Source organism: Syntrophaceae bacterium (assembly GCA_013177795.1).
In the GTDB taxonomy this organism is placed as follows: Bacteria; Desulfobacterota; Syntrophia; order Syntrophales; family UBA2192; genus UBA2192.
This window is the reverse complement of record JABLXY010000003.1, coordinates 455,950-513,620: the sequence shown is the minus strand read 5'-3', so window position 1 is coordinate 513,620 and position 57,671 is coordinate 455,950. Positions and strand designations below refer to the sequence as shown.

Annotated in this window: 51 protein-coding genes (2 of these 51 only partly in view); 22 read left to right on the top strand and 29 right to left on the bottom strand. The window is 67.6% G+C overall.

Annotated elements, in window-relative coordinates:
- A protein-coding gene (locus HPY67_12250; GenBank protein NPV05491.1) for an ATP-dependent DNA ligase crosses the window boundary here: on the top strand, nt 1-1,201 show its 3' portion. 395 nt of this gene lie to the left of the window's left edge; only the last 1,201 of its 1,596 coding nucleotides appear in the window; the start codon falls outside the window, past its left edge; it ends in the stop codon at nt 1,199-1,201.
- A gap of 54 nt (nt 1,202-1,255) precedes the next feature.
- Here the strand turns inward: HPY67_12250 and HPY67_12245 are convergent, their stop codons facing one another.
- The 26 genes from HPY67_12245 to HPY67_12120 all read right to left on the bottom strand — a co-directional run bounded on the left by HPY67_12245 (nt 1,256) and on the right by HPY67_12120 (nt 30,979).
- A complete protein-coding gene (locus HPY67_12245) occupies nt 1,256-2,830 on the bottom strand; it encodes an FAD-dependent oxidoreductase (protein NPV05490.1) in 1,575 nt (524 codons plus the stop codon).
- A gap of 59 nt (nt 2,831-2,889) precedes the next feature.
- Nucleotides 2,890-3,831, bottom strand: coding sequence for an ADP-ribosylglycohydrolase family protein (locus HPY67_12240; protein ID NPV05489.1), 942 nt, complete (start codon nt 3,829-3,831; stop codon nt 2,890-2,892).
- Between the two features lie 9 nt (nt 3,832-3,840).
- Nucleotides 3,841-4,728 carry a sugar kinase gene (locus tag HPY67_12235; GenBank protein ID NPV05488.1) on the bottom strand — a complete coding sequence of 296 codons (888 nt, stop codon included), beginning with the start codon at nt 4,726-4,728 and terminating at the stop codon, nt 3,841-3,843.
- Nucleotides 4,729-4,801: 73 nt separating this feature from the next.
- Nucleotides 4,802-5,728 (bottom strand): tetratricopeptide repeat protein, encoded by a 927-nt coding sequence (locus tag HPY67_12230; protein NPV05487.1) that lies wholly within the window; start codon nt 5,726-5,728, stop codon nt 4,802-4,804.
- A 7-nt stretch (nt 5,729-5,735) separates the two neighbouring features.
- Nucleotides 5,736-6,683, bottom strand: coding sequence for an MCE family protein (locus HPY67_12225; protein NPV05486.1), 948 nt, complete (start codon nt 6,681-6,683; stop codon nt 5,736-5,738).
- A 23-nt stretch (nt 6,684-6,706) separates the two neighbouring features.
- Nucleotides 6,707-7,372, bottom strand: coding sequence for a hypothetical protein (locus tag HPY67_12220; protein ID NPV05485.1), 666 nt, complete (start codon nt 7,370-7,372; stop codon nt 6,707-6,709).
- 7 nt (nt 7,373-7,379) lie between these two features.
- Entirely contained in the window at nt 7,380-8,156 is a 777-nt protein-coding gene (locus tag HPY67_12215) for an ABC transporter permease (GenBank protein NPV05484.1), read from the bottom strand.
- A 208-nt stretch (nt 8,157-8,364) separates the two neighbouring features.
- Entirely contained in the window at nt 8,365-9,435 is a 1,071-nt protein-coding gene (locus HPY67_12210) for a 3-isopropylmalate dehydrogenase (GenBank protein NPV05483.1), read from the bottom strand.
- Between the two features lie 41 nt (nt 9,436-9,476).
- Nucleotides 9,477-9,977: a 3-isopropylmalate dehydratase small subunit gene (locus HPY67_12205; protein NPV05482.1), complete on the bottom strand. Its 501-nt coding sequence runs from the start codon at nt 9,975-9,977 to the stop codon at nt 9,477-9,479.
- Nucleotides 9,978-10,119: 142 nt separating this feature from the next.
- Nucleotides 10,120-11,379 (bottom strand): 3-isopropylmalate dehydratase large subunit, encoded by a 1,260-nt coding sequence (gene leuC, locus HPY67_12200; GenBank protein ID NPV05481.1) that lies wholly within the window; start codon nt 11,377-11,379, stop codon nt 10,120-10,122.
- Nucleotides 11,380-11,638: 259 nt separating this feature from the next.
- Nucleotides 11,639-13,249, bottom strand: a complete 1,611-nt coding sequence (locus HPY67_12195; protein NPV05480.1) for a citramalate synthase — start codon at nt 13,247-13,249, stop codon at nt 11,639-11,641.
- Nucleotides 13,250-13,475: 226 nt separating this feature from the next.
- Entirely contained in the window at nt 13,476-15,347 is a 1,872-nt protein-coding gene (locus tag HPY67_12190; protein NPV05479.1) for a hypothetical protein, read from the bottom strand.
- 81 nt (nt 15,348-15,428) lie between these two features.
- Nucleotides 15,429-15,794 carry a hypothetical protein gene (locus HPY67_12185; GenBank protein ID NPV05478.1) on the bottom strand — a complete coding sequence of 122 codons (366 nt, stop codon included), beginning with the start codon at nt 15,792-15,794 and terminating at the stop codon, nt 15,429-15,431.
- 100 nt (nt 15,795-15,894) lie between these two features.
- Complete coding sequence (locus tag HPY67_12180; protein NPV05477.1) at nt 15,895-17,292, bottom strand: TolC family protein; 1,398 nt, start codon at nt 17,290-17,292, stop codon at nt 15,895-15,897.
- A 141-nt stretch (nt 17,293-17,433) separates the two neighbouring features.
- Entirely contained in the window at nt 17,434-18,555 is a 1,122-nt protein-coding gene (locus HPY67_12175; GenBank protein NPV05476.1) for an ABC transporter permease, read from the bottom strand.
- Between the two features lies 1 nt (nt 18,556).
- Nucleotides 18,557-19,711 (bottom strand): ABC transporter permease, encoded by a 1,155-nt coding sequence (locus tag HPY67_12170; protein NPV05475.1) that lies wholly within the window; start codon nt 19,709-19,711, stop codon nt 18,557-18,559.
- 3 nt (nt 19,712-19,714) lie between these two features.
- Nucleotides 19,715-20,476: an ABC transporter ATP-binding protein gene (locus HPY67_12165; protein ID NPV05474.1), complete on the bottom strand. Its 762-nt coding sequence runs from the start codon at nt 20,474-20,476 to the stop codon at nt 19,715-19,717.
- Nucleotides 20,457-21,218, bottom strand: coding sequence for an ABC transporter ATP-binding protein (locus HPY67_12160; GenBank protein NPV05473.1), 762 nt, complete (start codon nt 21,216-21,218; stop codon nt 20,457-20,459). Before HPY67_12160 ends, HPY67_12165 begins: the two co-directional genes overlap by 20 nt.
- Before the next feature lie 199 nt (nt 21,219-21,417).
- Nucleotides 21,418-22,434: an HlyD family efflux transporter periplasmic adaptor subunit gene (locus tag HPY67_12155; protein NPV05472.1), complete on the bottom strand. Its 1,017-nt coding sequence runs from the start codon at nt 22,432-22,434 to the stop codon at nt 21,418-21,420.
- Between the two features lie 247 nt (nt 22,435-22,681).
- Nucleotides 22,682-22,984 (bottom strand): STAS domain-containing protein, encoded by a 303-nt coding sequence (locus HPY67_12150; GenBank protein NPV05471.1) that lies wholly within the window; start codon nt 22,982-22,984, stop codon nt 22,682-22,684.
- Nucleotides 22,985-23,038: 54 nt separating this feature from the next.
- Nucleotides 23,039-23,458 (bottom strand): ATP-binding protein, encoded by a 420-nt coding sequence (locus HPY67_12145; GenBank protein ID NPV05470.1) that lies wholly within the window; start codon nt 23,456-23,458, stop codon nt 23,039-23,041.
- A 66-nt stretch (nt 23,459-23,524) separates the two neighbouring features.
- Nucleotides 23,525-24,679, bottom strand: a complete 1,155-nt coding sequence (locus HPY67_12140; protein ID NPV05469.1) for a response regulator — start codon at nt 24,677-24,679, stop codon at nt 23,525-23,527.
- 25 nt (nt 24,680-24,704) lie between these two features.
- Nucleotides 24,705-26,696, bottom strand: coding sequence for a response regulator (locus tag HPY67_12135; protein NPV05468.1), 1,992 nt, complete (start codon nt 26,694-26,696; stop codon nt 24,705-24,707).
- The gene (locus tag HPY67_12130) at nt 26,693-27,655 is read right to left on the bottom strand and encodes a diguanylate cyclase (GenBank protein NPV05467.1); all 963 of its coding nucleotides are present in this window, start codon (nt 27,653-27,655) and stop codon (nt 26,693-26,695) included. The genes HPY67_12135 and HPY67_12130 overlap by 4 nt, the downstream gene beginning before the upstream one ends.
- Before the next feature lie 58 nt (nt 27,656-27,713).
- Nucleotides 27,714-28,034: an Hpt domain-containing protein gene (locus tag HPY67_12125; GenBank protein NPV05466.1), complete on the bottom strand. Its 321-nt coding sequence runs from the start codon at nt 28,032-28,034 to the stop codon at nt 27,714-27,716.
- Between the two features lie 74 nt (nt 28,035-28,108).
- A complete protein-coding gene (locus HPY67_12120) occupies nt 28,109-30,979 on the bottom strand; it encodes a PAS domain S-box protein (GenBank protein NPV05465.1) in 2,871 nt (956 codons plus the stop codon).
- A gap of 193 nt (nt 30,980-31,172) precedes the next feature.
- Here HPY67_12120 and HPY67_12115 point away from each other — a divergent pair, with 193 nt between their 5' ends.
- From HPY67_12115 to HPY67_12105, 3 genes are all read left to right on the top strand, one after another.
- The gene (locus tag HPY67_12115) at nt 31,173-32,168 is read left to right on the top strand and encodes an arsenic resistance protein (protein ID NPV05464.1); all 996 of its coding nucleotides are present in this window, start codon (nt 31,173-31,175) and stop codon (nt 32,166-32,168) included.
- 70 nt (nt 32,169-32,238) lie between these two features.
- Nucleotides 32,239-32,844, top strand: a complete 606-nt coding sequence (maf, locus tag HPY67_12110; GenBank protein NPV05463.1) for a septum formation inhibitor Maf — start codon at nt 32,239-32,241, stop codon at nt 32,842-32,844.
- Nucleotides 32,832-33,527, top strand: coding sequence for a YggS family pyridoxal phosphate-dependent enzyme (locus HPY67_12105; GenBank protein ID NPV05462.1), 696 nt, complete (start codon nt 32,832-32,834; stop codon nt 33,525-33,527). The genes maf and HPY67_12105 overlap by 13 nt, the downstream gene beginning before the upstream one ends.
- Nucleotides 33,528-33,590: 63 nt before the next feature.
- Here the strand turns inward: HPY67_12105 and HPY67_12100 are convergent, their stop codons facing one another.
- Genes HPY67_12100 through selB form a run of 3 tightly spaced genes read right to left on the bottom strand, consistent with a single transcriptional unit; the run spans nt 33,591 to nt 37,313 of the window.
- Nucleotides 33,591-34,547: an HD domain-containing protein gene (locus HPY67_12100; GenBank protein ID NPV05461.1), complete on the bottom strand. Its 957-nt coding sequence runs from the start codon at nt 34,545-34,547 to the stop codon at nt 33,591-33,593.
- Between the two features lie 13 nt (nt 34,548-34,560).
- Complete coding sequence (gene fdhD / locus HPY67_12095) at nt 34,561-35,397, bottom strand: formate dehydrogenase accessory sulfurtransferase FdhD (GenBank protein ID NPV05460.1); 837 nt, start codon at nt 35,395-35,397, stop codon at nt 34,561-34,563.
- A 2-nt stretch (nt 35,398-35,399) separates the two neighbouring features.
- On the bottom strand, nt 35,400-37,313 hold the full coding sequence (gene selB, locus HPY67_12090; GenBank protein ID NPV05459.1) for a selenocysteine-specific translation elongation factor: 1,914 nt from the start codon (nt 37,311-37,313) through the stop codon (nt 35,400-35,402).
- 470 nt (nt 37,314-37,783) lie between these two features.
- On the opposite strand from selB, the gene ruvX reads away from it, so the two are divergent.
- The 18 genes from ruvX to HPY67_12000 form a co-directional block, all read left to right on the top strand.
- Nucleotides 37,784-38,215, top strand: a complete 432-nt coding sequence (gene ruvX, locus HPY67_12085; protein ID NPV05458.1) for a Holliday junction resolvase RuvX — start codon at nt 37,784-37,786, stop codon at nt 38,213-38,215.
- Nucleotides 38,212-39,234, top strand: a complete 1,023-nt coding sequence (gene mltG, locus HPY67_12080; protein NPV05457.1) for an endolytic transglycosylase MltG — start codon at nt 38,212-38,214, stop codon at nt 39,232-39,234. The genes ruvX and mltG overlap by 4 nt, the downstream gene beginning before the upstream one ends.
- 84 nt (nt 39,235-39,318) lie before the next feature.
- Complete coding sequence (mraZ, locus tag HPY67_12075; GenBank protein ID NPV05456.1) at nt 39,319-39,765, top strand: division/cell wall cluster transcriptional repressor MraZ; 447 nt, start codon at nt 39,319-39,321, stop codon at nt 39,763-39,765.
- Between the two features lie 62 nt (nt 39,766-39,827).
- Entirely contained in the window at nt 39,828-40,784 is a 957-nt protein-coding gene (gene rsmH / locus HPY67_12070; GenBank protein NPV05455.1) for a 16S rRNA (cytosine(1402)-N(4))-methyltransferase RsmH, read from the top strand.
- Nucleotides 40,784-41,104 carry a cell division protein FtsL gene (gene ftsL / locus HPY67_12065; protein NPV05454.1) on the top strand — a complete coding sequence of 107 codons (321 nt, stop codon included), beginning with the start codon at nt 40,784-40,786 and terminating at the stop codon, nt 41,102-41,104. Before rsmH ends, ftsL begins: the two co-directional genes overlap by 1 nt.
- Entirely contained in the window at nt 41,101-43,086 is a 1,986-nt protein-coding gene (locus HPY67_12060) for a transpeptidase family protein (GenBank protein ID NPV05453.1), read from the top strand. Before ftsL ends, HPY67_12060 begins: the two co-directional genes overlap by 4 nt.
- A 9-nt stretch (nt 43,087-43,095) precedes the next feature.
- Nucleotides 43,096-44,625 carry a UDP-N-acetylmuramoyl-L-alanyl-D-glutamate--2,6-diaminopimelate ligase gene (locus HPY67_12055; protein NPV05452.1) on the top strand — a complete coding sequence of 510 codons (1,530 nt, stop codon included), beginning with the start codon at nt 43,096-43,098 and terminating at the stop codon, nt 44,623-44,625.
- On the top strand, nt 44,622-46,046 hold the full coding sequence (locus HPY67_12050) for a UDP-N-acetylmuramoyl-tripeptide--D-alanyl-D-alanine ligase (GenBank protein NPV05451.1): 1,425 nt from the start codon (nt 44,622-44,624) through the stop codon (nt 46,044-46,046). Before HPY67_12055 ends, HPY67_12050 begins: the two co-directional genes overlap by 4 nt.
- Before the next feature lie 109 nt (nt 46,047-46,155).
- A complete protein-coding gene (locus tag HPY67_12045) occupies nt 46,156-47,235 on the top strand; it encodes a phospho-N-acetylmuramoyl-pentapeptide-transferase (GenBank protein ID NPV05450.1) in 1,080 nt (359 codons plus the stop codon).
- A 9-nt stretch (nt 47,236-47,244) separates the two neighbouring features.
- Nucleotides 47,245-48,621, top strand: coding sequence for a UDP-N-acetylmuramoyl-L-alanine--D-glutamate ligase (gene murD / locus HPY67_12040; GenBank protein ID NPV05449.1), 1,377 nt, complete (start codon nt 47,245-47,247; stop codon nt 48,619-48,621).
- Nucleotides 48,622-48,625: 4 nt separating this feature from the next.
- Nucleotides 48,626-49,765 carry a putative lipid II flippase FtsW gene (gene ftsW, locus HPY67_12035; protein NPV05448.1) on the top strand — a complete coding sequence of 380 codons (1,140 nt, stop codon included), beginning with the start codon at nt 48,626-48,628 and terminating at the stop codon, nt 49,763-49,765.
- The gene (murG, locus tag HPY67_12030; protein ID NPV05447.1) at nt 49,753-50,847 is read left to right on the top strand and encodes an undecaprenyldiphospho-muramoylpentapeptide beta-N-acetylglucosaminyltransferase; all 1,095 of its coding nucleotides are present in this window, start codon (nt 49,753-49,755) and stop codon (nt 50,845-50,847) included. The genes ftsW and murG overlap by 13 nt, the downstream gene beginning before the upstream one ends.
- Before the next feature lie 135 nt (nt 50,848-50,982).
- Complete coding sequence (locus HPY67_12025) at nt 50,983-52,368, top strand: UDP-N-acetylmuramate--L-alanine ligase (protein ID NPV05446.1); 1,386 nt, start codon at nt 50,983-50,985, stop codon at nt 52,366-52,368.
- A 178-nt stretch (nt 52,369-52,546) separates the two neighbouring features.
- A complete protein-coding gene (gene murB, locus HPY67_12020; protein NPV05445.1) occupies nt 52,547-53,470 on the top strand; it encodes a UDP-N-acetylmuramate dehydrogenase in 924 nt (307 codons plus the stop codon).
- 1 nt (nt 53,471) lies between these two features.
- Nucleotides 53,472-54,302 (top strand): FtsQ-type POTRA domain-containing protein, encoded by an 831-nt coding sequence (locus tag HPY67_12015; protein ID NPV05444.1) that lies wholly within the window; start codon nt 53,472-53,474, stop codon nt 54,300-54,302.
- Between the two features lie 144 nt (nt 54,303-54,446).
- Complete coding sequence (gene ftsA, locus HPY67_12010; GenBank protein ID NPV05443.1) at nt 54,447-55,670, top strand: cell division protein FtsA; 1,224 nt, start codon at nt 54,447-54,449, stop codon at nt 55,668-55,670.
- Nucleotides 55,671-55,684: 14 nt separating this feature from the next.
- On the top strand, nt 55,685-56,854 hold the full coding sequence (gene ftsZ, locus HPY67_12005) for a cell division protein FtsZ (protein ID NPV05442.1): 1,170 nt from the start codon (nt 55,685-55,687) through the stop codon (nt 56,852-56,854).
- 1 nt (nt 56,855) lies between these two features.
- On the top strand, nt 56,856-57,671 hold the 5' portion of the coding sequence (locus HPY67_12000) for a radical SAM protein (protein NPV05441.1). The gene runs 912 nt beyond the window's last position; 816 of the gene's 1,728 nt are visible here — the first part of the coding sequence; it begins with the start codon at nt 56,856-56,858; the stop codon falls past the right edge of the window.

The window sequence follows — 57,671 nt, the reverse complement described above, 5'->3', positions numbered from 1 at the left end:
CGAACGGCAGCGCCTCGTCTGGAACCGGATGCTCGCGGGCGGCTTCCGTGCCGGCGCCTCGAGGCAGACGGTCATCCGCGCGCTGGGCGAACTCTCGGGCATCGAGGCGCATGTCATCGCGCACCGCCTCCTCGCCCCCTGGGAGCCGTCGGCGGATTTCTTCCGCCGTCTCCTCTCGGCCGACGGCAGCGACGCAGAGGTCAGCCGGCCCTACCCGTTCCACCTCGCCTGCCTGCTCGACGGGATGCCCGGGGGCCTCGGCCCCAGGCGGCAGTGGTGCGCCGAGTGGCTGTGGGACGGGATACGGGTCCAGGCCGTCAAGCGCGGCGGGGCGGTTTTCCTGTGGTCCCGCGGCGGCGAGCTGCTCAACCGGGCATTCCCGGAGATTGCCGGGGAGGCAGGGAGCCTGCCCGAGGGGACGGTCCTCGACGGGGAGGTCCTGCCGTGGAAGGACGGGCGCCCCCTGCCCGGCGACCTGCTGCAGAAACGCGTCGGGCGCACCGTTGCGACGCGCCGGCTTCTCGAGGAAGTCCCCGCGGTCCTCATGGCCTTCGATCTGCTGGAATCGGGAGGCATCGATATCCGGCGATCGCCCCTGCACGAGAGGAGGGAAGCCCTGGAGAGGCTTCTCGCAGCCCCCGGGCCGGAAGGGCGGTGTCTCCTCTCGCCCGCTCTGCCGGACGAAAGCTGGGAGGACCTGACGGCGAGGCGCAGGCATTGCCGGGACATGCGGGCCGCGGGCCTCGTGCTCAAGAGGCTCGATTCGCCCTACGAGGCCGGTCGGCACCGGGGCAGCTGGTGGAAATGGAAAATCGAGCCCCGCACGGTCGATGCGGTCCTGCTGTATGCCCGGCCGGCGCAGGGTGAGCGGGAGGATCGCGCGGCCGACTACACCTTCGGCCTGTGGCGCAGGGGACGGCTCGTCCCCGTGGCCCGCATCGCGGAGGGGCTCACGGCCGAGCAGATTGGGCGCATCGACGCCTTCATCCGCCGCAACACCCTCGAACGGTTCGGCCCCGTCCGTGCCGTCAGGCCGCAGCTCGTCTTCGAGATCGCCTTCGAGGGCATGGAGCCCTCGGCACGGCGCAAGTCGGGCATCGCCCTGCAGAGGCCCCGCATCGTGCGGTGGAAGGACAAGCCGCCGGAGGAGGCGGATTCCCTCGAGTCGCTCGAGGCGATTCTTCGCGGGGAAAGCGACTGAGCGCCCGACCGGGGATGCGGCAGGGGCCCGAACGATCCCCCTGTTTGCCCCGCGTCAGTCCTCTTCCACGGGAAGGTCGCCCACCGTGAACCGGCGGCCGGCCACGTCGTACTGCAGGCAGGAGTTGCGCCTCCAGCGGCCGTCGTCCTGCGCAGGGCGGTCGCTCCGCAGAAAGCTCCCCCGGCTCTCTTCCCTGGCGAGGCCTGCCTGGAGGACGGCCCTCAGCGTCAGGGCCCCGGCGCGCAGGTCGAAGTCCGCAAGCCTCTGCGGCACGGACTGCGGGGCAAGACGGTCGAGCCGATCCTCGATTGCGTCGAGCAACGAGAGGGCCTTGCGCATGGAATTCTCCGACCGGACGACCCCGGCACCGCCCCAGGCCGCATCCCGCAGGCTTGCCAGGATCTCCCGGTATGGAGCCGCCGTCGCCGCCCCGCCGGCCCTCGCCGCGGGCTCCGCTATCCGGCCCCAGGACGGGGCGGGCGCCGCGGCCAGGGCCCGCTCCGCGGCGAACCGGCCCGCGAGCGCCCCCGAGACGACGCACTCCGTCAGGGCATTGCCGCCCAGGCGGTTGGCCCCGTGCAGGCCCCAGAGGATCTCCCCGCAGGCAAAAAGCCCCGCGAGGGCCGTCTCGCCGGTCTCGGCGGCGCGCACGCCGCCCATCATGAAATGCGCGGCGGGGGCCACCGCGACGGGCCTTTCCCGGAAGGGGAAGCGGAGCCGCCGGAAGATCGCCAGGGGGTGGACACCCCAGGCCGCGGCGGGGACGCCCCGGAGGTCGAGAAAGACGCCCCCTGCCTGCGCTTCCTCGAAGAGCAGGGCCGAGAAGCGATCGCGCTTCTTGACGATCGCGTCGTTGACGTCGGCCAGGCCGTGTTTCTCGAGGATGTCCTCGCCCGAGGCGCCGATGAGCCTCGCCTCGCGCGCAAAGGGCGGGTAGACGATGAGGGCCGGAAGCCCCGGTTCGGCCAGCACGAGGGGGTAGAACTGCACGAACTCCATGTCCAGAAGCTCCAGGCCGGCCCGTGCGGCCAGGGCATAGCCCTGCCCCATGATCCGCCTCTGGTTGTCGTGCCGCCGCCAGACGGCCCCGGCCCCGCCCGTGGCCAGGATCACGGCCGGCGCCTCGATCTGCAGCGGTTCGCCCCTGCGGGTAAACCCCCGGATCCCGCAGGCGCGGCCGTCGCGGCAAAGGAGTTCCGTCACGCAGAAGCCGGGCAGGAAGCGGACGCCGTCGAGGCCGCGGACGTGATCCGCCAGCATCCGCATGAGGGTCACCCCGGGGATCACCGACGGGTCGGGCGACACGACCGTCCGCTGGGCGCCACGCTCCCGGATGGGGATCCCGACGGAGCGCAGCAGCCGGAAGGCCGACGGCGCCTCGCGGGCCGTGAGCCTGACCCGGGCGGCGCAGTTGAGACCGCACCCCGCGCGGAGCGTGTCGCGGATGTAGTCCTCGGCTGCGTACCGTTCCGAGGGGCCCGACATGACCCCGTTGGCCAGGGCGGAGTTTGTCCCCAGGCCGATGGGGCCCCGGTCGGCGATGAGCACCGCCGCCCCCTCTTTCCGGGCGGCAAGGGCCGCCGTCAATCCCGCAAGTCCCGCCCCGATGATGATCACCCGTCCAACCATGGCAACACGCGTTCCTTTACTCTGCGCTCATCCCTTCCACCAGGAGTTCCCCGTGACCGTCAACCGGGGACGGATGGCGGGGCGCGCCACGCGCGGAAGAGGCGGCGGGCGAGCTCTTCGATGGCCGGGCCGGCCTCGAGCTTTCCCCGCCATGCCGCGGGGATTGCCTCGACACCGAGATAGGCGCCGGAGAGGGCGCCGGCCATGGCGCCCACGGTGTCCCGGTCGCCGGGCTCGAGGACGGCGCACAGCAGGCATTCGCGGTAGGACCCCGGGTGCAGGAGAAAGGCGTAGAGGGCAAAGGGCAGGGACTCGTCAACGGCCACCGACCGGCCGAGGCGCGTCGCGGCCTCCCCCGGGGGGATCGCCTTCTGCAGCAGCTCGCGCACCAGGCGGATCTTCCCCCAGAACGCGTGGGTCCGGGAGAAGCCGACGAGCGTCTCGAGGAATTCCGCTTGCGGGAACGCATTCGCCGGGTCGAGTGTTGCGGCCACGGCCACCGCCTTGGCCAGGACGGCGGCCCCGTCGATGCCGACGGGGTGCGCGTGCGTCACCGCCGCCGAGGCGGCCGCTCGTTCGTAGAGATCGGGGGCGTCGTGATAGAAGAGGCCCGCGGGGGCGACCCGCATGGCCGCCCCGTTGCCCAGGGAGCCTCTGCCGCCGAAGAGCGTTCTCGCCGCCTCCTCGTAGGACAGCCCCTCCGACTCCACGGCGGCGAAGACCGCCGGCGGGCCCGAGGCGTAGCCCCGCCAGGGCTCCTGCCCGTAACGGCGCCTAAACGTGTCTCCCAGGTGCTGCGGGTCGATCCCGCCCCTGTCGCAGATCGACTCGGCCAGGCCGATCGACATGGCCGTGTCGTCCGTCCAGCGCAGGACGCCGGCGCCGGCGATCGCCTCCAGGAGGGCCTCGCGCCCCGCGCATCGAAAGGCCTTCTCCCCGATGGCATCTCCCAGGGCGCCCCCGACCAGGGCCCCGATGAACTTCGAAAGCAGCCTCTCCATGGGCAATCCCTATCCGTAGCCCTTTCGCAGCAGAGCGTCGATGGACGGGATCCCCGCCCGCCCGCCCATGCGGGTCGCCACCTGCGCCGCCGCCCAGGCCGCCAGGTCGAAGCTCTTCCCGGGGTCCCATCCGAGGGCGAGGCCGTAGGTGAGGCCGGCGTGGAAGACATCGCCGCAACCCGTCGTGTCCACGGCCTCGACGGCATAGGCGGGCTTCACGATCGACCGCCCGTCGAACATCGCCGCATAGCCCCTCGCCCCCAGGGTGACGCCGGCGATCCGGCAGCCGAACTCGAGGATTTTCCTGCAGGCCGCCAGGGGGTCGTCCCCGCCGACAAGCGCCCGGGCGAAGGACTCGGAGGCGACGAAGCAGTCGCTTGCGCGGGCCAGCTCGAGCATCCCTTCCCGCAGGGTGCCCGCGTCGACGGCGACGAGGAGTCCCTGCCGCTTCGCCTCGGCCGCTGCGGCAAGGGAGGCCTCGATGAAGAGCCCGTCGGTGTGCAGGACGCGGCAGGCGCGGAGCACGTCCATCCGGACCTCCGAGGGCCTGAGCGCCTCGCCCGTCGGTCTCTGCCAGAAGATGGTCCTCCGCCCCCCGGGCTCTACGGCGATGAAGGCGAACTGCGAGCGCTGTCCCGGCCTCTCGACGAGGCCCGACACGTCCACGCCCTCGTCCCGGAGAAACCGGGCGATCTGCCGCCCGAAGGGATCGTCGCCTGTGACGCCCGCAAGATGGCAGGCGAGCCCCCAGCGCGACAGGGCGACGAGGGCCGTGGCAACGGGCCCGCCCCCCTGGATGACCATGTCGAAAAACTCGCGCTTCGTGTCCGGTTCGGGCCAGGCGGGGATCCGCCCGAGGTAGTCGAGGGAACACTGGCCGAGGCCGAAGACGTCCATGGCTTCCTCGTGTGGGTTGGAATATTGGAATACCGGAGGAGTGGGTCGCGGGAGAGACGAGTCGCCTGCGGCATCACTCGCAGAGGCTCCCCGTCATCTCCCCCCTGAGCCAGCGCTCCGCGAGGGCACGGGTGAGCCCGATGTCGCGGTTCGAGCGTTTTGCCGCCTCCTCCAGCAGCGCCATCGTCGACTTGACCTTTTCCTGCATGCCCAGCAGGGCGTAGATCCGCACGCTCTGCTCCCAGGCATGCACGGCCGAGACGTCGTCTTTCATACCGGCGTGGCAGAGGCCCAGGGCGGCGAAGCCGTCGGCGATCCCCCTGTAGAACCCCGCCTTGCGGTCGAGGGCAAGAGCCTTCTCAAAAAAGGGGACGGCCTCGCCGTAGCGGGCCTGCCCGAGGAGAACCTCGCCCATCGCGGAATGGGCCGCCGCCCCGCCTTCCGGGTCTCTGCGGCGGATCTCGCCGAGCGCTTCCCGCAGCGTCGCCTCGGCCCCTTTGAGGTCCCCCTGCCTGGCCAGCAGGATCCCCTTCACCGTCATGGCGGGGACGAAGGGCTTGGGCGGGGCCTCGATCCCCAGGACCTCGTCGATGTTCTTCCCGGCCGATGCGTAATCCCCCGCGTCGACCTGCGCAGCCGCCAGGTTCGACAGCGTCTGCCGCACGTGTCCCGGGTCCCCGAGGCGCCTGTAGAGGCGCAGGGCATCCTCGAAGAAGGGGATGGCCGCCCCGGCCTCCCCCATGGCACGGTAGGCGACACCGATGTTGTTCGCGCTCATGGCCATGCAGCGGCTGTCCCCGACGGCGGTGCAGAGTTCCTGGGCACGGGAGAAATGCTCCAGGGCCCTGGCGTAGCAGCCCCGCTCGGAAAAGGGCATCCCCTTGGCGATCTGCTCGGCGCCGGCGCTGACGTGCCTGGGCACCACGGCGTCCTTCTTCCCGCCGCAGGACGCCGCGAGGATCACCAGGACGGACAACAGGCAGCAGTGGACCGTTTTCATGGCTGTCTCACTTCCTCAGGCCGGCGTCGAGATCTTTCCCCTCGGGTTTCGGGGGGAGATTCCCGCGAACCAGGGGGTTTTTCTGGATTGCCTGCACGACGCGGTTGATCTCGTCGAGACCCTCCCGGATCTCCTCGACGCCTCTCTTCGTCGTCCGGATGACGGCGGGCACGTCGCGGCTTCCCCTCTCGAGATTGACCGTGATCTCCCGGATCTTCTCCATGCTCTCCTTCAGGTTCGCCGTCACCTCGGGCGCGGCTCCCTCGAGGCCCTGCAGCACGTTGTCCAGCCGCTCCATCGACGTGTTGAGCCGGTCGATGAGCTCCTCGGAGCGCAGGAGCCGTCCCGCCGTCCCCTTGCCTTCCCGGAGATCGTTCGTGACGGCTTCCACGTTTTTCAGGTTTCTCTCGATGCTGTTCAGGGACCGGAACAGCGGCCCCTCGGGATCCCGCAGTTCCTCGACGATGTCGGCGAGGTTCCGGATGGTTTCCGTCAGGCGCTTGGCCGTCTCCTCCACCTCGTACTCCGCCAGGATCTCCGAGAGGGTCCTCTTCTCCTCGGATTTGACCGTCCCCTCGGGCTCGATGAGCCGGCTCTCGGGCTTGCCCGGCCGCACGGCCACGTATTCGGACCCGATGAGGGTGGGGCTCTCGACGGTCACCACCGTGTCTTCCCGGAACCGGTTGCGGAACTCATCGAAGATGGAGAGCCGCACGCGGACGGCGTCCCCGACGAGCGTGACGTCCTTCACCTTCCCGATCTCGGCCTTGTAGAGCTTCACGGGCGAGCCCGGGGACAAATTGTAATTCTCCTTGAACAGCGCGTAGTACGTCACCGTCGGCCGGAACCAGTCCTTGCCCCTGCCGAGGAGGACCACGGAGCCTACCATGAGGGCGACGACGGCGATGATGAAGATGCCGACGACGCGATCCATGCCGCTGAATTTCAGTTCCATGACTCCCCCAAACGGGACGGCGCTCAGACGACGCTCAGGACGCCCTCCCGGATGTAGATGTCCCGCTTCTTGAACAGGCGGTCGTACTCTGTCAGCCCGGCATAGTAGACACAGGGGACACCCGAATCGACCCTCTCCCGGATCATCCCGATGTAGAGCTCCGCCGCCAGGCGCGGCAGGGCGACGAAGGCCTGCTCGATGAGAAACACCTCGGCCCCCTTCGTCATCTCCCGGACGATCACGGCCGCCCGGGCATCTTCCGGCGCAACCTGCGCGGGGCGGAGGTCGAGCTTTTCCTCGATGCCGAAAAGACGGCACAGGGAAAGCACGTCCTCGCTCAGGGTCAGATCGAGCCTGTTCTCGTGGAAGTACCGGCCGAGCAGCAGGTTCGTTCTCAGCGATCGGTTGCTGATCAGGGCGGCATCGACGCCGAGGTAGCCGATCTTCCTGCGGACGGCCAGGAGCCGCCGGCGTCTCGTGAAATCCACTTCCTCGCCGTTGAACCGGTAGCTCCCCTCCTCCGGAGGCTCGAGGGTCGCCAGGGCCCGCAGGAAGAGATGGGCGTCGTCGATCCGGTCGGCGTGCAGGCTGTAGGCGTCGCCCGGCGCGAGCGTGAAGGAGAACTTCTCCAGCCCCTTCCCCCGGCCCGTGGGCGTGTGCGCGTAATCTCTGAGCTCGATCAGCGCCATGGGGAACCTACAGGAACAGGGCGGCAAAGAGCGCGAAATTCACCGCCAGGCAGTAAAAAAGGCATGCCACGGCCCCCCTCGACGTCGCCACGGGGAGCTCCGTGATGCCGCTGCGGACCGCCAGGCCGTAGTGCAGCGAGATCACGGTGATCCCCGCGCCGAAGAAGAGGGCCTTGAGCGCAACCGCCGCGATGTCGCGCGGCTCGATGGCCTTGCCGATCTGAGACAGAAAGTTCTGCAGGGGCAGGGTCGTCAGCGCCCAGGCGATGGCGTACCCCCCCAGCACGGCGAGGATGCAGAAGATGGTGATCAGGCAGAAGAGGGACACGGTGATCCCGATCATGCGGGGCACGAACAGGACGTCGAGGGGGTCCACGCCCTGGAGCTCCAGGGCCTCGATCTCGCGCAGGACCTTCATGTAGCCCGTCTCGATCGTCACCGCCGTGGCGGACCGGAGGATGACCACCAGTGCCGTGACCAGGGGGCCGAACTCCCGGATGAGAAGGGCCACGGTGATCTTGCCGAGGTCGTGCTGGGCGGCGATGCCCGCGAACTGCAGGATCATCATGCTGCCGAGAAGCAGCGAGATGGGGATGACGATCCACAGGGCCTCGACGGCCGTGAAATAGATCTGCTCGACGACGATCCGCATGCGCAGCCGGCGGCCGGCCCTGGGGTTGACGACGATCTGGCGCAGGATGCGCCAGAAGAGCGCGGACTGGTCTGCGTATCGGTTCAACCGGTCCACGGTCTGCCTGCCCAGATACCCTGCGTAGTCCCGCACCGAATCGGCCTCCCGGGCATTCCGCCCCGATCGTCAATGTCAAAAAACTTTAGACGAAAGGCCCGGGTTCGTCAATCCTGAAGTCTCGGGCCGCCCCGCAAGGGCCCGTGCGCACGGGGCCGGGAGAGGCAGCGCGGGGAAAGCCTGCCGGCCCGGCAGGGCCGCACGCAGAAAAAAGGCCCGGCGAACCGGGCCTCCTGTTGCCGCCTCAGGGCTCGAGGATGTACTTGACCACGAGATCCCCCACCTCCCGAGTCCCGTACCCCATTTTCCCGGCATCCATGCTCTTGAGGTCGTTGGCGATGACCTTCTTCACGGCGTCGAGAAGGACGCCGGCGGCGGTCGTCTCGCCGAGGAACTCGAGCATCATCTGGACGGAGCAGATCGCCGCCAGGGGGTTGATCTTGTTCGTTCCGGCGTACTTCGGTGCTGACCCGCCGATGGGCTCGAAGATCGCCGTCTGGCCGGGCTCCGGGTTGATGTTGCCCCCCGCGGCGATCCCCATGCCCCCCTGGATCATGGCGCCCAGGTCGGTGATGATGTCTCCGAACATGTTGTCCGTCACGATGACGTCGAAGAGCTCGGGGTTCTTCACCATCCACATGCAGATCGCGTCCACGTGGGCGTAGTCGGTCTGCACGTCGGGGTACTCCCTCGCCACCTCGTTGTAGACCCTCTCCCAGAGGTTCCAGGCATAGGTCAGGACGTTCGTCTTGCCGCAGAGGGTGAGCTTCTTCTTCCGGTTGCGCCTGCGGCAGTGCTCGAAGGCGTAGCGGATGCAGCGCTCGACGCCCTTGCGGGTGTTCACCGACTCCTGCACGGCCACCTCGGCCGCCGTGCCCTTGCGCAGGAAGCCCCCGCTGCCGGCGTAGAGCCCCTCCGTGTTCTCCCGCACGACGACGAAGTCGATGTCTCCGGGATTCTTGTCCCTGAGCGGCGTCCAGACCCCGGGAAGCAGGACGACGGGCCTCAGGTTGATGTAGAGGTCGAGCTCGAAGCGCATCTTCAGCAGGATCTCCGTCTCGAGGATCCCCGGCCGCACGCCGGGATGGCCGATGGCGCCCAGCAGCGAGGCGTCCATGCCCCGAAGCTCCGCCAGGACGGAGTCCGGCAGCAGGTCCCCCTTGGCCAGGTAGCGCTCCCCGCCGATGTCGTAGTGCGTCAGGTTGAACTCGATTCCCTCGACATCCGAGATGGCCTTGAGGGCCTTGATGGCCTCGGCGACGACCTCGGGCCCCGTGCCGTCGCCGGGGATGACTCCGATGTTGTAGGTCTTCATGCTTCGTCTCCCGTCAGAATTTTTCGTGACTTGTCTCTCGCTCACCGCCTGGCGAGCTTTTCCTTCCGGATGTACTCCACGAGCCCGCCTTCCCGGATCAGCTGCTCCATGAAGGGCGGGATCGGCCGGGCGCTGTAGGACGTCCCGCGCGTCCGGTTTTCGATGCGCCCCGCGACGAGGTCCACGGCGAGCCGGTCCCCGTCCTGGATGTCCTCGGCGGCCTCGGCCGACTCGAGGAGCGGCAGCCCGATGTTGAAGGCGTTGCGGTAAAAGATCCGCGCGAAGCTCTTCGCGACGATCACCCGGACCCCCGCCGCCTTGATCGCGATGGGGGCATGCTCGCGGGACGAGCCGCAGCCGAAGTTCCGCCCCCCCACGATGACGTCGCCCTCCGCGGCGGACGCGGCGAATTCGGGTCTTGCGTCGGCAAAGGCGTGCTTCGCCAGCGCGGCCCCGTCGGACACGTTGCAGTAGCGGGCCGCGATGATGAGATCCGTGTCCACGTCATCGCCGAACTTCCAGGCTCTTCCTTCGTACCTCATGGCATCTCCTTGCAGTCGATGCAGGCTTCAGGCATCGGGCAACAGGCTTGAGGATTGAAGAAGGGGATCCTGCCTTCCCGTCCCGAACCCCGAGACCCGCATCCGGAAGCCCATCGGTGATTTCTTGTCGTGTCTGCCCCGGCTACAACTCGTCGGGGCTCCCGATCCGCCCCAGAACGGCCGAGGCCGCCGCGATGGAGGGGTTGCACAGGTACACCTCGCTCTTCGGGTGGCCCATGCGGCCCACGAAGTTGCGGTTCGTCGTGGCCAGCGCGCGCTCGCCCGAGGCGAGGATGCCCATGTGGCCGCCGAGGCAGGGCCCGCAGCAGGGCGGCCCGACCACGGCACCGGCCTCGAGGAAGGTCTCGACGAGCCCTTCCTTCGTCGCCTCCCTCAAGATGGTCGGGGACGCCGGGATGACGATCAGGCGCAGGCCCTTCGCCTTCTTCCGGCCCTTGAGGACCCTCGCCGCGTCCCGCAGGTCTTCGAGCCAGCCGTTGGTGCAGGAACCGATGAAGACCTGGTCCAGGGTGACGTGCTTCGCCTCCGACACGGGCCGGACGTTGGCGGGCGACGGCGGGAACGCGATCTGGGGCTCCATAGCGCTCACGTCGATCGTGATCGTCCTTTCGTACCGCGCCCCGGCGTCGCTGGCGAGGTACAGGGGCTCCCAGCGGGCCCGGCCCTGCACGTAGGCCTTCGTGGTCCCGTCGGGCTCGATGATGCCGTTCTTCGCCCCCGCCTCGACGGCCATGTTCGCCATGGCGAACCGGTGCGGCATGGAGAGCCCGGCGACGACGTCCCCGCAAAACTCCAGCGCGGCGTACAGCGCCCCCTCGACGCCGATCTCGCCGATGAGGCGCAGGATCAGGTCCTTGCCGCCCACCAGCGGGCGCAGGCTCCCCGTGTACTCAACGCGGATCGTCGGGGGGACGCGCAGCCAGATCTCGCCCGTGGCCATCACGGCGGCGAAGTCGGTGCTCCCCACGCCGGTGGAGAAGGCCCCGAGGGCCCCGTAGGCGCAGGTGTGGCTGTCGGCCCCGATGACGAGCTGGCCGGGCACGACGAGCCCCTGCTCGGGCAGGAGCACGTGGCCGATGCCGGCCTCGCCGACCTCGTAGTAGAGCTCGAGGTCCTGCTCCCGGGCGAACTCCCGCATGAGCTTCGCCTGCTCGGCCGAGGCGATATCCTTGTTGGGCACGAAGTGATCGGCCACGAGGGCGACCCGCCTTCGGTCGAAAACCCTCGGGGCGCCGATCTGCCTGAACACCTGGATGGCGATGGGGGCCGTGAAATCGTGCGCGAAGGCGAGGTCCACCTTCGCCTCGATGAGGTCGCCGGGGGCGACGCTCTCGAGCCCGGCGTGCCGGGCCAGTATTTTTTCCGTAATTGTCATGGGCATGGGCATTTCTCCACTCGGCAGTACGACACGGGCTGCAGCCCGAATCCTGTTCTCGTTGGGTCCGATGAAGCGGTATTCTGAAACGCCAGGTTAGACGCGTTTCGGGTAACCGCTCTTCGCGAAGCGAAACGGCCGCAGCGCAAACTGTCTGAGCCCGAAGGGCGAGTTTTTGCGCCTGCAGTGAAGCAAGCGTTAGAGCGGTCCGAAACCGTCTATTGGCGGGACGAATGCCGCTTCATCGTTTGAGGGCAGAAGCCCCTTAGGCCACTGCTTTCCTCGCTTCCTTCCCGTTGCGGTTCAGCCTGTCCTTGCTCAGCTTGTACTGGATGCTGTCCACCAGGGCTAGCCAGCTGGCCTCGATGACGCTCTCGGAGACCCCGATGGTGCTCCAGATGTCCTTGTCGTCGCGGGACTCGATGAAGACGCGCACCTTCGCCGCCGTGCCCTCGCTGCCCTCGAGAATGCTCACCTTGAAATCGGTGAGATGCATGCGGTTGAGCTCGGGGTAGAACTTCAGGAGGGCCTTGCGCAGGGCGTTGTCCAGGGCGTTGATCGGGCCGTTGCCCTCGGCCGCGGTGATCTCCGTTTCCCGGCCCACGATCACCTTGATGAGGGCCTGGGAGCGCGAGGGCTCGTTGCCCTGCTTTTCGTTGATCACGCGGAAGCACTCCAGGTGGAAGGGTTCCTCGAACTCGCCCGTGGCCTTGCGGATGATGAGGGCGAGCGACCCCTCGGCGGCCTCGAAGCTGTAGCCCTCGTTTTCCATGTGCTTGATCTCCTCGACGATCCGGCGGCTCCGCGTGTCGTCGTCGCCCAGCGAGAGGCCCAGCTCCGCGGCCTTGTACTCGATGTTGCTCCTGCCGGAGAGGTCCGAGACGAGGACCCGGCGGTGGTTGCCGACGAGCTCGGGCGGAATGTGCTCGTAGGCCCCGGTGTTCTTGAGCACGGCGTGCACGTGGACGCCGCCCTTGTGGGCGAAGGCGCTGCGGCCCACGAAGGGCCTCGAGTTCAGGGGGGTGATGTTGGCGATCTCGCTCACGAAGAGCGACAGCCGCGTGAGGTCCTTCAGGGCGCCCTCGGGCAGGCAGGGCTTGCCCATCTTGAGCTCCAGGTTGGCCATGATCGGCACGAGGTCGGCGTTGCCGCAGCGCTCCCCGTATCCGTTGATCGTCCCCTGGACCATGCGCACGCCGCGCTCGACGGCCGCCAGCGAGTTGGCCACCGCCAGCCCCCCGTCGTTGTGCGTGTGGATGCCCAGGCGCTCCCGCGGAATGACGGCGGCGACCTCGTCCACCGCGCGGGCGATCTCCGTGGGCAGGGTCCCGCCGTTGGTGTCGCACAGCACGATCATCTCGGCGCCGTTCGCAAAGGCCGCCTCGAGCGTCTGGAGGGCGTAGCGGGGGTTGGCCCGGTAGCCGTCGAAGAAGTGCTCGGCGTCGTAGATGACCTCCTTCTTCTTCGACTTGAGGTAGGCGACCGTCTCGCCGATCATGGCGAGGTTCTCCTTCATGGAGATTTTCAGGATCTCGCGGACGTGGAAATCCCAGCTCTTGCCGAAGATCGTCACCGTCGGCGTCTGCGCCTCGAGCAGGGCCTGCACGTTGGGGCACTCGGAGGGCGCGGTGTGGGCCCTTCGCGTGCTCCCGAAGGCGGCGAGCCTGGCGTTCTTGAACTTCACCCGGCGGGCCAGCTCGAAGAAACGCATGTCCTTCGGGTTCGATCCGGGCCAGCCCCCCTCGATGTAGGCGATCCCGAACTCGTCGAGGCGCCGTGCCACGCGCAGCTTTTCCTCGGCCGTGAAGTTGACCTGCTCGCCCTGGGTGCCGTCCCGCAGGGTCGTGTCGTAGATCAGAACCGCTCTCTTGTCCATCTTCCGTCGTCCCCCTCACAATAAAAAATCCGTTACCAGGGAGCCTGATAACGGATTCTATGGATTCCTTCCGCTTCTTACATCAAGCCATCATCAGCCCCCTACGCCGCCCGGACGTATGCCGATTATGTCGATAATAATGGGGATGATGATGCCGATGATGCTCTTCATGTGGAACGCGAAACCTCTGAAAGTTGGCCGAGCATAAAGCGTGCCGCTTCGTTTGTCAATGACTTTTTTTCCGGGGCGGTGTTTTTCTCCTCCCGGCGCCGCAGAGCAGGACGGCTGCGGCGCCCAGCCAGCCGCAGATCCCGACGGTCCGGGTTCCCGCGCCCAGCAGGGCATCGCCGGCGTCCGCAACGGGCGCAAGCACGGCCCTCACCGCCGCCCGCAGGCCCTCGTCGGAGGCGATGCGGTCCGCCAGGGGCGGCGACAGCACGCGGTAGAGCTCCACGAAGGCCCTGCCCGACGTGGAGGGCAGCAGGTAGACGTCCCGGAATTCCCGGAGCGCGGCCACCCGGGGCTCGATCGCCGAGCCGAAGGCCGCCGTGGCGATGAAGCACCCGCCGCCTCCCCCGCCCCCGCCGCTGCCCGTGACGGGCGGCGTGCCGGCGGTGGTGAAGCTCCAGGAATTCTCCGATGCCAACGCCACCCCCTCGTCGTCCTGCACGGCCGTCGTGACGGTCACCGTGTAGGTCGTCCCCGGCGCCAGGCTGCTCGACGGGGTGATTGCGGCGCTGAGCGAACCGGGGCTCACCGTCCCCGAAACCGCAGAGCCGCCCTGGGCGAGCCTGAAGGACGAGGAATGAATAGTTGCGGGATTCATCGTCTCGCTGAAGGTTACCGTGATGGGCGTATCGACGGCCACCCCGGTCGCCCCGCTCGCGGGGTTTCGGCCCGTGATCGTCGGCGGGACGCCGGCCTGGGTGACGGTGGCTTTTCGGCCTGCAACGCTCACCAAACTTGATCTGGATTTGGCTGCCGTGTTCACGGCTACAGAATAATTGACCGTCCCGTTTCCTGTGCCGCTGGAGGACGTCGAAAGCCAAGCCGCGCCGCTCTGGGCAGACCATGCGCAGCCGCTTCGTGTTGCCAGGGTGAAAACGCCTGCCCCGGATCCATCCGTCATCATCTGACTGCTGGGCGTCAGAGACAGATAATTACAAGGAGAAATCGTGTACCGCAATGTATAATACCCGAACTCGACCACGCTGTTGATCTCAGAGTAAGCGATCCTGAAATATCCAGACTCCCCCCAGCCCGTGCCCCAGCTGTTCTTGACGATGAAGTACTGGCCGGCATCGCTGTAGCCGACGATGAGAACGGCATGCCCGCCCTCGAGAGTCCCCGACGTGTGGGTGTAAACACCGCCCGTGTAGGAATAGAAGTCGCTGTACACGTCCATCGTCGTGACGAGCGGGCCGTAACTCACCAGCGCGTCGCGGATCGCGCTCACCGTGGGCGACGTGGTGGTCACATGCGCCCAGCTCGCTATGGTGTACGTTGCGCTACTGCGCGCTCCGCAGGCGCTCCCGCATGTGCCGTCGGTCGCCGCGTAGGGGTAGCAGGTCTCCAGGGGAAGCCCCGTGTCGCGGATGTAGTCGGAGGCATATTGAATCACGCCGCCCCCGCAGCTGCCCGCGTCGTTGCTGCCCGACATCCCGCAGGATATGAGGACCTGCTCCGAGAGATCGAGATCGACTCCCGGCGTATTTTCCGCGCGCAGGATCGACGACTCGAGGGCTGCCGTCGTGGCGAAGGCCCAGCAGCTGCCGCAGGCGCCCTGGTCTCGGACGGGGGTAACGAAGTTGCCGCCGTTGCTTCGCCAGTCAAGGCTCGGGGGGGCACCCACGACGGGAGGCTCCGCCATGACCATGACCTCGGCCCCGGCCGCCAGCACGGGCTTGACGAGGCCCAGGCGTGCACGTCTCACCGCCGGGCTCAGCCGCGTCATCGACGTCTCACCGGCCTGCCAACGGGCCTGTTTTGCCGCAATGGCGGCCCTGACCTGCGTGATCTCGTCTGCAAAGGCCGTGGAGACGAATAGAATCAGTAGGACTGCAAGAGTTGACGAAAGGCCGATCCGGGTTTTTCTCATGGGGCATGTCCTGTGTGCGGGTGACTGCGGCCGCGGGCACGCTTCCGACGATTCTCAACAGGGCCCGGGCGCGAATCCGCCTCAGCGGGGCAGCTGATCGCCCGTCTTCAGCGAGGGGAAGTCGAACAGGGCCGGCGTGCAGGTCCCCCGCGTGATCACCCTGAGCGTGGAGGGGTAGCGCTTTCCCGGCCGGATGTCGAATGTCTCGACGAAGGCCCCGTCGGGCGGCATCTCCCGTTCCGGCAGGAGGGAGAAGGTCCTCTCGAGCGCCGCCTTCCCCAGGGGTTCCTTGACGTCCCCGTCGGGAATGAAGCGGAACCGCACGTCGAACCGCCCGCCCGCGGCCGCGGAGGGGTCCACCGAGACGATCTCGGCCTGCCCCGGATAGGAGCTGTATTCGCAGGGCCCTCCCACCATGGGTTCCTTTGCAATCTCCGGGCCTTTCAAGGAACATCCGAGGCCGGGCAACACCGCCGCAATGAAAAGTATCGTCCATAAAAGCATTTTCTTGAACGAAATCAGTCGACCGGCCGCTGCGCGTTCCCCGTCATTTTTTCCGCTCATCGGACATCCCCTGCAGCTGTGACCTGTCACCTGCCGCCTGTTGCCTGTCCCCCTCCTTCCAGATCACCCCCATGGCGCGCTCGAGGGCGGCCTGCGCGATGCGGTAATCGCTCAGGGCATTGGACCGGGAGGCGCGGGCCGCGGTCAGCAGCGTGAGGGCGTCGAGGACGTCCGTCATCCGCGAGACCTGCTCGCGGAAACGCTCCTGGTTGATCCGGTAGTTCTCCTCGGCCTGCTCGGTCGACTTCTCCGTCACGGCGATGAGTTTCTCGGCCTCCCTGACGGCCAGCCAGGCGTTCTTCACCTCGAGGGCAACCTGGTCCCTGACGCCTTCGAGCGCGGTGCGGGCCTGCTTCTCCTGGCTCAGGGCCGCATCGCGGGCATACTTCGTGCGCCCCCACTCCCAGAGGTCCCACGTCGCCACGGCCGCGACGGACCAGTTCTCGGGGTCCCGGTACTTCGAGCCGTTCAGACCGGGGCTGTCGCCGTAGCGCTGGTAGCTGCCGACCAGGTTGAGCGAGGGGAAGAACTCGCTCTCCGCGACCTTGACCCTTTTTTCGGCCTGTCCCACCCTCGCGGCGTAGAGCCGGATCTCGGGCCGGTTCTCGAGGGCCGTGTTCAGGCACTGCTCGAAGGGTCTGTCGTCGGGGCTGTAGTCGAGGATGTCCTCCACGTCGGCGGGCGCGTCGATGGGCCGGCGCAGCACCGTGTTGAAGCGGGCCTTGGCCTCCAGCAGGCGGTTTTCGGCCCGGACGAGCCCCTGCATGCCGTCGGCGAGCCGCACCTCGGCCTGCAGGTAGTCGTTGCGCGGCACGATCCCCACCTCGTAGAAACTCTTTGCCAGGTCCCTCTGGGCCTCGAGCTGCTCGACGGACTGCCTGGCCACGCCGACCAGCCGCTTCGCCTTGAGGATGGTGAAATAACTCCGCTTCACCTCCAGCACGGTGTCCTGCACGGCCCCGAGCTCCTCCTGCCTCGAGGCGTCGACCCCCAGGCGCTGGATGCCGTAGTTGGCCGTGACCCGGCCGCCCGTGAACAGGGGCTGCCGGGCATCGAGGGACCAGGTGTGGTTGTTCTCCGTCCCCGTGATGACATCGCCCGCGGGCGGGGCGAGCCGGACGAAGGGGTCCTCGTTGAGCCGCGTGTAGTTGTACGAGGTGCTCAGCTTGGGGAGAAACCCCGTGAAGGCCTCCTTGCGTCTCGCCTCCGCCGCGGAGACCCCCTCCCGCGCCGACCGGACGGCGACGCTCTGCCTGAGGGCGATGGCGATGCTCTCCTCCAGCGTCATCGGCGCCGCACCCTCCTGCGCCCCCGTAACACCGGCAGGGATCAGCGTCCAGATGATGACGGCGATCCATCCCGTGCGAATCCATCTGCTCATCATACTCACCTCATGATGAACGAGGAAGTTGGGAAGTTGAGAAGTTCGGACCCACTGCAGGCCAGACGAATACTGACGGATCTTCCACGCTTCTTAACTTCTGAGCTTCCTCACTTCGGTTTTTCCTGCTGCCTGCGGCGGCTAATCCAGCCTCTTCCGGAACCGCCCCACGGCCCCCGCGAACACCGCGCCCCCCAGGATCGCCAGGGCCGCGTACTGCGGCCAGAGGACGTCCATGCCGACCCCCTTGAGAAAGACGCCCCGAATGATGACCAGCATGTAGCGCAGGGGGTCGAGATAGGTCAGCCACTGCACGACGACGGGCATGTTGTCGATGGGGAACACGAATCCCGAGAGCATGAAGAAGGGCACGATGAAGAAGAACGTCGTCAGCATGGCCTGCTGCTGCGTCGCCGAGATCGTGGAGACGAAAAGCCCGATCCCGAGGGTGCTCAGGAGAAACAGGCACACCCCCAGAAACATGAGAACGGCGCTCCCCAGGATGGGGATGTCGAACCAGAAGACGGCAAAGAGGGTCACGGCGACCATCTGGGCGATCGAGATCAGGATGTAGGGGATCGTCTTGCCGAGGATGAGCTCGAGGGGCCGCATGGGCGTGACGATGAGCTGCTCCATCGTCCCGACTTCCTTCTCGCGGATGATGGCCATGGAGGTGAAGAGCAGCGAGATGATCATGATCAGGACGGCGACGATCCCGGGGACGAAAAAGTCGCGGCTCTCCAGGTTCGGGTTGTACCAGGTCCGCACCCGCGCGTCGATGCGGCCGTACTCGATCCGCTGGGGCAGGAGCTCGCGGATGAACGCCTGGTTGAGCCTCTCGAGGACCTGCAGGGTGTAGGCGATCCGCACCCCCGCGAGGTTGCTCATGCTCCCGTCGGCCAGCACCTGGACGGCGGCCGTTCGGCCGCTGCGCACGCGCTCGCTGAAATCCGGGCCGATCTTGACGGCCACATCCACCCGCCGGCGCAGCAGGAGTTCCTCCAACTCCCGCGGGTCGTCCGTCCGGTGCGTAACGCGGAAGAAGGGGCTCCCCTCGAAGGCCTGGCTCACGAGACGGCTCTCGGCCGACCGGGACTGGTCGAGCAGCCCCACCTTGATGTCCCGGACGTCCGTGGAGACGACATAGCCGAAGACCAGCAGCTGGATGAACGGCATGACGACGAGGATCGGCCTGTTCTTGCGGTCCCGGAAGAGCTGGATGAACTCCTTGCGGACGATCTCGCGGATGCGGACCCGGTTCATCCTACAGCCCCTCCCTTCTCATCCTGCCCACGGCCAGGGCGGCGCTCGCGAGAAACATGACGAGCAGCACCGCGAAGCTCGGCCAGAGATAGGCCATCCCGACATTGCGCAGGAACAGGCCGTTGAGGATGTCGATGTAGTACGTCGCCGGGACGATCCGCGTGACGAACTGGAGCATGACGGGCATGTTCTCCACGGGGAAGACGAAGTCCGAGAGCAGCAGCGCGGGAAGGTACGAGACGAGCAGCGCGATCTGGTTGGCCACGAGCTGGGATTTCGTGGCGACCGAGATGAAGAGCCCGATTCCGAGCGCCACCGAGAGGTAGAGCGACGAGGCCAGGATCATCAGCCAGAAGCTCCCCTTCATGACGACCCCGAAGAGCAGCTGCCCCATGACGAGCGCCACGAGGACGTCCGTCATGGCGATGAGGTAGTAGGGGATGGCCTTCCCGGTGAGAAACTCGAGGGCGTTGATCGGCAGGGACCGGATCGTCTCCATGGTGCCGTTCTCGAATTCCCGGGCGATGACGAGGGAGGTCAGCATGGCGCCCACGATCATGATGATGACGGCGATGATGCCGGGCACGATGAAGTTCCGGCTCTCGAGGTCCTCGTTGAACCAGACCCGGACGCGCCCCTCGACGGGCGGGTGGAGCGTCTCCAGGCCCTGCCGGGCCAGGAAATCGGCCAGCAGCTGCGCGTTGTACCGCTCGACGAAGGAGGTGATGTAGCCCCGGGAGATCGACCCGATGTTGGGGTCGCTCGCGTCGATCAGGACCTGCAGGGGCGCATCGCGGTTCGAGCGGATTGCCTCGGTCCAGCGCGGGGGGATGACGAGCGCGATCGTCGCGCGGCCGGCGTCGAGCCACGCCGCCGCCTGCCGGTCGTCCGGCAGATGGCTCACCAGGTCGAAGTAGGGCGAGGCGTCGAGGCGGCTCGCGAAATCGCGGGAGAGCGCCGTGCGGTCGTGGTCGACGATGACGACCTTGACGTTGTCCACGTCCAGCGAAAGCGCGTAGCCGAACAGCAGGATGAGCAGCAGCGGCAGTGCGAAGGCCATGTAGAGGCTCCGGTAGTCCCGGACGATGTGGTAGAACTCCTTCCGGGCCACGGCCTGCACGTTTCGGGGGTGGATCCGCATCGCCTGAAGCCTCATGCCTTATGCCTGTCGCCTGTGTCTCGTCATCAGCCGGATGAACGCATCGTTGAGCGTCGCTCCCGGCTCCCCCGGGCAGGCCTCCGCGACGATCTCGCCGGGAGTCCCGATCGCGACGATCCTCCCCTCGTTGATCATGACGATGCGGTCGCAGTGCAGGGCCTCGTCCATGTAGTGCGTCGTCACGAACACCGTGACCCCCTCGCGGGCAAGCCCCCGGATGAACGCCCAGAAACGACGCCGCGCGATGGGGTCGACGCCGGAGGTGGGCTCGTCGAGGAAGAGGATCTCCGGCCGGTGCAGAAGCGCGCAGGCCAGGGCCAGCCGCTGCCGCCACCCGGGCGTCAGCTCCCGGGTGAGCCGGTCGCGCATCTCCTCGAGCCCGGCGGTCTCGAGGGCCCAGCGGGTCCTCTCCTCCCACTGCCCCTCGGGCACGTTGTAGATCCCCAGGTAAAAGCGGATGTTCTCCGCCGGCGTGAGGTCCTCGTAGAGGGAGAACTTCTGCGACATGTAGCCGATCGTCTGCTTGATCGATTCGGACTGCCGGACCACGTCGAACCCGGCGACCTGCCCCGTTCCCGACGAGGGGGTGATGATGCCGCAGAGCATGCGGATGGTGGTCGACTTGCCGGCGCCGTTGGGGCCCAGGAACCCGAAGATCTCCCCCCGGCCGATGGAGAAGCTGACGCGGTCGACGGCGACGAAATCGCCGAACCGTTTCTCCAGGTCTCGCACGGAGACGATCTCAGTTGCGGGTGCCGGCATGGTCCCGTGCCCCTTCCGTTTCCTCGATGCGGCGGATCATGGCGTCCTCCAGGCTCGCGCAGGAGGCCCGGATCTCGCCGGGCGACCCCTCGGCCAGGATGCGCGCCCGGTGCATGAGGGCGAGCCGGTCGCACAGCTCCCCCTCGTCGAGGTACGCCGTCGAGACGACGATCGTCATGCCCGTCCGCTTCATCTCGAGCAGGATCTCCCAGAATTCCCGGCGGGAGACGGGGTCCACCCCGTTGGTCGGCTCGTCGAGGAGAAGGATCCGGGGCTCGTGCACCAGCACGCAGGCAAGCCCCAGCTTCTGCTTCATGCCTCCCGAGAGCTTGCCCGCCGGCCTGTCCGCGAAGGGCAGGAGATTGGAGAAGCCGAGATACCGCTGCCGCCGATCCGCTCTCTCGGCGCGGGGGATCCCGAAGATGTCCATGAAGAAGGCCAGGTTCTCGTCGACGGTCAGATCCGGGTAGAGGCCGAAGCGCTGCGGCATGTACCCGATGAGACGCTTCACCTCCTGCCGGTCCGAGACGGCGTCGAGCCCGGCCAAGACGACGCGGCCGGCACTCGGCGCGATCATGGTGGCCATCGCGCGCAGCAGCGTCGACTTGCCCGCGCCGTCGGAGCCGACGAGACCGAAGACCGTCCCCTCCCCGATCGACAGCGTCACGCCGTCGACGGCCGTGACCGCCCCGAACCGGCAGGTGACGTTCTCGACCTCAATGATGGGGTTGCCCTGCACCATCACCCCGCCTCAGAGGGTGTCGCGGCAGGGTTTTGTAGTCGAAGTTGGGCGTTTTCAGGTAACCGCTCTTGTCGAAGCGAAGCGGCCGCAGCGCAAACTGTTTGAGCCCGAAGGGCGAGTTTTTGCGTCTGCAGCGCAGCAAGACGTAGAGCGGTCTGAACACGTCCATTCGACGAGAAAACCTGTTGCGACACCCTGTTCACTTCAACCACACATCCGCCGGCATGCCCGTCTTGAGCTCCAGGTTCGGGTTCGGCACGGTCACTTCCACGAGATAGACGAGCTTCACGCGCTCCTTGCGGGTCTGGATGATCTTCGGGGTGAACTCCCCCTCCGACGCGATGAACGTCACCGTGCCCTCGAAGGTCTTGCCGGGGAGGCTGTCGACCCTCACCTCGGCCTTCTGCCCCGGCTTGACGTTTCCGATCTCCGTCTCGCCGACGTAGATCTTCACCTTGACGGAGGACAGATCGGAGAGCGTCAGGGCCTGGCGGGTCGGGGTCACGACCTCGCCCGGCTCGATGTTGCGGCTCGTCACGATCCCCGCAAAGGGGGCCCGGAGCGTCGTCCGTTCGAGCTGGATGCGGGCCTGCTCGAGCGCGGCTTTCGACGCCGCGGCCTGGGCGCGGGCCGCCTCCACCTCCCTCTCGGCGGCCCCGATCCTCCCGAGGTTGCCTCTGGCCTGCCGCAGCGCCGCCTCGGCCTCCGCGAGCCGGGAGCGCGCCGTGTCGTAGTGGAGCTTGACCGCCTCCCACTCCTTTTTCGAGACGACGGCGCGGGCATAGAGCGCATCGTAGCGCTCCTTGTTCGACTGCGCTTCCGCCAGCACGTCGCGGGCGGAGGCGGCGACGGCCTCGGCCCGCGCCACGTCGTCGGGCAGGGTCCTGCGGTAGACCTCCAGGATCGCCGAGGCCTGGTCCCGGCTCCGCTCCGAGCGTTCGAGGGCCGCCTTCGCCTGATCGCGGGCCGCCTCGAACTCGACGCCGTCGAGCTCCGCGAGGGGCTGGTCTTTCTCCACGCGCTGTCCCTCCGTGACGTGCACCTTCAGCACCCTGCCGCCGACCTGGAAGGAGAGGTTCGAGATGGTTGAGGCCTCGACCGTCCCCGAGTAATACAGGCCGTCTTTCCTCAGGCCCTGCTGGCCGAACCAGACCATGAGACCCGCCCCGAGGAGCAGGGCCGCGAACGCGCCGATGATGATCTTTTTCTTTTTCAACGGGACCCTCCTTCGCAGACAGGCGTCACGCCGGCGAGCGGCTGGACCGCAGGCGGCCGTCCGGAACCCCGGGGACTGAACCTAGATGCACCAACGCGTCGGGGATGTCAAGAAGGACAGGGAAAGGACAAGGGTGAGCGGGAAGGCGGCGCGCCGCCGGCGCGCTCCCCTGCGGGCACGCGCGGCGCACCCGCAGGGGTGTCTCGGCCGGGGCCGGGCGGAGCGTCCGGCCCCGCCGCGTCTTTCGCTATTCCCGGATGTCGAAGTGGCGGTCGAGGCGCATCGTCTTCAGCAGGCCCAGGATCTCCTTGGAGACGTGGATGATCGCGAGCCGGCCCTGCTTCTTCTTGAGCGAGTTGTGGGCCGCGATCAGGACCCCGAGACCGATGGAGTCGATCATCTGCACGCCGGACAGGTCGATCGTCACGTCCGTGACCCCGTCCTCGATGAGCGACCACAGGTTGCGCCGCAGCTCCTGGGCATAGGAGGCGACGATGTCCCTGCCCGGGGCGATGAGCGTCTGCTTCGGCTGTTGGATGGCGTTTTCCATGAAACCTCCTGTCTGTTCGTTGGGCTTGACGGATGCTCACGGGGTCCCGGGCCGTCACGGGCAATGCCAGAAGACGGCGAGGCGGTTCCCCTTGTCGTTGTATCGAAAGCCGGAGGCGTAGGCCGTCATGATCGCCATCCCCCGGCCGGACTCCGACTCGATGTCGGGCACCTCGGCCGACCGGCTCCGCCAGTCGAAGCCGTCGCCGTCGTCCTCCACCTCCATGGTGAGCGTCCCGGCGGCGAGGCGCAGGCTGTAGCGGATCTTCGAGTCCTCCTCGTGGCGGCTCCCGTAGAGCACCGCGTTGGTCAGGGCCTCCCGCATGACGAGCAGCACGCCGAAGGGGCTGACCCCCGCCGCGTTTTCCTCGAGGAACCGCTCCGTCTCCTCGCCTGCCCGGTCGATGTGCCGGAGCTTCGGCGAGAAAAAGATCTCCAGGCTCCCCGGAGCCCTGGTGACGTCATAGATGTCCATGCAGCCCGACCCTGCGTTCCGACTCCACTGTCTTTGCAAGAACCGGTCCCGATGGCTCCGGGGCCGTCAAACCTCCACGCCGAGCAGCAGCACGTCGTCCTGCAGCCGCCCCCGGTCCGGGCAGATCAGGGAAACGATCTCGTCGACGGCCCTGCCGATCGGCAGCTCCCTCGTCTCGGCGCAGCAGGCCATGAGCGCGTCGATCCCCTCCTCGCGGCCGCGCGGGTCCTCCCCGAAGACCTCGAGCAGTCCGTCCGTGTAGAGGAAGAACCGCTCGCCCGCGCGGACCGGCACGCGCAGGGGCTTGAACAGGACGTCCTCGAAGACCCCCAGGATGTCGCCCTCGGCGGCCAGGGTCCGGATCTCGCCCTCCCGGGAGAGGTGCAGCACCGGCAGGTGGCCGGCGTTGACCACGGTGAGCTCCGACCCCGGCCGGTCGAGCCGCGCGTAGACGCCGGTCAGGTGCTCGCCGTTCTTCATGAGGCTCATGAAGACGCGGTTGATGACCTGCATCGTCTCCTGCGGGGGGATCTGCGGCCCCGTGTTCTGGCTGATCAGGGCCTTGAGGGCGAAGGTGTTGTACGAGGCCCGGATGTCGTGCCCGCTGAAGTCGGCGGCGAAGTAGCCGAAGGTCCCGTCCCCCACGGGGAAGACGTCGTAGAAATCCCCGCCGGCCTCGATGATGGGGGTGTAGCTCACGCCGAAGGCGGCCTCGGGGAATTCCACCGGCCGGGTCAAAATCGCCTGCTGGGCCTCGTGGACCTGCCTGAGCTTGGCCGCCTGCAGCTCGATGATGCTGCGGTAGGCGTCCCGCGTCTCGAGGTGGCGGCCCACCCGCGCGAGGACCTCCTTCTTGTCGAAGGGCTTGGTCATGTAGTCCACGGCGCCGAGGTTGAGCCCCGTGACCTTGCTCTCCGTGTCGGCCTTGGCCGACAGGAAGACGACGGGGATGTGGGCCGTCTGCGGGTCCCGCTTGAGCTTCTCGCAGGACTCGAACCCGCTCTCGCCGGGCATCATGATGTCCAGCAGGATCAAATCCGGCTGCCGGCCGGCGGCCAGGGCCCGCCCGTCCGGCCCGTTTTCGGCCGCCAGCGTCCGGTAGCCCGCGGCACCCAGGATCTTCTCGAGGAGCCGGATGTTCACCGGGTGATCGTCGACGATGAGGACCGTTCCCTTGTGTGCGCCGGCTTCCGCCGTCCCGTTCCGATGTTCTGATGACATGCCGCGATCCTTTGCGGTTTCCGCCTCACGCCCGGATGCCCCGGGCGAGGCCCGTCGCCCCGTTGCCTTTCTTCTGCTTCCCGTTGCCGGTGAGCACCGCCTTAACGCTCCGCGAGAGCTGTTCCAGGTTGAAGGGCTTCTGGATGAAGCCGTTGCAGCCCCGCGAGAGGATCTTCGTGGCCTCGCCGTCGATGCTGTAGCCCGACAGCAGGAGCACCTTCGCCGCGGGGTTGACGGCCTTGATGCAGTCGAAGGCCTGCCCCCCGCCCATCCTGGGCATGACGATGTCGAGCAGCACGAGATCGATCTCGTCGCTGCGGCCCCGGTAGATCTCCACGGCCTCTGCGCCGTCGCGCGCCGTGATCACCCGGTAGCCCATCGCCTGCAGCAGATCCCGGCCGATGTCGAGCATCATCTGCTCGTCGTCGACCAGCAGGATCGTCTCGCTGCCGCGGCTGATCGGCGCGGGCGCCTCGGCGTTGTTTTGCGCGACGGGCTTGTCCGTGGCGGCCAGGTAGATCCGGAACGTCGTCCCCTTGCCCTTCTCGGACTCTACGTCGATGAACCCGCCGTGCCCCTTGACGATGCCGTAGACGGAGGCCAGGCCCAGCCCGGTGCCGCGCCCCATCTCCTTGGTCGTGAAGAAGGGCTCGAAGATCCGCTCCATGGTCTTCTTGTCCATGCCCGTGCCGCTGTCCGACACGGTGATCAGGACGTAGCTGCCCGGCTTGGGGTTGTAGAGCTTGCCCTGCATGGCGCGATGGTCCGTGTTGGCGGTCCGGACGACGAGCGTGCCGCCGCCCGGCATGGCGTCGGCGGCATTGACGAAGAGGTTCATGAGGACCTGCTCGATCTGCCCGGCGTCGGCCTCGATGGCGTAGAGGTCCCGGGCCAGCTCCTGGTGGATGAGAATCTCCTTGCGCGTCCGGTTGAAGGTCTCGCAGGCCTCCTCGACAAGGTGGTTGAGGTCGATCGGCCGGACCTCGTAGCGTCCCTTGCGGGCGTAGCCCAGCAGCTGCGCCGTGAGCCGCGATCCGCTCTGGACCTGCTTCTCGACGCTCTTGAGCCGCTCGTAGAAGGGGTGCTTCGGGTCCAGCTCGTAGAGCATCAGCGAGATGTTGCCCTGGATGACCATGAGCAGGTTGTTGAAGTCGTGGGCGATGCCCCCGGCCAGCGTCCCCACCGCCTCCATCCGCTGGGCGTGCTGGAACTGCGCCTCGATCCTCCGGTGCTCGCTGACGTCCTCGAGCACCATGATGAGGGTCCGCTTCATGTCGTCGCGGATCGGCAGCAGCTTGATCATGAACTCGCGGTCGTTGCAGTGCACGGGGCTGTCGGCCGCCGCCATGTCCGCGTCGGCCGTCACGCGGTCGATCAGGCCCCGGACGAGATCCTTGTCCCTCGCGTCGAACAGCCCGAGCACGCTCGAGGCCAGCAGCCGCTCCTCCGGGATGCCGGTCAGCGCGATCGCCGTGGGGTTGGCGTAGACGATGCGGCCCCCGGGGGTGATCTCGAGGATGCCCTCGGAGAGGCTGCCCAGGACGACCTCGAAATGCTTCCAGATGGTGAGCAGCTCCTTCGTGATCTGCCGCGAATAGAGATTCTCGACCCCGAAGATCCTCTCCTGCGCGTCCCGCGTCCGGCGGTGGTCGGCGTCGTGGAGCGCGGCGGCGACGTACTGGCCCATCTTGTCCAGGGGCCCCTTGGCGATGCAGGCATTTGCCCCGATGGCCCGGAAGTCGATCTGCTCCTCGGCGGCCGCGGCCGACAGGATGATGAGGTAGGTGTCCTTCATCTCGGGCATGGCCCGGATGATCTGGCAGAGCTTCCTGCCGTCGATGTTCGGCATGATGAGGTCCACGAAGATGATGTCGGGCCGCCAGTGCTCGAGCAGGTCCAGGGCGTGCAGGCCGTCCTCCGAGGTGCGGACCTCGTGCCCGTCCTTGCTCAGGAGCTTGGACATGTACTCGAGGATGATCGGGTGGTTGTCGACGACGAGGATCTTTTTCTTCTTCATGATGCCCTGCACCCTTTCGCTTCGGCGTCCCGGGACTCCTCGCCCCGCACGGTGTTGCGCCCCGCCCGCTTGGCCTGGTAGAGGAACGCGTCGGCCCGCTCCATCAGCTCGTCGAAGGTCACCCGCCCGGCCTGCAGCGTGGGCCGGTAGCTGGCGACCCCGAAACTGGCCGTGATGCGGACCCCCCCGTCCCTGAGCCCGAAGGGGCTCTCCGCGACGAGCCGCCGCAGCCGCTCCGCCACGACGCAGGCCGGGGAGAGATCCGTCTCCGGCAGGACGATGAGGAACTCCTCCCCGCCGTAGCGGGCCATCCAGTCGACGTCGATCCGGATCGATCCGGCCAGCCGGCCCGCGAAATCCCTCAGGACACGGTCGCCGGCGCCGTGGCCGTGCCGGTCGTTGACGGCCTTGAAGTGGTCGATGTCGCACATGATGAGCGACAGCGGGCGCCCGTAGCGCCTCGAGCGCTTGAGCTCCTGCGGGAGGCGCTCCATGAGGTACACCCGGTTGAAGACCCCCGTGAGGGGGTCGCGGATCGACAGGGCGCGGACCTCCTCGTTCGTCAGCCGCAGGGACCGCTCGCGGTCGACGATCCGCTGCGCCGCCGCGACGCGGGCCGACAATTCCGCCGGGTCGACGGGCCGTGCCAGGACGGCATCCGCCCCGGCCGCCAGCGCCTCCAGGATGTGCGATCTGCGCCTGCCCCGCGCGAGGATCAGGACGTAGACGTAGGCGGCCTCCCCGCGGGCGCGGATGGCGCGGCACAGCCCGCAGCCGTCCGCCTCCGCCGACGCGATCACGATGGGAAACGTCTCCCTCTCCAGCGCGGCAAGGGCCGCGGCGCCGCCCGTCACGGTCTCGACGCGGCGGTAGCCGGCGACGGCAAGGGTCTTCGCCAGCAGCCCGCTCTCACCGGGATCGTCGGCGGCGATGAGGATGGACACGGCCTGTTCGTTCATTCGGACACCCCCCCGGTGCGGCACCGCCCGGGGTCTCGCAACGTCGTTTCTGCGCCTTTCAGTGATTCCCGAGGGCCGCGGAGATCGCGGCGAGCTTCCGCTCGAGCTCCCCGATGGCCTCGCCGGTCCCGTCGAGCTTCTGCGTCCTCGCATCCGCCTCGACGCGCCGGGCGATCTCGTAGATGTCGGTGAACCCCAGGTTGGCCGAGGCCCCCTTCAGGGAGTGGGCCGACATCATGATGCCCTGGCTGTTTCGCGCCGTGTAGGCCTCGCGCAGCCTGTTCAGATCCGCCTCGCCGACACTGACGAACAGCTCGACCATCTCCCGGAAATCCTGCTCGTCGAGCCCGATCGTCTCCGCCATCTCGTTGAAATTCATTGCTCACTCCGGTCTTCTGTCTTGTCCTTCTTTTCGTCTCTTCCGCTCTTCCTCACTTCTGCGCTTCCCCGCTTCTATCCTTTCGCCGGTACCCACTTCCGGAGCATCTCCTCGATGGCCTCCCTGCGGATCGGCTTCGTGATGTAATCATCCATGCCGGCCGCGAGGCACTTCTCCCGGTCGCCCTGCATGGCATTGGCCGTCATGGCCACGATCGCAAGACGCTTCCCGCCGGCCCGCTCGGCCTGCCGGATGGCCGCCGTGGCCTCGTAGCCGTCCATCTCGGGCATGTGGCAGTCCATGAACACGAGGTCGTAGGCGGCGCGGGCCAGCCGCTCGAGGACTTCCCGGCCGTTGCCCGCGACGTCGACGACCAGGTTGAATTTCTCGAGCATCCGGATGGCCAGCTTCTGGTTCACGGGGTTGTCCTCCGCCACCAGCACGCGCACCCGCTCGGGCGCCGCCGCCGCGGGCTCGGGCGCCTTTTTCTCCGCGCGGGCCTCGGCGAGGCTGTGCCGGGTGATGAGCGGCACGGTCTGCCCCTTGAGGGCGGCGCTCCAGGCGGTCGCCAGGGCATCCATCAGGATGGACTGGTGCACCGGCTTGACCAGGTAGGCCGCGAAGCCCACGTCCTGCATCCGCTTGGCGTCGCCGCGCTTGCCGATGGAGGCGATCATGATGAGCACGGTGGGCCGGAGCCGCTCGTCCTGCTTGATCTTGCGGCCCAGCTCCTCGCTCGCGCTGTGCTCGTCGTGGTAGGCGATGACGGCGATCCGGAAGGGGTCCCCGGCCTCGTGGGCTTCGAGCAGCATCCGGTAGGCCTCGTCGCTCGAGCTGCAGCTCGCGTGACGCATGCCCCAGCCGGCGACCTGCTCCTCCAGGGTCCGGCGGTTGATCTCCCGGTCGTCGACGATGAGAAGCCGGACGCCCGAGAGATCGGCCTCCTCGATCACCGAGGCAACCGCCTCGGGATCGACCGCCATCGGCAGGGAGAACCAAAACGTGGAGCCCATCCCCTCCCGGCTCGTCACCCCGATCGTGCCGCCCATGCACTCGACGAGCTGCTTGGAGATGGCCAGCCCCAGCCCCGTGCCGCCGTAGCGGCGCGTCGTGGACGCGTCGGCCTGGGTGAATTTCTCGAAGATGTACTCCAGCTTCGACTCGGGGATGCCGATGCCCGTGTCCTCCACGCTGAAGCGGAAGACCGGCGGGCCGTCGGGCTTCGTCTCGCAGCTGACGGTGATGATGACGTGGCCCTCCGCGGTGAACTTGACGGCGTTGCTCACCAGGTTGGTCAGCACCTGCCGGATACGTCCCGGGTCGCCGATCACGCGGCGCGCATCCCCGCAGAGATAGCGCACGATCAGGCTCAGCCCCTTCTCGTCGGCCTTGACGGCCAGCATGTCGGCGAGCTTCTCCACCGTGGTGCGCAGATCGAAGGGGATGGGCTCGATCGTGAGCTTCCCCGCCTCGATCTTCGAGAAGTCCAGGATGTCGTTGATGAGCGCCAGCAGGCTTTCCGCCGACGCCTTGACGGCCTCGGCATACTCGCGCTGCTCGCCGTCGAGATCGGTCTCCATGAGCAGTGTCGAAAACCCGATGATGCCGTTCATGGGCGTGCGGATCTCGTGGCTCATGTTGGCCAGGAACTCCGACTTGGCGCGGTTGGCCGCCTCGGCGGCCTGGGCCATGATCCCGGCCCGCTCGATGGACTCCTCGAGCTGGCGGTTGATGGCCTCGAGCTCGCGGTTGACCCGCTCGGCCTCCTCCTTCGCCTTCTTCAGGCCCTCCTCGGCCTGCTTGCGCTCCGTGATGTCCAGCATGGAGACGAGGCTGTGCCCGGTGCCCGGGATCATGGCGACGCTCAGCAGGACGTGCCGGACGCGGCCCGCTCCGTCCCGCACCTTGAGCTCATAGCGGTGGGGCGCCGCGTCGGGGTTCTCGCGCCTCCGGTCGTGATACTCCTTGAGCCGCATCAGCTCGTCGGGCGGGGTGAACTCGATCCAGCTGCGCCGGCCCTCGATCTCGTGCCGGGGCAGCCCGGTGAACCGCTCGAACTCCGCATTCACGAGCCGGATGGTCGTGTCCTCCTCGACGATCAGCATGGCCGTGCCGGAACCGTCGAAGAGGGCCCGGTACATCATCTCCGACTCCCGGAGGGCCGCCTCGGCGCGTTTGATCTCGGTGAGGTCGACCACGATGCCCCGGATGCCCGCGGCCTTCCCGCCCCGGATGATCGGCGAGGCGTTGATCATCACGGGGAAGGTCCGCCCGTCCTTGCGCCGGGCCGTGTACTCCACGTCGGGCAGGACTTCCCCCTTCAGGATCCGGATGATGTTGCTCTGGATGCGGTCCCGGTCCTCGGGGACGAAGATGTCGAGGGCGTTGATGCCCCGCGCCAGGTCCTCCGGCGTGTACTGCAGCACCTCGAGGCCCCTGCGGTTGCCGAAGGTGATCCGGCCGGTCACGTCGGTCTCGAAGACGATCTGCGGCAGCGAGTCGGCCAGGTCCCGCGTCCGGCGCTCGCTTTCCTCCATGGCCCGCAGGACCCGCTTCTGCTCGGAGATGTCGACGAAGCTCTCGATAAGGCAGCGCCTGCCGTTCATGGATGCCGGAACGACGGTCTTGATGATGGGGATGTCCCTGCCGCCGGCCGAGCGGAGGATGCGCTCGGACTGGTGGACCGCCTGGCCGAGGTCCGTGACGGGGCAGGCGCCCTTCTCGGCAGGGCAGACGAACTGATGGCAGACGGAGCCGATGATCTCGTCCCGGGGAAGGCCGATCATGCGCGCCGCCGCCGGGTTGGCGTCCATGATCCGGTGCGTGGCCGGGTCGATGACGAGAATGCCCGTGTGCACCGCGTCAAAGAGTGCCTTCAGGTATTCCTCCTGGCCGACCGGCGGGTACTGTTCCCCCTCGGTGGGTTTCCGAGCCTCGATTCTCATTCCGTCCCCTGTTCCAATCCTCCCGTGAAGCGCCCGGGGCCGCAGGCGCTGATCCTCCTCGGCAGGCCGCACGCACGGCACCGCCAAGACATCGATGCACGAAGCATACCAGGGAAACGGCATGGAATCCGCGCCGCCGCCTTTATGGATTTTCCCTTTTGTGTTAAGAGGATGGGAAAGGAGGACGCATCGAATGGCCTGGAAGATCCTTTCCCGGATCAGCGGGCTGCTGGTCTGGGCAATACCGGCTGCCATGATGCTCGGGTTTGCCGCGGGACTCTGTACGGATCCCGCCCCTCTCAAGGGGCTGATCGTGCCGTTCACGTTCCTGATGGTCTACCCCATGATGGTCACCCTGCGGGTGAAGAAAGTCTTCGAGGGGGGCGACGGGCGTGTGCAGTGGGTCTCGCAGCTGATCAACTTCGGCCTCATCCCCTTCCTCGCATTCGGGGTGGGCCGGCTTTTTCTTGCCGATCACCCCTACATGGTCCTCGGCTTCCTGCTGGCGGGGCTCGTGCCCACCAGCGGGATGACCATCTCCTGGACGGGCTTCGCACGGGGAAACCTCGAGGCGGCCGTGAAGATGACGGTCATCGGGCTGACCCTGGGGTCGCTGGCCACGCCGTTCTACGTGAAGGCCCTCATGGGGGCCCGCGTGGAGGTCGATCTGGCCGGCGTGGCCTCCCAGATCGCCCTCATCGTCTTTCTGCCCATGGCGGCGGGCTACGCGACGCAGCGGGCCCTTATCCGCCGTTACGGGCAGCAGGCCTTTCAGGAGGTCTGGGTACCGCGCTTCCCGGGTCTGTCGACCCTGGGCGTGCTGGGCATCGTCTTCATCGCGCTGGCGCTCAAGGCGAGGGACATCGCGGGAGCGCCCGATCTTCTGGTGAAGCTGCTTGTCCCGCTCGTGATCCTCTACGGGGCCAACTTCTGCCTCAGCACGCTCGCCGGCAAGGCGTTCTTTTCGCGCGGCGACGCCGTGGCGCTCGTGTACGGCACGGTGATGCGCAACCTCTCCATCGCCCTGGCCGTGGCGATGAACGCCTTCGGCCCCGCGGGTTCCGAGGCGGCGCTCGTCATCGCCATGGCCTACATTGTCCAGGTGCAATCGGCGGCGTGGTATGTTAAGTTGACGGACCGGATTTTCGGCCCCCCTGCGCCCCCGGCGAAGCCGTCCGGTGTGTCGTGAAACGGCGGGTTGTTCACGGCCCTCCGGAAAACAGCGTACTTCGCCAAGCGACAGGTAACGAACACAGACCATGAAAACCCCGAAACTGATCCTGGCCTCGGCCTCCCCCCGACGCAGGGAAATGCTGCGGATGCTCGGCGTGGCGTTCACCGTCCTGCACAGCGACGTGGACGAGAACCCGCTCGCCGGGGAGTCCCCGGAGGCCTACGCCCTGCGGCTCTCCGAGGCGAAGGCGAGGGCCGTCGCCGCCGTGCGCCCGGGCCGCTGGGTCCTGGGCGCGGATACGATCGTGACGATCGACGGGGAGCTGCTGGGCAAGCCGCGCACCCCGGACGAGGCGCGCTGCATGATCCGCAGGCTCAGCGGGCGGGCGCACACGGTCATCACCGCCTTCACCCTGTTCAACAGCGAACGCGCCGAGCCCGTCCGCAGGGCCGTCTCCTCGGTGGTGCTGTTCAAGGAGGTGCCCGAGGACGAGCTGGAGTGGTACGTGGCGACCGATGAGCCCTACGACAAGGCCGGCGGCTACGCCGTCCAGGGAAAGGCTGCCGTTCTCGTCTCCGAGGTCCGGGGGTCCTGGACCAACGTGGTGGGGCTTCCGCTCTGCGAGGTCGTCGAGGCGCTCAAGGGGCTGGGCCTGGTGGATTTCACGAGGAGGAACGCATGTCCGAGGTGAGGGAAAACATACTCCGCGTCCGGGAGCGGATCGCCGCCGCCGCCGCGCGGGCCGGCCGCGACCCGGCCGGCGTGCGGCTCATGGGGGTCACCAAGACCGTCGGCGACGACCGGATCCGGCAGGCCATCGAGGCGGGCATCGACATCATCGGCGAGAACTACGTCCAGGAGGCCAGGCGGAAGATCGAGCTCATGGGAAAGAGCGTGGAGTGGCACTTCATCGGCCACCTGCAGACCAACAAGGCCAAGTACGCCGTGCGCCTCTTCGACATGATCCACTCCGTCAACCGGGTGAGCCTCGCCGAGGAGCTCAACCGCCGGGCGGCCGCCGCCGGGGTCGCCTGCCGCGTGCTGATCGAGGTCAACCTGGCCGGGGAGGAATCGAAGAGCGGCGCCGCGCCCGACGAGGTGCCGGGGCTCATCCGCGCAATCGCCGCCGGGATGCCGAGTCTCTCCATCCAGGGGCTCATGACCATGGCGCCCTGGTACGACGACCCCGAGAAGGCGAGGCCCTGCTTCGCCGGCCTGCGGATGCTGCGCGACCGCATCGCCGCCGAGAACATCCCGAACGTGACCCTGCGGGAGCTCTCCATGGGGATGACGGACGATTTCGAGGTGGCCGTCGAGGAGGGGGCCACCATCGTCCGGATCGGCCGGGCGATTTTTGGAGAAAGGACCCGCTGAGGGCGAATGGCAAAAGGCTAACGGAGGACAAGCAATCCCTGCCTTTCGCCTTCGCCTTTCGCCTTATGCCTTTTGCCCGCCCTTGTAGAGGAACCGATCGAAGAACCGGTGGTAGAGGGTCCACTCGGAGTCCTCGGCGCCGGAATTCCCGATGAACTCCTGGAAGGCCATCACCTTGGCGTCGAGGTCGTCGACGTAGTGGACGATAAGGGCCTCCACGGTCTTGGGACGCTTGGGGGACCCGAAGTCGAGCTCCCCGTGGTGGGCCAGCACGATGTGCTTGAGCTCCAGGGCCAGGTCCGCCGGGAACCCCTCGATCGCCGCGATCTTCCGGTCGAGCATCTCGACGCCCAGCAGGATGTGCCCCACGAGCCGCCCCGGCGTCGAGTAGTCGATGGCCCGCTCGTAGGTGAACTCGTCGATCTTGCCGATGTCGTGCAGGATCCCGCCGGCGATCAGCATGTCGCGGTTTGCCGACGGGTAGTGCCCCGCCAGGAAGTCCAGAATCTTCACCATCGAAAGGGTGTGCTCGAGGAGCCCCCCGAGATAGGCGTGGTGGAACCCTTTCGCGGCGGGGGCCCGCTTGAGCCGCGCGGCCAGTTCCGTGTCCCCGAGAAACGCCTCCAGAAGGCGCTTCAGCCAGGGGTTTCCCACGGTGGCCGCAAAGCCCGCAACGGCGGCGAACATCTCCTCGACGTCTCCCTTCGTGCTCGGGAAGTAGTCCCAGGGGTCGATCCCGTTCTCATCCATCTTGCGGATGTCCAGGACGGCCAGCTGTATCGCGTCGCGATAGCTCACGGCACGGCCCTGCACGGAGACGATGTCGCCCTTCCGGAAGAGCGGGTCGAGGGCCGCCACGTTGTCCCATACGCGTCCCTCGATGTCCCCCGTCCGGTCGCGGAGCTTCACGCTCAGATAGGGCGCCCCCTTCTGCGAGTAGGCGAGGTTCTTCTCCATGACGAGGAAGGAGCTCCTCACCTTCTCGCCGGCCTTGATGTCCTTGACGTACAGTGCCTTCACCCGGTTCTTCCCCTCACCCTTTCGCCTTGCGCCTTGTGCCTTTCGCCGCCGGAACACCGGCCGGCAGCACGTGCCGGGCTCCCGCGTACACGACGAACGTCCCGCCCCGCACGTACCCCACGACCGTGATCCCGAGACTCTTCGCGAGTTCCACGGCCCGCGAGGTGGCCGCCGAGTGGGAGACCACGGCGCGGATGCCCATCCGCCAGGCCTTGGACACGATCTCCGAGGAGACGCGACCCGTCGTCAGCAGGACCTTGTCGGCCAGGTCGACGCCCCCGAGGAGCGCCCACCCGCAGAGCATGTCGATCGTGTTGTGCCGCCCGATGTCCTCGCGTGCCGCGAGGATCCCCTGCGGACCGGCGATGGCCGAGCAATGGGTGCCCCGCGTGCGCTCGTGGATTTCCGTGGCCGCAAGCAGCGCGTCCATGAGACCCAGGACGGCCCGTGCATCCAGTGTCGGGCCGGCCGGTGCGCCGGACGCTCCCTTGGCCTGAGCCGTCAGCAGGCGGCTCCCCCGGGCGCCGCTCGAGGCGATCGTCTTTCCCGCCTCGGCCGCGGGGCCCCGCCCCCTGCCGCGGCGGGTCCGGATCTCGACGCGCCCGCGCGAGACGGTCATCCCGCGGATGTCCGCCGCTTCCTCGATCAGGCCTTCCTGCTTCAGAAAGCCGGCGGCCAGCTCCCGCAGGTGAATCCCCGCGCAGGCGATCGTCACGACGCGCCGGCCGTCGGCGAAGACCTCCAGGAGCACCTCGCGCACCACGTCCATCGCGGCGGTCGAGAAGCGTGCGCCGCCGAACCGGCGCAGGCGGAGCCGTTCGATTCCCTCCGTGCCGCGCCGCCGCTTCATCGCTACCGCCTCTCCCGCAGCATCCGGTGATCGCCCACGCGGATCGTGAGCCGGGTCGCATCGAAGTATTCCATGAGGGGAATGATGTATTTGCGTGACAGCCCCGTGAGGTCCTTGAATGTGGCGGGCGTGGCCTTCCCGGCCTTCTGGAGGGCCGCCGTGTAGTCCTCCCGCAGCTTGTCGAGCGGCTCCCTGTGGAAGTAGAGATCCTCGGTGACCTTCACGAGGATTCCCTCGTTGAGGAGAACCCCGAGGACGCTCGCGATCTCGGCCTTCCTCCCGCCGAGGGCCTCCTGCACCTCCTTGACGGACGGCGCCGTGAGCTGCGCATCGCGGTAGATCTTCTCGATCCGGCCGCCCAGGTCGCCCAGGTCGCCCTTGAGATCGACCCGGTGGGCCGCGAGCCGGACGTGCTCCCGGTCGGCGAGGATCTTCTTCTCCTTCTCCAGCTCCTTGAGGGCCATGTTGTAGAGCCGGCTCTCGACCTCCTGGCCCGCCGTCGTCCGCAGCTCCTCCTTGGGCACACCCTCCTTGAGGGGGAACCGCTCGTGGTAGAGCCCGATTTCCCTCAGGAGGTCTTCCTTGAGCCTCTGGTAGGCCGGGAACGAGACGACCCGCGTCTCTTCCCGTTCGACGCGGAGCACGGCCTTCTTCTCGGCCATGTCCCTCAGGACCCGCTCCAGATCGGCCAACGGGATTCCCGTCCTGACGGCCAGCCGGCTCGACGTGAGCCCCCGGACCCCCGCGCGTCCGAGGATCACGGCCGCCCGCTCGGCCGGCGTCCCCGTCCGGAGTGTCTCGAGCTCCGCGGCATGGCGGTCTTTGGCCTTTTTCTGCTTCACCGCGTCGGGGTCGAGGATCTCCCCGCCGCCCACCGTGCGGATGGGGGAGTAGCTGCGCAGGACGAAGCGGTCACGCCCCATGGCCACGACGGGCTCCTCCAGCAGCAGCTGGGCATGGACCTGCTCCCCGGGCTTGAGCTCCTCGCGGTCCAAGAGGATGACCCTCCCCATGATCTCGCTCGTCCCCGTGTGGAAGCGCACGAGCGCACGGTTCTTCAGCACCCGACCGGCCCCCTTGAGATACTCCAGGCGGACGTCGAGCCGCTCCGAGGGCTCGAAGATGCCGGGGTGGGCCACCACGTCGCCGCGGCGGAGCGCGGCGCGCTCGACGCCCTGCAGGTTGATGGCGGTGCGCTGCCCGGCCTCGGCGCACTCCTGCGGCTCGTTGTGCACCTGGATGCCGCGGACCTTGGCCTGGATGCGCTGGGGGAGGATCTCGACGGTGTCGCCCACGCGCACGCTGCCGGAGACCAGGGTGCCTGTCACGACGCTGCCGAAGCCCTTCATGGTGAAGACCCGGTCGACGGGTATGCGGAACAGGCCGCTGTCGGCCCGCTCGCCGATTTGCAGGGCCAGCGCCTCGATGGCCGCCAGAAGCTCCGTGATCCCCTGTCCCGTGACCACGGACACCGGGACGATCGGCGCCCCGTCGAGGAAGGTCGTCCGCATGAACTGGCGGATGTCGTCCTGCACCAGGGCAAGCCAGTCGGCATCGACGAGGTCGGTCTTGGTGAGCGCGATGATCCCGCTGCGGATCCCGAGCAGGGTGCAGATGTCGAGGTGCTCGACCGTCTGGGGCATGATGCCCTCGTCGGCGGCGATCACGAGCAGCACCAGGTCGATCCCGGTTGCGCCCGCCACCATGTTCCTGACGAACTTCTCGTGGCCCGGCACGTCGACGACCCCGAGGGTGTCGCCGCTTCGCAGCGGAAGGGACGCAAAGCCCAGCTCGATCGTGATGCCGCGCTCCTTCTCCTCCTTGAGCCGGTCCGTGTCCACGCCGGTCAGGGCCTTGACGAGCGCGGTCTTCCCGTGATCGACGTGGCCGGCGGTGCCGAGAATGATGTGCTTCATGAATGCCCGTCCCGAAACACGCGCATCCCGCGCGAACAGGCTATGCAATAACAGAATTCCCCCCTTTCCTCAATCCCAAACCCGTGCGCACGGGCGGAAAGCATTCATCGCTGCGGACAAATTTCTCGTTTCTCAGGCATGCAATCAGGATTCTTGAAGCGAAGTCAGGCGTGTTTTGTCGCAATCTGCGCTTGCTCCCCGGCAAGGAAGAACATGTCATGAACGCGCCTCCTCGCGGGATGCGCCCCCGGTCGGTAACCGATCTTCTGGGCCCCCACGCTGCGCTCGGGGTAAACTCCGCGACAGCGGCGCAAAATGTTTGACCCCGTAGGGCGAGTTCTTGCGTCCGCAGCGCAGCAAGCGTTAGATCGGTCGAAAACCGCCTAGTCGCGAAAGAATCCTGGTTGAGTGACTTGACGGCACTGCTTTCCGCCCTTGCGCCCAGCCTCCCTATCCTTTATATACCCCCCATGAGAGTCCTCGGGATCGATTACGGAGAGAAGCGCATCGGGCTGGCCCTCTCGGACGAGCTGGGTCTGACCGCGCGGGGCATCGCCGTCATCGAGCGCACGACGAAGGCGAAGGACCTGCAGGCCATCGCCGCGGCCGTCGCGGAGCACGCGGCCGGCGCCATCGTGGTCGGCTACCCCCTGCGGCTCGACGGCTCGGCGGGCATCCAGTGCGAAAAGGTGGACCGCTTCATCGCGGCCTTGACGGCAGTCGTCCCCGTCCCCGTCATCGCCTGGGACGAGACGCTCTCCACGAAAGAGGCGGAGGAGCTGATGCGCGAGACGGGCGTGAAGCGCGGGAGAAGGCGGGGCATGGTGGACCGCATCGCCGCCGCCGTCATCCTGCAGGATTACCTGAACCGCGCGTCGCGCCGGGGGGGCGGCGATCGATGACATTCGACCGGTCCCGCCTGAACCGCCTCTCCGTCCTTGTGCTCGTCGCGATGGCGGGCATCGCTGCCGCCCTGTGGTTTCAGGGCTCCGCCACCGCCCCGGGCACGGGTGACGAAACGGTCACCGTCTACATCCCCCGGGGCACACCCTTCGGCCAGGTCGTGACCCTCCTCGAGCAGAACGGCCTCGTGCGCAGCCGCCTCTTTTTCCGCGCCCTCGGCTACCTGTACAACGCTCCCCGGCAGGTCAAGGCCGGGGAGTACGAATTCACCCGCGCCATGACGCCCGGCGAGATCCTGCGGAAGCTCGTCAACGGAGACTACAAGAAGCACGCGGTCACGGTGCCCGAGGGTTTCACGGTGCGCAAGATCGCCGCGCGGCTGGCCGCCGAGGGACTCGTCGAGGAGAAGGAGTTCCTGCGGCTGGCCGGGGACAAGAGGCTGCTGGCCGAGCTGAACATCCCGGGTGCAAGCGCCGAGGGGTTCCTTTTCCCCGAGACGTACATCTTCCACAGGGGCGTGGAGGCGGAGCAGATCATCAGGCAGATGGCGGGCCAGTTTTGGGCGAGGGTGCCGAAGGAGTGGATCGCGAAGGCCGAGGCGCAGGGGTTCTCCCTCCTGCAGTGGGTGACGCTCGCCTCGATCATCGAGAAGGAGACGGGGCTCAAGAGCGAGATGCCGCTCGTGGCGGCCGTCTTCCGCAACCGCCTCCAAAAGAGGATGCCGCTGCAGAGCGACCCCACGGTGATCTACGGCATCGAGGATTTTGACGGAAATTTGACACGGCGGCACCTGGAGCGCCAAAATCCCTACAACAGCTACCTCAACCGGGGCCTCCCGCCCGGCCCGATCTGCAGCCCCGGCATGGACGCCCTGCAGGCGGCACTGAACCCCGCCCCGGTGAAGTACCTCTACTTCGTCTCCCGCAACGACGGGTCACACCACTTCTCCGAAACGCTGCCCGAGCACAGCCGGGCCGTCCGGAAGTACCAAATCAATCGAAAATCCAGCGGAAATTAAACTTTTTCCTTGACAGGGACGGAATACGGCCCTACTATTGCATCCAGGTGGAGCAAAGTGGATGATTGTGGAGGGGTCTCTCGCATGTCCGTGTTTCGGGGGAGATATTACCATACGATCGACGACAAGGGAAGAATCATCTTCCCCGCCAAGCTCCGCGAGGTCTTCGCCGAAAAGTACGACAACCGCATGGTCATCACGAACTGGGACGGATACCTGATGGTCTTCCCGTTCGACGAGTGGCGGATTCTCGAAGAAAAAATCTCCCATCAATCCATCCTCAAGAAAGAAGTCCGCGCGTTTCAGCGCTTTTTCATGTCCGGGGCGGTGGACTGCACCTTCGACAGCCAGGGCCGCATCCTGGTCCCCCCGCCCCTGCGCGAGTACGCCAAGCTGGAGAAAGACATCGTCCTGGCCGGCATGGTCCGGGTCATCGAGATCTGGAGCAAGGAGCGGTTCGAGGAGGAGATCCGCAAGTCCGGCGAAAGTATCGAGAGCTTCAGCGATTACATGGCCGACCTGGGAATCTGACGGCCCGGCTCCCCCGGCGTGATTCCCGCGTCCGCTTCCACCGGAGATCCTTGAAACGAACGATGAACGATGCAGGCGCGCCCCCCGCATACCACGAGCCCGTGCTGCTCGAGGAGATCCTCGACTCGCTCAACCTCAGGCCGGGCGGCATCTACGTGGACGGAACCCTCGGCGGGGGCGGTCACGCGAGGGCGATCCTGGCCGCCACGTCCCCCGGCGGCATCCTGGTCGGGATCGACCGGGACGACGACGCCCTGGCCGAATCGGCCCGGGTCCTCGAGCCCTTCGGGCAGCGCGCGATCCTCGTCAAGGGCAACTACGCCGACGTCCGGGAGATCCTCGACCGTCTCGGGATCGAACGCGTCGACGGCATCGTGCTCGACCTCGGGGTGTCGTCCCACCAGCTCGAGTCGGCCGCAAGGGGCTTCAGCTTCTCGAAGCCCGCGCCGCTCGACATGCGGATGGACCGGGGGGCCCCGGTGAGCGCGCGGGACCTGGTCAACCGGGCCGACGCGCGCGAGCTCGAGCGCATCCTGCGAGACTACGGCGAGGAGCGGCAGGCGGGACGCATCGCGAGGGCCATCGTCGAGAGGCGGAGGGCGGCGCCCATCGAGACGACGGACGAGCTTGCGGCCCTCATCGCCTCCGCCATGCCGGCGTCCATGCGCCACGGGAGGATCCACCCCGCGACGCGGAGCTTCCAGGCGCTCCGGATCGCCGTCAACGACGAGCTGAACAGCCTCGCCCGGGGCATCGCCTCGGGGATCGACTGCTTGAGGGAAGGAGGGCGGTTTTCCGTTCTCTCCTTCCACTCGCTGGAGGACCGGATGGTCAAGGAGTGCTTCCGCGACGCCTCGCGGCGGTGCACCTGTCCCTCCGATCTTCCCGTTTGCGCCTGCGGGGGGCGCCCCCGGCTCCGGGTCCTCACCCGGAAGCCCGTCCGGCCAGGAAAGGCGGAGATGGAGCGAAACCCCCGGGCGCGCAGCGCGAAACTGAGAACCGCGGAAAGGATCGGATGATGCCGGTTGCGAAGGTGGCACGGCCCCGGGCGGCGATGGATGTGCGGCAGAGCACGGGCCTGCGTGTCTCGACGCTCATCCTGTCGCTGCTCGTCCTGGTGGCCGTGGCGCTCGTCTACGTCTGGTCGCATCTGCACAACACGCAGCTCAAGTACCAGATCGCCGAGGAGATGACCGTCCGGGAGAATCTGCTGGAGGAGAACCGGAGGCTGAAGGTCGAGATCGCCACGTTGAAGTCGCCCCAGCGGATCGAGGCCATCGCCCGGGAGAAGCTCAAGCTCCAGTACCCCGAGCGGGAGCAGGTGGTCCTGATCAAATGAACGGCAAGTCCAGAAAATGGTTCCGCTTCCGGATCGCCACGATGCTGGCGCTGTTCGCGGTGCTGTTCTGCGCCCTGGTCTTCCGCGCCTTTCACCTGCAGATCATGACGGGGAAGACCTACAAGACCCTTGCCGAGAGGCAGCACAAGAAGGCCCTGCAGCTCTACCCCGAGCGCGGCATCATCTACGACCGCAACGGCGAGAAGCTCGCCGCGAGCATCCTCGCCGACTCCGTCTTCGCCGACCCGTCCAAGATCGAAGACATCGACGAGGCGGCCGCGCAGCTCGCCGCCGTGACGGGCCAGCCGAAAAAGGCGATCGCGCAGCAGCTCGCCAAGTCGAAGAACTTCTGCTGGGTGGCCCGCATGATCACCCCCGCCCAGGCCGAGCAGGTCAAGAACCTCAAGATGGAGGGGGTCTACCTGATCCAGGAGCCCAAGCGCTTCTACCCGAACCGGGAGCTGGCCGGCCAGGTCCTCGGCTTTGTCGGCGTGGACTCCAACGGCCTCGAGGGCCTCGAGATGCGCTACGACGGCTACCTGCGGGGCGAGCCGGAAAAGATCCTCTGGGGCCGCGACGCCCGGGGCAAGAAGCTCTACATGCCCGAGCGATCCGCGGCGGGCAAGAAGGACGAGCAGCTGAGCCTCGTCCTGACCCTCGACAGCCGCATCCAGCACGCCGTGGAGTCGAACCTGAAGGAGGCCGTGCTGCGGACGCGCGCCCGGGGCGGCTTCATCATCGTCATGGACCCGCGGACGGGGGAGATCCTCGCTATGGCGAACAACCCGGCGTTCAACCCGAACGCCTACGCGGGCGCCTCGGCCGATCAAAAGCGCAACAGGGCCATCACGGACTGCTTCGACCCCGGCTCCACCTTCAAGCCCTTCCTCGTGGCCGCCGCCCTCGAGGAGGGCGTCGTGAAGGAGTCGGACCGGTTCTACTGCGAAAACGGCGCCTACCGCGTGGCCAACGCGACCTTCCACGAGGCCAACCGCAAGCGGCACGGCGTGCTCACGGTGCGCGAGATCCTGAAGTACTCGAGCAACATCGGCTCCGTGAAGATCTCCGAGAAGCTGGGCCGCGAGAAGTTCCACCGCTACATCCGGGATTTCGGGTTCGGGCAGAAGACGAACATCGAGCTGCCCGGCGAGATCCCGGGCCTGCTGCGTCCCTGGCAGAACTGGACGCAGGTCGACACCTCCACCATCGCCTTCGGCCAGGGCATCTCCGTGACGGCCATCCAGCTCGTCACGGCCCTGTCGGCGATCGCCAACGACGGCGTCCTCATGCAGCCCCACATCGTGAAGAAGTTCGTCGACGCCAACGGCGAGACGGTGAGGGAGTTCACCCCCACGCCCGTGCGCAGGGTCATCTCCGCGGAGACGGCCCGCCGGATGACGGCCATGCTGACCAACGTCGTGGGCGAACAGGGCGGCACCGGCAAGAACGCGGCCCTCGTCAACGTGGACGTGGCCGGCAAGACCGGCACGGCCCAGAAGTTCGACTTCGCGCTCAAGCGCTTCTCCAGCGAGCGGGTGCGGACCTCCTTCATGGGGTTCTTCCCCGCCGAGAACCCGCGCTTCGTCATGCTCGTCTCCATCGACGAGCCGCAGCTGCACAAGTGGGGCGGCGAGGCGGCCGCGCCCGTCTTCCGGTCCATCTCCCAGCAGCTCATCCGCTGCTTCGAGCCCGACATCGGGGAGACGCCCCCCGTGCAGGAAAAGGAGATCGACACGGGCGCCAGGATCCGGCTCGTGTCGGCACCGGCGGCGGTCCCGGCCGACGGCGCCGCCGCGTACGAAGAGGCCGTCATGCCCGATTTCCGGGGGATGACGGTCCGGCAGGCCGTGCGGACGGCCCAGGAAAAGGGGCTGGAGATCACCGTCACGGGCAGCGGCTGGGCCGTCAGCCAGAAACCGGCGCCGGGCAGCCCGCTCAAGGGACACCGGTCGTGCACCGTGGCCTTCAGCACGGGGGATTGAGAGGCCGACGTGGACTTGCTTGACCTTCTCGAGAATGTCGACGTCCTGGAGGTTCACGGGACGAGGGCGCGGGAGATCGAGGGCATCTGCTACGACTCGCGCCGCTGCGGGGAGGGCTTCCTGTTCGTCGCCGTCCGGGGGGCCAGGTACGACGGGCACCTCTTCGTGCCCGAGGCCGTGCGCCGCGGGGCGAAGGCCGTCGTTTACGACCGGGAGATCGCCCGGCACGCCGGCTACACCGCCATCCGGGTCCGCGACAGCCGCCGTGCCCTGGGGTTGCTGGGCCGGAACTTCTTCGGAAACCCCTCGGGCGCCCTCGGTCTCATCGGGGTGACGGGCACCAACGGGAAGACGACCGTCACCTACCTCCTCGAATCCGTTTTGCGGGAGGCGGGCCACGAGCCCGGCGTCATCGGCACGGTGAACTACCGCTGGGGCTCGACCGTGACGGCCGCCTCGCACACGACCCCCGAGTCCTTCGAACTGCAGCGCCTGCTGGCCGAGATCCGCAGCGCCGGCGTCACCCACGTCGTCATGGAGGTCTCCTCCCACGCGCTGGAGCTCAGGAGGGTGGACGATTGCGCATTCGACTGCGGGATCTTCATGAACCTCACGCGGGACCATCTCGACTTCCACGGCTCCATGGAGGATTACTTCGCCTCCAAGAAGCGCTTCTTCACGGAGCTGCTGGCGGGGGAGAAGAACGGACGCCGGCAGGGCCGGATCATCAACCTCGACGACCCCTGGGGCCGGAGGCTCGCCGACGAGATCGGGGCCAAGGGCCTCACGACCTTCGGCATCGACTCGATCGCCTTCGTCCAGGCCCGGGACGTGGAGTACGACCTCGGCGAGACCCGGGCCGAGATCGAGACCCCCTCGGGCTCCTTCCCGATCCGGGCGCCCTTCATCGGCCCGTTCAACCTCTCCAACATCCTGGCCGCCGTTGCGGCGGCCTGTCACCTCGGGATCCCCCTCTCGGCGATCCAGCGGGGCATCGAGAGCGCAAAGGCCGTCCCCGGGCGGCTCGAGAAGATCAGCGAACCGGGCGAGCCCTTCGTCTTCGTCGACTACGCCCACACGGAGGACGCCCTGCGGCGGGTCATCCGGACCCTCGCCCGCTTCCGCAGGGGCCGGTTGATCACGGTCTTCGGCTGCGGCGGGGACCGCGACCGGGGGAAGCGCCCGCTCATGGGCCGGGCGGCCGCGGAGGAAAGCGACCTGGCCGTGATCACGTCCGACAACCCCCGCTCCGAGGACCCGCTGGCGATCATCGCCGAGATCGAAGGCGGGATCGACGCCGCCGTCATGCAAAAGACCGACCCCGCGGGGCTCCGAGCCGGCCGCAAGCGCTACGCCGTGGTGGAGGACCGGCGGGAGGCCATCGGCCTGGCCGTGGGGATCGCAGAGCCGGACGACATCGTCCTCATCGCCGGCAAGGGCCACGAGGACTACCAGATCCTCGGGACGCGGACGATCCCCTTCGACGACCGGACGGTGGCCCGCGAGGCCCTGGACCGAAAGAGAGGGCGAACGCCGTGACGCGGATGCAGGGCCCCCGATTCGCGCTGCAGGACGTGCTGACGGCCACGGGGGGCACCCTCGTGCGGCAGGGGCGGTCGGACGCGTTCGACGGGGTCTCGACGGACACGAGGACCCTGGCGGCCGGAAGCCTCTTCGTGCCCCTGGCGGGCCCCCGCTTCGACGGGCACGACTTCCTCGGCCAGGCCGCGGCCGCGGGCGCCGCGGGGGTGCTCGTGGAGCGGGGCCGGGAAGGCCTCCTGCGCGGCATCGACGGTTCGACGGCGGCCGTCGCCGTCGAGAACACGCTCAGGGCCCTGGGGGACCTGGCCCGCTTCTGGCGCAGCCGCTTCGACATCCCCGTCGTGGCCGTCACCGGGAGCACGGGGAAGACGACGACCAAGGAGATGGCCGCGGCCATCATGGGACAGGAGAAGAACCTGCTCAAGAGCGAGGGCAACCTCAACAACCTCGTGGGGCTCCCGCTGACGATCCTCCGGATGAACGAAACCCACGAGGCCGCCGTCCTCGAGATGGGGACGAACCGCCGCGGCGAGATCGCCCGCCTCACGGAGATCGCGGCACCCACCGTGGGCGTCGTCACCAACGTGGGCCCCGCCCACCTCGAGGGGCTCCGGTCCCTCGAGACGATCCGGGAGGAGAAGGGGGACCTCTACCGAGTCATGGACGGCCGGGGCACGGCGGTGATCAACCTCGACGACGGGTCGCTGGCCCCCTGGGCGCAGCGGTGGAAGGGCCGGATGATCACCTTCGGGATCGACACGGACGCCGACGTGACGGCCTCCCGCATCGCCCACGAGGCCGAGCGGGGCACCGTGTTCACGCTGCTCATTGACGGGGCCTCGCGGGAGATCCTGCTGCCCGTGCTGGGGTTCCACAACGTCTCGAACGCCCTGGCCGCGGCGGCCGCGGCGAAGGGCGCCGGCTTCGGGTTCGACGCGATCTGCCGGGGGCTCATGGCCTTCCGGCCCGTGGGCGGGCGCATGGAGGTCTGGCGGCTGAAAAACGGCGCCTTGCTCATCGACGACACGTACAACGCCAACCCCGCCTCGGTGGCGGCGGCGCTCAGGACGCTGCAGGGCCTCAAGGGGGAGTGCACGAGCACGGTGATCCTGGGGGACATGCTGGAGCTGGGCGACGAGGCGGAGCGGTACCACGAGGAGATCGGCCGGGCACTGGCCGATACCGGCGTCGGCAAGGCCTACCTCCGGGGGGATTTCGCCCGGGCGACGGCGAAGGGGGCCGTGAAGCGCGGGATGCGGAGCGACAGGGTGATCGTCGACCTCTCCACCGAGGAGACGGTGGCCCATCTGAAGGCCTGCCTCAAGGCGGGCGACTGGGTCCTCGTCAAGGGCTCGAGGAAGATGAGGATGGAAGAGATCGTCCGGGCGATCGTGGACACGATCGGGGTTGCAAAGTGAAAAGGACCTGTGATAGGGATACGACCTCAATCTGTAGGGGCAGGAGGCCCCCGCGTCCCCAACTGCTTGTGCACCGGGTTGGGGTTTTGTATTTTGGAGGTCCGCTGCATTGATCTATCACCTGCTGTACCCGCTCCACGAGACCATCTCGTACTTCAACGTGTTCCGGTACATCACGTTCCGGACGATCTACGCGACGATCACGGCCCTGGTGATCTGCTTCGTCGTCGGCCCCTGGCTCATCCGCAAGCTCGAGGCGCTGCAGATCGGGCAGACCATCCGCGAGGACGGTCCCGGCTCGCACCAGGCCAAGTCGGGAACGCCCACCATGGGCGGCATCATGATCATCTTCTCCGTGGTCGTCTCGACGCTGCTGTGGGCCAACCTGACCAACGACTACATCTGGATGCTCATCGCCGTCACCGCCGGGTTCGGCCTCATCGGCTTCCTCGACGACTTCCGCAAGCTCACGAAGCGCAACAGCAAGGGGATCCCGGGATGGGTCCGGCTCGCCCTGGAATTCGCCATCGCCCTGTTCATCGGGGTCATCCTCTACATCAAGCCCACCTTCAGCCAGGCGATCACGATCCCCTTCTTCAAGACCATGCTGCCGGACCTGGGCTGGGGGTATATCCTGTTCACGACCTTCGTGATCGTGGGGGCCGCCAACGCCGTGAACCTCACCGACGGCCTGGACGGCCTCGCCCTCGGGCCGGCGCTGATCTGCTTCATCACGTACCTGCTCTTCGCCTACTTCGCGGGAAACGCGCGCATCTCCGGGTACCTCCAGATCCCGTACGTGCCGGGGACGGGCGAGCTGTCGATCTTCTGCGGGGCCATGGTGGGGGCCTGCCTGGGCTTTCTCTGGTACAACACCTACCCCGCGCAGATCTTCATGGGCGACGTGGGTTCGCTGTCTCTGGGCGGGGCCCTGGGGACGCTGGCCATCGTGACCAAGCAGGAGCTGCTCCTGGCCATCGTCGGCGGGGTCTTCGTGCTGGAGACCGTGTCGGTCATCTGCCAGGTGGGCTGGTTCAAGATCTCCAACGGCAAGCGGATCTTCCGCATGGCCCCCATCCACCACCACTTCGAGCTGAAGGGCTGGGCGGAGCCAAAGGTGATCGTGCGGTTCTGGATCATCTCGATCATCCTGGCCCTCGTGGCCATCAGCACGCTGAAGCTGAGGTGAGAGCGCATCGTGGAGCTCAAGGGCAAGAACATTCTCGTCATCGGCCTCGGGAAAACGGGGATCGCGGCGGCGCGCTTCGCGGCCGGGCGCGGCGCCTCCGTGACCGCGACCGACGACAAGCCCGAAGCGGAGCTCCGGGAGGCCCTCGGGGCCCTCGAGGGCCTGCCGCTGAAGGTCATCACGGGCGGCGCGGATGCAGCCGTCGTCGCAGGCCAGGACCTCGTCGTGCCCTCGCCCGGGGTGCCGCCCTTCAACCCCCTGATCCGCGAGGCGGAGCGGCGGGGAATCCCCGTCGTGAGCGAGACCGAGCTGGCCTTCCGGTTCCTCCGGGTGCCCGTGATCGCCATCACCGGCACCAACGGCAAGACGACGGTGACGGCCCTCATCGGCCACATCCTCGCAGAAGCCGGCAAACGGGCCTTCGTGGGGGGCAACATCGGCAACCCCCTGATCGGCTACGTCGGGGGGCCGCAGGACGACGAGTGGGCCGTCCTCGAGCTGAGCAGCTTCCAGCTGCAGCGCATCGAGACGTTCCGGGCGCGGGTGGCGGTGCTGCTCAATACCGCGCCCGACCACCTGGACTACCACGCCGACTACGACGAGTACCGGCGTGCCAAGGAGCGGATCTTCGAGAACCAGCAGCCGCAAGACCTGGCCGTCCTCAACGCCGACGAGCCCGGGTCGGCGGCGCTCGCCCGGAGGCTCGCCGCGAAGGTGGCGTTCTTCAGCTCCACGGCCGTGCCCGACGAGGGAATGGGCCTGCGGGGCGGTTCAATCGTGTACCGCACGGCCGGCCGGGAGGTCGAAACCTACCCCCTGTCCATGGTCCGGCTCCCCGGGCGGCACAACCTCGAGAACGTGATGGCCGCCGTGATGGCCGCCCGCTGGGCCGGCTGCGCGCCCGGCGCGATCGCCCAGGCCGTGGGCAGCTTCAGGGGGCTCGCCCACCGGATCGAGTTCGCCGGGGAGCGGGGCGGGGTGGCCTTCTACGACGACTCGAAGGGGACGAACGTCAGCGCCGTGGCCAGGGCCCTGGAGGCGTTCGAGAGGCCCGTGATCCTGCTGCTGGGCGGGCGCGACAAGAACGGGGACTTCGAGACCCTCGAGCCGCTGATCCGCCGGCGCGTCAAGGCCCTGGTCCTCTTCGGCGAGGCCCGCGAGGCCATCGGCGCACGGATCGGGGGCCTCGTGCCGACGCGGGCGGCCGCCACGATGGCCGAGGCCGTCCGGGCCGCTTACGCCGACGCCGCTCCGGGCGACGTGGTGCTGCTTTCGCCGGGCTGCGCGAGCTTCGACGAGTTTCGCAGCTACGCCCACCGGGGCGAGGTATTCAAGGACGTCGTAAACCGGCTCAACGACCGGAAAACGGCAACAGGGGGGCATTGAGAGCATGGCCGACACGCCGGCAAGGGGCAGACGGCCCGACTTCATCCTGTTTTTCGTCGTGCTGACGCTCATCGCCTTCGGCACCGTGATGATCTACAGCTCGAGCTACATGCTCGCCCTGCAGAAATACGGCGACGGGTACTTCTTCCTCAAGAAGCACCTGCTCTTCCTCGTGATCGGGATCGCGCTCATGGTCGCGCTCACGCGGACGCCCTACACGTGGCTGCGGGGCGCGGCCTACGCGGGGATGGGCGTCTCGCTGGTGCTCCTGGCGATGATCTTCGTCCCCGGCATCGGCGTCACGAAGGGCGGGGCACGGCGGTGGCTCAACCTCGGCGTCTTCACGTTCCAGGCGGCCGAGCTCGTGAAGCTCCTCGTCGTCGTGTTCCTGGCCCATTACCTGACGCGCAAATCGGCCCACATCCAGGAGTTCCGCAAGGGGTTCCTCCTGCCGCTGCTCGTCGTGCTCCTCCCCGTGGGACTCATCGTGAAACAGCCCGACTTCGGGTCGGCCGTGCTGATCATGGCGGTGGCCTTGAGCGTCCTGTACATCGCGGGGGCGCGCATCCGCTACCTCGCCGGCTCGCTGCTGGCCTTTGTCCCCCTCGCGGTGACCCTGGTCATGATGAAGGGGTACCGGATGGACCGCTGGAACACCTTCCTCGACCCCTGGAAGGACCCGCAGCACAAGGGGTTCCAGATCATCCAGTCGTTTCTGTCCTTCGGCTCCGGCGGCCCCTTCGGCGTGGGGCTCGGCGACGGGATGCAGAAGCTCTTCTACCTGCCCGAGCCGCACACGGACTTCATCCTCTCCATCATCGCCGAGGAGAGCGGGTTCATCGGCATCTGCGCGGTCATCGTACTCTTCGGGCTGCTGATCGTCCGGGGGTTCGTGATCGCCTTCCGCGTCCAGGACGGCTTCGGAAGCCTCCTGGCGTCGGGGATCACGACCCTGCTGGCCCTCGAGGCCTTCATCAACATCGCCGGCGTCATGGGTCTCATCCCCACGAAGGGGATGGCCCTGCCCTTCCTGTCCTACGGGGGCACGTCGCTGATCGTGAGCTGCATGGCCGTTGGAATTTTGCTGAACCTGTCGACGTACCAGAAGTCGACGCCCAGGGGGACCGGGCTGTGCGAATCGTGATCGCGGGAGGCGGGACGGGGGGTCACCTCTTTCCCGGGGTGGCCATCGCCGAGGAGTTCCGCCGGCGCGACGCGGCAACGGATGTTCTTTTCATCGGGACCCGCCGGGGGCTGGAGGCCCGGGTGCTGCCGCAGATCGGCTTCCCGCTCGCCGTGCTCGACGTGGAAGGCGTCAAGGGGCGGGGCATCGGGCGGTCGCTGGCGGCGCTGGCGAAGGTCCCGCGGAGCCTGCTGGAATCGAGGCGGATCCTCCGCGGGTTCGCCCCGAACGTCGTGATCGGCGTCGGGGGCTATGCCTCGGGGCCCGCCGTGCTGGCGGCCCGCTGCATGGGCCTGCCCACGGCGATCGCCGAGCAGAACGCCGTCCCCGGCGAGACGAACCGGATCCTCGGGAAATTCGTGGACCGCGTGTTCGTCAGCTTCCCCGAGACGGCGCGGTGGTTCCGCCCCGGGCGGGTGCGGGTAACGGGAAACCCGATCCGGGCGGCCATCGCCGCGGGCAGGCGGCGGGCCCGGAAGCCGGGCGAGCCGTTCACGGTCCTCGTCTTCGGGGGAAGCCAGGGCGCGCACCGGATCAACCGGGCCGTCCTGGAGGCGCTGCCGCACCTGGCGGACATGCAGGAGAGGCTCCGGATCATCCACCAGACGGGGAAGGACGACCTCGAGATTGTGCAACAAGGCTACCGCGACCGGTCGATGAGGGCGGAGGTGCTGCCCTTCATCACGGACATGGCCTCGGCCTACGGGGAGGCCGACCTGCTCATCTGCCGGGCGGGGGCCACGTCGATCGCGGAGATCACGGCATGCGGCAAGGCGGCGGTTTTCATCCCCTTCCCCCATGCCGTGAACGACCACCAGACGAAGAACGCCGAACTCCTTGTCAACAGGGGCGCAGCCGAAATGATCCCCGAGAAGGACCTCTCGGGCGAACGCCTCTCGGGGATCATCCGGCGGCTGGCCGGCGACCCGGCGGCCCTCGAGGAGATGGGGCGCAGGGCCGCGGAGCTCGGCAACATCCGGGCGGCGGCGGACATCGTGGATGAATGCATCGCGTTGGTGCAGGGCACCCAGTCACAGGAATGATGGAGTGATGGAATGTTGGAATGATGGGCTCGAAAGGGAAAGGGCTCTGAAAACCCCAATGCTCCATGATTCCAGTATTCCAAGATTCCATAAGCAGGAAAGACCCTGATGCAGAACGGCTATCGCAGAGACTTGATGAAGCGCAAGGTCCGGCGGATCCACTTCGTGGGGATCGGCGGGATCGGCATGAGCGGGATCGCCGAGGTGCTCCTCAACCTGGGCTACGCCGTCAGCGGCTCGGACCTGACGGAATCGGACACGACGCAGAGGCTCTCCGCCCTGGGGGCCCGGATCCACTACGGCCACCGGGAGTCGAACCTCGAGACGGCCGACGTGGTCGTCACCTCCACGGCCGTCAGGGCCGACAACCCCGAGGTGCAGGAGGCCCACCGGCGCAACATCCCCGTCATCCCCCGGGCCGAGATGCTGGCGGAGCTCCTCAAGATGAAGCTCTCCGTCGCCGTCTCGGGCATGCACGGCAAGACGACGACGACCTCCATGGTCTCCACGATCCTCGCCCACGGGGGACTCGACCCCACGATGGTGATCGGCGGCAAGCTCTCGTCGATCGGCAGCAATGCGCGGCTGGGTGACGGGGAGGTGATCGTCGCCGAGGCGGACGAGAGCGACGGCTCCTTCCTGAAGCTCTCGCCCACGATCGCCGTGATCACGAACATCGACCGCGAGCACCTGGACTACTACCGGGACATCGACGACATCAAGGAGGCCTTCGTCCGCTTCGCCAACATCGTCCCCTTCTACGGGGTCACGATCCTCTGCAGCGACGACGAGCACGTGCGGGCCGTCTTCCCGCGGATCAAGCGCCGGACGATCACCTACGGCCTTGCCGACGGGGCCGACTACCAGGCGAAGGCGATCGCCCTCGAGGGGCCCGAGTCGCGCTACACGCTCTACCACAAGGGGGTGCGCCTGGGCGAGATCACGCTGCACGTGCCGGGGCTGTTCAACGTGCTCAACTCCATGGCCGCCTTCGCCGTGGCCCGGGAGCTCGACATGGACTTCGAGGCGATCCGCGCGGGGCTGGCCGCCTACCACGGCGTGCAGCGCCGCCTCGAGGTGAAGGGCGAGGCCGACGGCGTCACGGTCGTCGACGACTACGGCCATCACCCCACGGAGATCCTGGCCACGCTGAAGGCGGCGCGGCAGCTCTGGAAGGGGCGCCTCATCGTCGTCTTCCAGCCGCACCGCTACACGCGCACGCGGGCCCTGTACAAGGAGTTCCTCACGTGCTTCCCCGACGCGGACGAGCTCATCCTGACGGACATCTACCCCGCGAGCGAGCCCCCCATCGAGGGCGTCACGTCCTTCAACCTCTTCAAGGGCATCGAGGCCGTGGGACACCGGAGCGCACGGTACATCCCGACGACGGAAGGGATCGTGGAGCATCTCCGGGAGATCGCCCGCCCCGGGGACGTGATCATCACCCAGGGCGCCGGCAACGTCTGGAAGGTGGGGATGGAGTTTCTGAGAAAGGCAAAGGAGGAGAAGGCACGCCGCTGAGGCGGGCGGGGCGACCCCTCCGCACCCCCGCCCCGGCGGCTGCCATCCCTTTTTGAACGGATGGAAGCTGTGAAGTTCAGAAGTTGAGAAGCTGGGAAAAGAACCTTCCGAAATCTTGTTCAAAACTTCTCAACTTCACAGCTTCTCAACTTCGTATCCTTGAGCGGCAAGGACGGTCATGCAGCACGCGACGGACTGGAGAAAAAGACTGACGGAGATCGCCACGGGCAAGGTGCTCTTCGACGAGTGCATGGACCGCCACACCTCCATCGGCGTGGGGGGGCGGGCCGATGCGCTCGTGTTCCCGGAGAACGCGGAAGAACTGGGCCGGCTCGTCGCCTTCCTGCGCGCCGAGGGCGTGCCCGTCTTCTTCATAGGCAACGGGACGAACCTCATCGTCCGCGACGGCGGGTTCCGCGGCGCCGTCGTCTCCACGAGGGGGATGCGCTCCGTCCGCGTCGAGGGCCGCGGGGAGCACCGGGCGGCGCTGCACGCCGAGGCGGGCGCATCGCTTTCCGAGGTGGTGGCCCTGGCGGCCCGGGAGGGCCTCACGGGCATGGAGTTCTGCGCCGGCATCCCCGGCAGCGTCGGCGGCGGCATCCGGATGAACGCCGGGGCCTGGGGCAGCGAGATGAAGGACGTCATCGAATCGGTGGACTGGCTCAACGGCGGGGGGAACCGCGTGTCGAGACGGCGCTCCGCCCTGCACTTCGAGTACCGCAGCCTCGCCCTGCCCGAGGGGGCCTGCATCTTGGGCGGGGTGTTCGACCTGGCCCGCGGCGACCGCGGGGCCGTCGAGGAACGCGTCCGGGAGATCCTGAAAACCCGATCGGGCAAGCACCCCCTGCAGTACCGCAGCGCCGGCTCCATCTTCAAGAACCCGAAGGGCACGCCCGCGGGGCGGCTCATCGACGAGGCGGGGCTCAAGGGCCTCACCCTCGGCGGGGCGCGGGTGTCGGAGCTGCACGGCAACTTCATCGTGAACCTCGGCGGCGCCACGGCGAGAGACATCATCGGGCTCATCGAGCGGGTGCGCAAGGCCGTCCGCGACAGACGGGGCATCGACCTCGAGCCCGAGGTGCAGATCATCGGGGAGGAGTGAGTTGAGACGATCGGTCCGTTCCGCCATCGAAACCCGGGTCAACCGGATGCGCCGGCGCTCGAGGAGGATCCTCGTCGAGATCGGCAAGACGGTGCTGCTGATGGCCTGCGTGGTCGTCGTCGCCTCGGTGATCATCTTCGGCTACAACTTCGTCATCGTGTCGCCCTACTTCCAGATGAAGGAGACGCTCGTCCGGGGCACCGAGCGGCTGCAGAGCGACGCCGTCGTCGAACTCACCGGCCTCAAGCCCTCGCAGAACATCCTCATGACGAACCTGGGCGCCGTGGCCCGCAAGGTCAAGGCCAACCCCTGGGTGAAGGACGTCTCGGTCAGGCGGGACTTCCCCGACCGGCTCGTCATCGAGGTCACGGAGCGAAAGCCCGTGGCCCTCGTGGAACGGGGCGACGGCCTGTACTTCATCGAGCGCGACGGCACCGTCTTCGAGAAGGTCGCCGCGGGCGAGAAGACGGACCTGCCCGTGCTCACGGGGTTTTACCGCAAGGGGGTCGAGAACCGCGAGATGATCCTCAAGTCCCTCGAGCTGCTCGACTACATGGCCTCCTACACGGAGGTCCCCGAGATCCGCCACATCTCCGAGATCCACGGCGATGAGCTCTTCGGGCTGTCGCTGTTCGCCGACGGCCTCTGCCTCAAGCTGGGGTTCGGGGACTTCGACACGAAGCTCAGGCGCCTCAAGCCGGTGCTGGCGGACCTGGCGCGGCGAAACCTCTCGGGGTATTTCATCATCGACCTCAACAACCCCGGCAAGGTGACGGTCCAGCACCGCGAGTTCCGCGTGCCGGTGAAGGTGACGGGGGGCGTGCGGGCGTAAAAGAAGAAGTTGAGAAGTTGAGAAGGTGGGAAGGTTGGAGAACCCTTCAGCACGCGGGCAGCCGGCGGGTGATTCGGATAGCGGAAAACAGCGAATGCAGGCTTCGGATGGAAACAGGCTGTCGGCATTCACAGGAGTGAAGGAATGGCGAAGAAGATCAACATCGTGACGGGGCTCGACATCGGGACGACGAAGGTCACGGCCGTCGTGGCCGAGCGGACCAACACCGGCATCGACGTCATCGGGCTGGGCACGTCCCCCACGGAGGGGCTGCGCAAGGGGGTCGTCGTCAACATCGACAGCACCGTCGAGTCGATCAAGAAGGCCGTCGAGGAGGCCGAGTTCATGTCCGGCGTCGAGATCCGCAGCGTGTTCACCGGGGTCTCCGGCAGCCACATCAAGAGCCTCAACAGCCACGGCATCGTCGCCGTCCAGGGCCGCGAGGTCGAGGAGATGGACGTCCGGCGCGCCATCGAAGCCGCCCGCGCCATCAGCATCCCGCTGGACCGCGAGATCCTGCACGTCCTGCCCCAGCACTACATCGTCGACGAGCAGGAGGGGGTCAAGAACCCCGTGGGGATGGCCGGGGTGCGGCTCGAGGCGAAGGTCCACATCGTGACGGGGGCCACGGCCTCGACGCAGAACATCATCAAGAGCGTCAACCGCGTGGGCCTGGACATCGACGAGATCGTCCTCGAGCAGCTGGCCACGGCCGAGGCGGTGCTCTCGGCCGACGAGAAGGAGCTCGGGGTGGCCCTCGTCGACATCGGGGGCGGCACGACGGACATCGCCGTCTACCGTGAGGGCAGCATCAAGCACACGGCCGTCCTGCCCATCGGCGGCCACTACCTCACCAACGACATCTCCATCGGGCTGCGCACCCCCGTGACCGAGGCCGAGAAGATGAAGATCAAGTTCGGCTGCGCCAACACCTTCATGATCCCCCAGGGCGAGACGATCGAGGTGCCCAGCGTGGGCGGGCGGGAGGCGCGCAAGGTGTCGCGGCAGATCCTGGGCGAGATCATCGAGCCGCGGATGGAGGAGATTTTCTCGCTCGTCAACAAGGAGTTCGTCAAGGCGGGATACGACGACCAGCTCACGGCGGGAATCGTGATCACGGGGGGCACCGCCATGCTGGCGGGGATCACGGAGCTGGCCGAGCGGGTCTTCCAGATGCCCGTGCGGAAGGGGTTCCCCATGGGGATCAGCGGGCTGACCGACATCATCAACAGCCCGGTCTACGCCACGGCCGCGGGGCTCGTGGTCTACGGGAGCAGGCGGGTCGCGCGGCGCGGCACCCGCGGCGGCGGCGGCTGGTGGGGGCGGTCGACGAAAAAAATCAAGAAGTGGTTTTCCGAATTCTTCTGACGGGAGGAAGACGTATGTTTGAACTACTGGATGGCGGGACGGCGTCCGGCGGGACGGCCCGGATCAAGGTGGTCGGCATCGGCGGGGGCGGCGGCAATGCCCTGAACACCATGATCAGCTACAACCTGCAGGGGGTCGACTTCATCGCGGCCAACACGGATGCCCAGGCCCTGCGGGCATCGCTGGCGCCCATGAAGGTCCAGCTCGGCAACGACGTGACGCGCGGCCTCGGCGCGGGCTCCGACCCCGAGATCGGCAAGCGCGCGGCCATCGAGACGATGGACGCCGTCAAGGCCGCGCTGGCCGGGGCGGACATGGTCTTCATCACCGCCGGCCTGGGGGGCGGCACGGGGACGGGCGGGGCGCCCATCGTGGCCGAGGTGGCCAAGAGCATGGGTGCGCTCACGGTGGCCGTCGTCACCAAGCCCTTCCTCTTCGAGGGCAAGAGGCGCGAGCGGCAGGCCGAGGAGGGCCTCGCGGAGCTCAAGAAGATCGTCGACACCCTCATCGTGATCCCCAACCAGCGCCTGCTCAGCGTGGGCGGCAAGACGATGTCGCTGCTCGAGGCCTTCAAGAAGGCCGACGAGATCCTCTACCACGCCGTCAAGGGCATCTCGGACCTCATCATGGTGCCCGGTCTCATCAACCTGGACTTCGCCGACGTGCGGAGCATCATGAGCGAGATGGGGCTCGCCCTCATGGGGACGGGGATCGCCAGCGGCGAGAACCGCGCCGTCGAGGCGGCCCAGCGGGCCATCTCGTCGCCGCTGCTGGAGGACAACTCCATCCAGGGCGCCCGCGGCGTGCTGCTGAACATCACGGCGGGGCCCGACATCACCCTCTTCGAGGTGAGCGAGGCCTCCGGGCTGATCCAGGCCGAGGCCGACGAGGAGGCCAACATCATCTTCGGCACCGTCATCGACGACACCATGGGCGACGAGATCCGGATCACCGTCATCGCCACCGGCTTCGAGCAGGGCGGCAGGAAGCGGCAGAGCGCCCCCAACGTCTCGCACCTCAGCAGCTACCGCCAGCGCGAGGACCTGAGCACGCCGGCCTTCCTGCGCAAGGACAAGGAAAAGGCCCCGCCCGCAACCCAGGCCGTCATCCCCATGGGACAGGCCGGCGCGGACGAGGAGGTGAACCTCGAGATCCCCACGTTTCTGAGGAGGCAGGCGGACTAGCATGGCCGGGAGGCACAGACAGGGCAGATCCTCCCTCCTTGCGAAAGAAGAAGGCACGGTCACGGCTCCCTGGCAGGGTCGGATCCGCATCGCGCTGGCCTACCCCAACCATTACCGGACGGGCATGTCGAACCTGGGCTTCCAGACGCTCTATGCCCTGTTCAACGAACCCCCCTCTTTCCTCTGCGAAAGAGTCTTCCTTCCGGACCCCGGGGACGAAGGGACCTTCGCCCCGGGGTCGACTCCCCTTGCGAGCCTCGAGTCGGGCCGGCCGCTTTGCGACTTCGACATCGTCGCCTTCTCCGTCTCTTTCGAGAACGACTACCCGAACATCCTGGCCATGCTGGCCGGGGGGCGCATCCCGCTTGCCGCCGGGGCACGCGGCGAAGAGGCCCCGCTGATCCTGGGCGGGGGCATCGCCGTCATGCTGAACCCCGAGCCGCTCGCACCGTTCTTCGACCTGTTCCTGCTCGGGGAGGCCGAGGAGATGGTGCCGGAGTTCCTCGAGCGCTACCGCGTGCTGCGCACCGGCGGCGCAGCCCGTGCGGAGATCCTCGCCGAGGTGCAGCGGGCCGTCGACGGGGCCTACGCCCCGGGGTGCTACCGCGTGCACTACGGGCCCGGCCAGCGCATCGAGGCCTTCGGGCCGACCGACCCGTCCTTCCCGCAGCGGGTCCGGGTGCGGCACGTCGGCGAGATCGACGCCTTCCGGACGCACGAGGTCGTCACCACCCCCGAGACGGAGTTCGCCGACATGTTCCTTGCCGAGGTGAGCCGGGGCTGTTTCCGGGGGTGCCGGTTCTGCCCGGCCGGGTTC

Coding starts and splice junctions, on each gene's coding strand:
- HPY67_12245 (NPV05490.1), bottom strand. CDS start 2,830: ATGGTTGGACGGGTGATCATCATCGGGGCGGGACTTGCGGGATTGACG.
- HPY67_12240 (NPV05489.1), bottom strand. CDS start 3,831: ATGGAGAGGCTGCTTTCGAAGTTCATCGGGGCCCTGGTCGGGGGCGCC.
- HPY67_12235 (NPV05488.1), bottom strand. CDS start 4,728: ATGGACGTCTTCGGCCTCGGCCAGTGTTCCCTCGACTACCTCGGGCGG.
- HPY67_12230 (NPV05487.1), bottom strand. CDS start 5,728: ATGAAAACGGTCCACTGCTGCCTGTTGTCCGTCCTGGTGATCCTCGCG.
- HPY67_12225 (NPV05486.1), bottom strand. CDS start 6,683: ATGGAACTGAAATTCAGCGGCATGGATCGCGTCGTCGGCATCTTCATC.
- HPY67_12220 (NPV05485.1), bottom strand. CDS start 7,372: ATGGCGCTGATCGAGCTCAGAGATTACGCGCACACGCCCACGGGCCGG.
- HPY67_12210 (NPV05483.1), bottom strand. CDS start 9,435: ATGAAGACCTACAACATCGGAGTCATCCCCGGCGACGGCACGGGGCCC.
- HPY67_12205 (NPV05482.1), bottom strand. CDS start 9,977: ATGAGGTACGAAGGAAGAGCCTGGAAGTTCGGCGATGACGTGGACACG.
- leuC (NPV05481.1), bottom strand. CDS start 11,379: ATGCCCATGACAATTACGGAAAAAATACTGGCCCGGCACGCCGGGCTC.
- HPY67_12195 (NPV05480.1), bottom strand. CDS start 13,249: ATGGACAAGAGAGCGGTTCTGATCTACGACACGACCCTGCGGGACGGC.
- HPY67_12190 (NPV05479.1), bottom strand. CDS start 15,347: ATGAGAAAAACCCGGATCGGCCTTTCGTCAACTCTTGCAGTCCTACTG.
- HPY67_12180 (NPV05477.1), bottom strand. CDS start 17,292: ATGAGCAGATGGATTCGCACGGGATGGATCGCCGTCATCATCTGGACG.
- HPY67_12175 (NPV05476.1), bottom strand. CDS start 18,555: ATGAACCGGGTCCGCATCCGCGAGATCGTCCGCAAGGAGTTCATCCAG.
- HPY67_12170 (NPV05475.1), bottom strand. CDS start 19,711: ATGAGGCTTCAGGCGATGCGGATCCACCCCCGAAACGTGCAGGCCGTG.
- HPY67_12165 (NPV05474.1), bottom strand. CDS start 20,476: ATGCCGGCACCCGCAACTGAGATCGTCTCCGTGCGAGACCTGGAGAAA.
- HPY67_12160 (NPV05473.1), bottom strand. CDS start 21,218: ATGGTGCAGGGCAACCCCATCATTGAGGTCGAGAACGTCACCTGCCGG.
- HPY67_12150 (NPV05471.1), bottom strand. CDS start 22,984: ATGGAAAACGCCATCCAACAGCCGAAGCAGACGCTCATCGCCCCGGGC.
- HPY67_12145 (NPV05470.1), bottom strand. CDS start 23,458: ATGGACATCTATGACGTCACCAGGGCTCCGGGGAGCCTGGAGATCTTT.
- HPY67_12140 (NPV05469.1), bottom strand. CDS start 24,679: ATGTCATCAGAACATCGGAACGGGACGGCGGAAGCCGGCGCACACAAG.
- HPY67_12135 (NPV05468.1), bottom strand. CDS start 26,696: ATGAAGAAGAAAAAGATCCTCGTCGTCGACAACCACCCGATCATCCTC.
- HPY67_12130 (NPV05467.1), bottom strand. CDS start 27,655: ATGAACGAACAGGCCGTGTCCATCCTCATCGCCGCCGACGATCCCGGT.
- HPY67_12125 (NPV05466.1), bottom strand. CDS start 28,034: ATGAATTTCAACGAGATGGCGGAGACGATCGGGCTCGACGAGCAGGAT.
- HPY67_12120 (NPV05465.1), bottom strand. CDS start 30,979: ATGAGAATCGAGGCTCGGAAACCCACCGAGGGGGAACAGTACCCGCCG.
- HPY67_12115 (NPV05464.1), top strand. CDS start 31,173: ATGGCCTGGAAGATCCTTTCCCGGATCAGCGGGCTGCTGGTCTGGGCA.
- maf (NPV05463.1), top strand. CDS start 32,239: ATGAAAACCCCGAAACTGATCCTGGCCTCGGCCTCCCCCCGACGCAGG.
- HPY67_12105 (NPV05462.1), top strand. CDS start 32,832: ATGTCCGAGGTGAGGGAAAACATACTCCGCGTCCGGGAGCGGATCGCC.
- fdhD (NPV05460.1), bottom strand. CDS start 35,397: ATGAAGCGGCGGCGCGGCACGGAGGGAATCGAACGGCTCCGCCTGCGC.
- selB (NPV05459.1), bottom strand. CDS start 37,313: ATGAAGCACATCATTCTCGGCACCGCCGGCCACGTCGATCACGGGAAG.
- ruvX (NPV05458.1), top strand. CDS start 37,784: ATGAGAGTCCTCGGGATCGATTACGGAGAGAAGCGCATCGGGCTGGCC.
- mltG (NPV05457.1), top strand. CDS start 38,212: ATGACATTCGACCGGTCCCGCCTGAACCGCCTCTCCGTCCTTGTGCTC.
- mraZ (NPV05456.1), top strand. CDS start 39,319: ATGTCCGTGTTTCGGGGGAGATATTACCATACGATCGACGACAAGGGA.
- rsmH (NPV05455.1), top strand. CDS start 39,828: ATGAACGATGCAGGCGCGCCCCCCGCATACCACGAGCCCGTGCTGCTC.
- ftsL (NPV05454.1), top strand. CDS start 40,784: ATGCCGGTTGCGAAGGTGGCACGGCCCCGGGCGGCGATGGATGTGCGG.
- HPY67_12060 (NPV05453.1), top strand. CDS start 41,101: ATGAACGGCAAGTCCAGAAAATGGTTCCGCTTCCGGATCGCCACGATG.
- ftsW (NPV05448.1), top strand. CDS start 48,626: ATGGCCGACACGCCGGCAAGGGGCAGACGGCCCGACTTCATCCTGTTT.
- HPY67_12025 (NPV05446.1), top strand. CDS start 50,983: ATGAAGCGCAAGGTCCGGCGGATCCACTTCGTGGGGATCGGCGGGATC.
- murB (NPV05445.1), top strand. CDS start 52,547: ATGCAGCACGCGACGGACTGGAGAAAAAGACTGACGGAGATCGCCACG.
- ftsA (NPV05443.1), top strand. CDS start 54,447: ATGGCGAAGAAGATCAACATCGTGACGGGGCTCGACATCGGGACGACG.
- ftsZ (NPV05442.1), top strand. CDS start 55,685: ATGTTTGAACTACTGGATGGCGGGACGGCGTCCGGCGGGACGGCCCGG.